This is a genomic window from Pseudomonas sp. AC172 (assembly GCF_979258595.1).
Genome location: NZ_OZ409868.1, coordinates 5,455,001 through 5,512,671 on the forward strand (window position 1 = coordinate 5,455,001; position 57,671 = coordinate 5,512,671).

The 57,671-nt window shown below is 60.3% G+C and carries 28 protein-coding genes and 3 rRNA genes (2 of these 31 running past the window's edge); 19 read left to right on the forward strand and 12 right to left on the reverse strand.

Features of this window, described 5'->3' with window-relative positions; genetic code table 11:
- The 3 genes from ACZ0A4_RS24765 to rrf (ACZ0A4_RS24775) form a co-directional block, all read left to right on the forward strand.
- Positions 1-2,066: ribosomal RNA gene (locus tag ACZ0A4_RS24765) — 23S ribosomal RNA — on the forward strand; it begins 828 nt to the left of the window's first position.
- Between the two features lie 167 nt (positions 2,067-2,233).
- Positions 2,234-2,349 (forward strand): 5S ribosomal RNA (rrf, locus tag ACZ0A4_RS24770).
- A gap of 105 nt (positions 2,350-2,454) precedes the next feature.
- Positions 2,455-2,570 (forward strand): 5S ribosomal RNA (gene rrf, locus ACZ0A4_RS24775).
- Between the two features lie 71 nt (positions 2,571-2,641).
- Here the strand turns inward: rrf (ACZ0A4_RS24775) and ACZ0A4_RS24780 are convergent.
- The 4 genes from ACZ0A4_RS24780 to ACZ0A4_RS24795 all read right to left on the reverse strand — a co-directional run bounded on the left by ACZ0A4_RS24780 (position 2,642) and on the right by ACZ0A4_RS24795 (position 7,993).
- The gene (locus tag ACZ0A4_RS24780; RefSeq protein WP_463576673.1) at positions 2,642-3,820 is read right to left on the reverse strand and encodes a PepSY-associated TM helix domain-containing protein; all 1,179 of its coding nucleotides are present in this window, start codon (positions 3,818-3,820) and stop codon (positions 2,642-2,644) included.
- Positions 3,821-3,898: 78 nt separating this feature from the next.
- Positions 3,899-6,403: a TonB-dependent siderophore receptor gene (locus ACZ0A4_RS24785; protein ID WP_463576674.1), complete on the reverse strand. Its 2,505-nt coding sequence runs from the start codon at positions 6,401-6,403 to the stop codon at positions 3,899-3,901.
- Between the two features lie 88 nt (positions 6,404-6,491).
- Positions 6,492-7,493: a FecR domain-containing protein gene (locus tag ACZ0A4_RS24790; RefSeq protein WP_463576675.1), complete on the reverse strand. Its 1,002-nt coding sequence runs from the start codon at positions 7,491-7,493 to the stop codon at positions 6,492-6,494.
- Positions 7,493-7,993, reverse strand: a complete 501-nt coding sequence (locus tag ACZ0A4_RS24795; RefSeq protein WP_463576676.1) for a sigma-70 family RNA polymerase sigma factor — start codon at positions 7,991-7,993, stop codon at positions 7,493-7,495. The genes ACZ0A4_RS24790 and ACZ0A4_RS24795 overlap by 1 nt, the downstream gene beginning before the upstream one ends.
- A 304-nt stretch (positions 7,994-8,297) precedes the next feature.
- On the opposite strand from ACZ0A4_RS24795, the gene ACZ0A4_RS24800 reads away from it, so the two are divergent.
- Positions 8,298-10,178: a methyl-accepting chemotaxis protein gene (locus ACZ0A4_RS24800; RefSeq protein WP_463576677.1), complete on the forward strand. Its 1,881-nt coding sequence runs from the start codon at positions 8,298-8,300 to the stop codon at positions 10,176-10,178.
- Between the two features lie 151 nt (positions 10,179-10,329).
- Here ACZ0A4_RS24800 and ACZ0A4_RS24805 read toward each other — a convergent pair whose 3' ends face one another.
- From ACZ0A4_RS24805 to ACZ0A4_RS24825, 5 genes are all read right to left on the reverse strand, one after another.
- Positions 10,330-10,797, reverse strand: a complete 468-nt coding sequence (locus tag ACZ0A4_RS24805) for an SRPBCC family protein (RefSeq protein WP_463576678.1) — start codon at positions 10,795-10,797, stop codon at positions 10,330-10,332.
- 23 nt (positions 10,798-10,820) lie between these two features.
- Complete coding sequence (locus ACZ0A4_RS24810) at positions 10,821-14,213, reverse strand: non-ribosomal peptide synthetase (protein ID WP_463576679.1); 3,393 nt, start codon at positions 14,211-14,213, stop codon at positions 10,821-10,823.
- Positions 14,214-14,226: 13 nt separating this feature from the next.
- Positions 14,227-15,156, reverse strand: a complete 930-nt coding sequence (locus ACZ0A4_RS24815; RefSeq protein WP_463576680.1) for a diiron oxygenase — start codon at positions 15,154-15,156, stop codon at positions 14,227-14,229.
- Positions 15,153-15,929, reverse strand: a complete 777-nt coding sequence (locus ACZ0A4_RS24820; protein ID WP_463576681.1) for a DUF3050 domain-containing protein — start codon at positions 15,927-15,929, stop codon at positions 15,153-15,155. Before ACZ0A4_RS24820 ends, ACZ0A4_RS24815 begins: the two co-directional genes overlap by 4 nt.
- A gap of 745 nt (positions 15,930-16,674) precedes the next feature.
- A complete protein-coding gene (locus ACZ0A4_RS24825) occupies positions 16,675-17,385 on the reverse strand; it encodes a GntR family transcriptional regulator (RefSeq protein ID WP_463576682.1) in 711 nt (236 codons plus the stop codon).
- A gap of 196 nt (positions 17,386-17,581) precedes the next feature.
- Here ACZ0A4_RS24825 and lapG point away from each other — a divergent pair, with 196 nt between their 5' ends.
- Both lapG and lapD read left to right on the forward strand, forming a co-directional pair.
- Positions 17,582-18,274, forward strand: coding sequence for a cysteine protease LapG (lapG, locus tag ACZ0A4_RS24830; RefSeq protein WP_095113878.1), 693 nt, complete (start codon positions 17,582-17,584; stop codon positions 18,272-18,274).
- A gap of 14 nt (positions 18,275-18,288) precedes the next feature.
- Complete coding sequence (gene lapD / locus ACZ0A4_RS24835; protein ID WP_463576683.1) at positions 18,289-20,235, forward strand: cyclic di-GMP receptor LapD; 1,947 nt, start codon at positions 18,289-18,291, stop codon at positions 20,233-20,235.
- Positions 20,236-20,457: 222 nt separating this feature from the next.
- On the opposite strand, the gene ACZ0A4_RS24840 is transcribed toward lapD, so the two are convergent.
- Entirely contained in the window at positions 20,458-20,796 is a 339-nt protein-coding gene (locus ACZ0A4_RS24840) for a hypothetical protein (RefSeq protein WP_007918987.1), read from the reverse strand.
- Positions 20,797-20,944: 148 nt separating this feature from the next.
- Positions 20,945-38,983 (reverse strand): LapA family giant adhesin, encoded by an 18,039-nt coding sequence (locus ACZ0A4_RS24845; protein ID WP_463576684.1) that lies wholly within the window; start codon positions 38,981-38,983, stop codon positions 20,945-20,947.
- Between the two features lie 357 nt (positions 38,984-39,340).
- Between ACZ0A4_RS24845 and ACZ0A4_RS24850 the strand changes: the two genes are divergently transcribed.
- The 10 genes from ACZ0A4_RS24850 to ACZ0A4_RS24895 all read left to right on the forward strand — a co-directional run bounded on the left by ACZ0A4_RS24850 (position 39,341) and on the right by ACZ0A4_RS24895 (position 52,775).
- Positions 39,341-40,693 (forward strand): TolC family outer membrane protein, encoded by a 1,353-nt coding sequence (locus tag ACZ0A4_RS24850; RefSeq protein ID WP_463576685.1) that lies wholly within the window; start codon positions 39,341-39,343, stop codon positions 40,691-40,693.
- 34 nt (positions 40,694-40,727) lie between these two features.
- The gene (locus tag ACZ0A4_RS24855; RefSeq protein WP_463576686.1) at positions 40,728-42,884 is read left to right on the forward strand and encodes a type I secretion system permease/ATPase; all 2,157 of its coding nucleotides are present in this window, start codon (positions 40,728-40,730) and stop codon (positions 42,882-42,884) included.
- On the forward strand, positions 42,874-44,241 hold the full coding sequence (locus tag ACZ0A4_RS24860) for an HlyD family type I secretion periplasmic adaptor subunit (RefSeq protein ID WP_034151794.1): 1,368 nt from the start codon (positions 42,874-42,876) through the stop codon (positions 44,239-44,241). The genes ACZ0A4_RS24855 and ACZ0A4_RS24860 overlap by 11 nt, the downstream gene beginning before the upstream one ends.
- 371 nt (positions 44,242-44,612) lie before the next feature.
- Entirely contained in the window at positions 44,613-45,509 is an 897-nt protein-coding gene (locus tag ACZ0A4_RS24865) for a TauD/TfdA dioxygenase family protein (RefSeq protein ID WP_463576687.1), read from the forward strand.
- A gap of 22 nt (positions 45,510-45,531) precedes the next feature.
- Entirely contained in the window at positions 45,532-46,392 is an 861-nt protein-coding gene (locus ACZ0A4_RS24870; RefSeq protein ID WP_463576688.1) for an ABC transporter ATP-binding protein, read from the forward strand.
- Positions 46,393-46,412: 20 nt separating this feature from the next.
- Positions 46,413-47,279, forward strand: coding sequence for an ABC transporter permease (locus tag ACZ0A4_RS24875; protein ID WP_463576689.1), 867 nt, complete (start codon positions 46,413-46,415; stop codon positions 47,277-47,279).
- Positions 47,280-47,453: 174 nt separating this feature from the next.
- The gene (locus tag ACZ0A4_RS24880) at positions 47,454-48,371 is read left to right on the forward strand and encodes a LysR family transcriptional regulator (RefSeq protein ID WP_463576690.1); all 918 of its coding nucleotides are present in this window, start codon (positions 47,454-47,456) and stop codon (positions 48,369-48,371) included.
- Positions 48,372-48,561: 190 nt separating this feature from the next.
- Complete coding sequence (locus ACZ0A4_RS24885; protein WP_463576691.1) at positions 48,562-50,100, forward strand: MFS transporter; 1,539 nt, start codon at positions 48,562-48,564, stop codon at positions 50,098-50,100.
- A gap of 27 nt (positions 50,101-50,127) precedes the next feature.
- Positions 50,128-51,198 (forward strand): HlyD family secretion protein, encoded by a 1,071-nt coding sequence (locus ACZ0A4_RS24890; RefSeq protein ID WP_463576692.1) that lies wholly within the window; start codon positions 50,128-50,130, stop codon positions 51,196-51,198.
- Complete coding sequence (locus ACZ0A4_RS24895) at positions 51,195-52,775, forward strand: efflux transporter outer membrane subunit (protein ID WP_463576693.1); 1,581 nt, start codon at positions 51,195-51,197, stop codon at positions 52,773-52,775. Before ACZ0A4_RS24890 ends, ACZ0A4_RS24895 begins: the two co-directional genes overlap by 4 nt.
- Here the strand turns inward: ACZ0A4_RS24895 and ACZ0A4_RS24900 are convergent.
- Entirely contained in the window at positions 52,756-53,445 is a 690-nt protein-coding gene (locus tag ACZ0A4_RS24900; protein ID WP_456024087.1) for an NYN domain-containing protein, read from the reverse strand. The two genes, ACZ0A4_RS24895 and ACZ0A4_RS24900, sit on opposite strands and share 20 nt — an antisense overlap.
- A 486-nt stretch (positions 53,446-53,931) precedes the next feature.
- Between ACZ0A4_RS24900 and ACZ0A4_RS24905 the strand changes: the two genes are divergently transcribed.
- The 3 genes in view from ACZ0A4_RS24905 to ACZ0A4_RS24915 are tightly spaced (each overlapping or abutting the next) and all read left to right on the forward strand, a layout consistent with a single transcriptional unit that may run on beyond the window.
- A complete protein-coding gene (locus ACZ0A4_RS24905) occupies positions 53,932-54,711 on the forward strand; it encodes an efflux RND transporter periplasmic adaptor subunit (RefSeq protein WP_463576694.1) in 780 nt (259 codons plus the stop codon).
- Positions 54,708-56,027, forward strand: coding sequence for an efflux RND transporter periplasmic adaptor subunit (locus ACZ0A4_RS24910; RefSeq protein ID WP_463576695.1), 1,320 nt, complete (start codon positions 54,708-54,710; stop codon positions 56,025-56,027). The genes ACZ0A4_RS24905 and ACZ0A4_RS24910 overlap by 4 nt, the downstream gene beginning before the upstream one ends.
- On the forward strand, positions 56,028-57,671 hold the 5' portion of the coding sequence (locus ACZ0A4_RS24915; protein WP_463576696.1) for an efflux RND transporter periplasmic adaptor subunit. Its footprint extends 453 nt past the window's final position; only the first 1,644 of its 2,097 coding nucleotides appear in the window; it begins with the start codon at positions 56,028-56,030; its stop codon lies beyond the right edge, outside the window.

Below are 57,671 nucleotides of genomic sequence, written 5' to 3' on the forward strand. Positions count from 1 at the left end.
CTCATGTATCACTGTAGGGGGTAGAGCACTGTTTCGGCTAGGGGGTCATCCCGACTTACCAAACCGATGCAAACTCCGAATACCTACAAGTGCCGAGCATGGGAGACACACGGCGGGTGCTAACGTCCGTCGTGAAAAGGGAAACAACCCAGACCGTCAGCTAAGGTCCCAAAGTTATGGTTAAGTGGGAAACGATGTGGGAAGGCTTAGACAGCTAGGAGGTTGGCTTAGAAGCAGCCACCCTTTAAAGAAAGCGTAATAGCTCACTAGTCGAGTCGGCCTGCGCGGAAGATGTAACGGGGCTCAAACCATACACCGAAGCTACGGGTATCATCTTCGGATGATGCGGTAGAGGAGCGTTCTGTAAGCCTGTGAAGGTGAGTTGAGAAGCTTGCTGGAGGTATCAGAAGTGCGAATGCTGACATGAGTAACGACAATGGGTGTGAAAAACACCCACGCCGAAAGACCAAGGTTTCCTGCGCAACGTTAATCGACGCAGGGTTAGTCGGTCCCTAAGGCGAGGCTGAAAAGCGTAGTCGATGGAAAACAGGTTAATATTCCTGTACTTCTGGTTATTGCGATGGAGGGACGGAGAAGGCTAGGCCAGCTTGGCGTTGGTTGTCCAAGTTTAAGGTGGTAGGCTGAGATCTTAGGTAAATCCGGGATCTTAAGGCCGAGAGCTGATGACGAGTGTTCTTTTAGAACACGAAGTGGTTGATGCCATGCTTCCAAGAAAAGCTTCTAAGCTTCAGGTAACCAGGAACCGTACCCCAAACCGACACAGGTGGTTGGGTAGAGAATACCAAGGCGCTTGAGAGAACTCGGGTGAAGGAACTAGGCAAAATGGCACCGTAACTTCGGGAGAAGGTGCGCCGGTGAGGGTGAAGGACTTGCTCCGTAAGCTCATGCCGGTCGAAGATACCAGGCCGCTGCGACTGTTTATTAAAAACACAGCACTCTGCAAACACGAAAGTGGACGTATAGGGTGTGACGCCTGCCCGGTGCCGGAAGGTTAATTGATGGGGTTAGCTAACGCGAAGCTCTTGATCGAAGCCCCGGTAAACGGCGGCCGTAACTATAACGGTCCTAAGGTAGCGAAATTCCTTGTCGGGTAAGTTCCGACCTGCACGAATGGCGTAACGATGGCGGCGCTGTCTCCACCCGAGACTCAGTGAAATTGAAATCGCTGTGAAGATGCAGTGTATCCGCGGCTAGACGGAAAGACCCCGTGAACCTTTACTATAGCTTTGCACTGGACTTTGAATTTGCTTGTGTAGGATAGGTGGGAGGCTTTGAAGCGTGGACGCCAGTTCGCGTGGAGCCATCCTTGAAATACCACCCTGGCAACTTTGAGGTTCTAACTCAGGTCCGTTATCCGGATCGAGGACAGTGTATGGTGGGTAGTTTGACTGGGGCGGTCTCCTCCTAAAGAGTAACGGAGGAGTACGAAGGTGCGCTCAGACCGGTCGGAAATCGGTCGTAGAGTATAAAGGCAAAAGCGCGCTTGACTGCGAGACAGACACGTCGAGCAGGTACGAAAGTAGGTCTTAGTGATCCGGTGGTTCTGTATGGAAGGGCCATCGCTCAACGGATAAAAGGTACTCCGGGGATAACAGGCTGATACCGCCCAAGAGTTCATATCGACGGCGGTGTTTGGCACCTCGATGTCGGCTCATCACATCCTGGGGCTGAAGCCGGTCCCAAGGGTATGGCTGTTCGCCATTTAAAGTGGTACGCGAGCTGGGTTTAGAACGTCGTGAGACAGTTCGGTCCCTATCTGCCGTGGACGTTTGAGATTTGAGAGGGGCTGCTCCTAGTACGAGAGGACCGGAGTGGACGAACCTCTGGTGTTCCGGTTGTCACGCCAGTGGCATTGCCGGGTAGCTATGTTCGGGAAAGATAACCGCTGAAAGCATCTAAGCGGGAAACTTGCCTCAAGATGAGATCTCACTGGAACCTTGAGTTCCCTGAAGGGCCGTCGAAGACTACGACGTTGATAGGTTGGGTGTGTAAGCGCTGTGAGGCGTTGAGCTAACCAATACTAATTGCCCGTGAGGCTTGACCATATAACACCCAAGCAATTTGCGTCGGCTCTCTAAACCAGAGCAACCAGATTGCGGTGTGTGAAGACGAAACGAACCGAAAGTTCGAAAGACTCACAAAACACCGAAAACTATCACATACCCAATTTGCTGAAGCGAGGCCATCTGGTCACGACTCAGTACCCGAATTTCTTGACGACCATAGAGCGTTGGAACCACCTGATCCCATCCCGAACTCAGCAGTGAAACGATGCATCGCCGATGGTAGTGTGGGGTTTCCCCATGTGAGAGTAGGTCATCGTCAAGATTAAATTCCGAAACCCCAATTGCGAAAGCAGTTGGGGTTTTGTTTTAGTAGAAGTAACCGTTTTTGCTGGCTCGTTACCGTGTTGACGAGTCAGATACAGAATTTCTTGACGACCATAGAGCGTTGGAACCACCTGATCCCATCCCGAACTCAGCAGTGAAACGATGCATCGCCGATGGTAGTGTGGGGTTTCCCCATGTGAGAGTAGGTCATCGTCAAGATTAAATTCCGAAACCCCTGTCTGCTAACGCAAACAGGGGTTTTGTTATTTCAGGGCTCACATAATCATTGATCAAACAGCTTTACGCGCCTTGCTGATGCGCCGAGCCTGCCATTTGTGCCACCAGATGTAGACGCCAGTCCCCGACAAACCCGCAATCAAAATACCTAACACCGCGATCATTAGCTGACCTGTAACTCCAATGATCCGTCCTCCATGTATCGGTAACTGCAACCGATAAAACCGCTCCCCCAACGTTCCCTGCCCAGCAATCTCCTGCCCTAATAACCGCCCATCCGTACCATGAAAGAACAACCAAGATTTGCCATGCGCTTCGGTGTCATGCTGTCCAAATCCTGCGCCGTAGAAGTTGTACTCAAAGCTGTAATACAACTCCCCGATCGCCGCTGTCAGTCCTAACCTTTTCCCCTCCTGTAACGCCCTCTCGTATGCCTGTTGATAACTCAGTTGCGTCACCCCCAACGACGAGGGCGACATACGCCCCCGAGCCTCATAGACGCTCGGCTCAATCGGTGAAAACAACGAAACCGCAGGCTTGAACACCTGACTCGGTAAGTTCATCGCCACGCTGCTGACGGCGATCGGCAGCAACAACAGCCACAGCCACAATCCCCCTGCGCGATGCAGGTCGAAGTTGAGCCGATAGACGTGCCCTCCCTTGACCTTCCAGGCGGTCGACCACTTCTTCCAGAACGGCTTGCCACGCGGCAACGTCAGCCAAAGCGCAACGAAACAATCGATCACCCAGGCAACGGCAACCAAGCCCATCAATAACAATCCCCAGTTTCCCGGCAACGTCAGGTTGTAGTGAAATTCAAGAATGAACGGGACAAAATTCTCCCGCTGAAAACAGCACCCACCCCAATACCGCTGGCCCTTTTGCTCAGCACTCACCGGGTCCAGATAAAACACCTGATTACGTTCGTCGAATGGCTTACCCGTCGCCGGATCATTACGTGGAACGGCCGCCAGCAAAGCGGTATGCCCCGCCTCATGCGGATACTCCATGTACCAGACCTGCAGCTTCGGATGCGCAGATTGCAACGCATCAACCAATTCACCCGGCGGCAGTCGAGAGCCCTGCGCGGAGGCAGCATAAAACTCCGGGTTCAACCATTCATCCAATTCATGATTGAACGCAAGAATGCTTCCGGTAAGTCCCGCGAGCAGCAAAAACACTGCCGTGGCCAGGCCGATATAACGGTGCAACAACACCAAAAACGCACGCATGAGAATTTCCCCACAGAAACGACAAAGCCAGCCCCTGAACATTCAGGGGCTGGCTTTTTTATGCACAGGACAAAAGGCTTAGAACTGGTAGCTGACCGTCGCCGCCACGTTGCGCTCTTCGCCCATGTAGCAGAAGTTCAGGCTCGCGCAGGAAGCAACGTAGGATTCATTGGTCAGGTTGTTCGCATTCAGACGCACATCAACGCCCTTCAAGCCGACCTTGCCCAAGTCATAGCCAATCGAGGCATCGAACAGCGTATAGGAAGGCACCTTCAGGGTGTTTTCCGCATCCGCCCAACTGTAGCCGACATAACGCACGCCGCCGCCGAGTCGCAGGCCATCGAGTGCCGCGTTGTCGAACTTGTAGTCCGCCCACAACGACGCCATATGACGCGGGGCCTGCGTCGGCGAGTTGCCCTTGTTCTCGATTACGTTTGTCGGCGTACTCAAGGTGCTGACCATCGACTTCGAGTATTCGATATCAGTGAAGGTGTAGCTGCCGAGGACTTTGAGGTTATCGGTCAACTGCATGTGCGCTTCCAGTTCCAGGCCTTGGGAGCGCACAGCCCCCACCGCGCGATAGAAGTTTTCCTGCGGTAGCTTGGTCGCCAGGTTTTCCTGATCGATGCGGAACAGCGAGGCGGTGAACAGGTTGTCAGTGCCCGGCGGCTGGTACTTCAAACCGACTTCCCATTGTGTTCCGTCGGTAGGTGCCAGCGGGTTACCTGCACTGTCGGCATAGGAGTTTGGGTTAAACGACTCGGAGTAGCTGATGTAAGGCGCCAAGCCGCTATCAAACAGATACAACGCGCCGGCACGGCCAGTGAGCTTGGTGCGTCGATCATTGATTTCCGTGCCGACCGGACGTCCGGCTTCAGCGATACGGTTTTCGTCCGAAGTCTCGACCCAGTCCTGACGCAAGCCCAGCGAGAAGCGCCACTTGTCCATCTCGATCAGGTCTTGCAGATAAATCCCGGTCTGCTCCAGACGGCGCAGGTAACGGGTCTCGCCATACATATCGATCGCTGAGTTGCCGTACACCGGGTTGAACGCATTGATCGGTGCAAGGCCGCCGCTGGTCCAGTCGACCACGGTTTTGCGCCGCTGATAGTCAGCGCCGATGAGCACCGTGTGTTTGGTCGCGCCGGTGAAAAATTCAGCCTGGAGCATGTTGTCGACGATAAACGCATGCAGACGCTCATCCCCTCCGGTGTAATAGCGGTTCAGCTCGTCGCTGGTCGGTGAGGTCCAGCCGTAGGCGTAGACCTGATCCATGTTCACCTTGGAGTCGAGGTAGCGGAAGTTCTGCCGCGCGGTGAAGACGTCGTTGAAGCGGTGCTCAAATTGATAACCGAACGACTGCTGATCACGCGAATAGCCATCGACACCCGGCTCGCCTTCGAAGAAGTGTGGAGAGATGCGCTTGCCATTACGTTGATGAATGGTGCCGTCGGCCGGTACACCGCCGTGGTAGCCGCCATCCGGATCGTGTTGCAGATAAGCCTGCAAGGTCAGCGAAGTGTCTTCACTGAAATCGATACTCAGCGTGGGTGCGAAGGCGAAGCGCTTTTCCTTGTTGTGGTCGAATTGCGTGTCGGATTGATCCGTTAACCCGGTCAGACGATAGGCGATACGCTTGTCGTCATCGACCGGACCGCTGAAGTCAAAACCGACCCCACGCTGGCCCTGAGTGCCCACCGTCGCTTGCACCTGATGGTAAGCCTCATATAACGGTTTCTTGCTAGTCAGTGCCACCAGGCCGCCCGGCGAACTGCGGCCGTACAGCACCGACGAGGGGCCCTTGAGGATGTCCACGCGCTCAAGGAAATACGGATCGACCTGCATGGTGCTGTAAGTGCCGCTGTCGCCCATCGACTTGAGGCCGTCGAGGTAAATATTGTCCACCGAGCCGTCGTTGAAACCGCGCATGGCCACATAGTCGTATCGGTGAGTGGCGCCGTAGGGATTGGTCAGCACGCCGGGTGTATAGCGCATGGTTTGGGAAACGGTTTGCGAGCCTTGGTCGTCCATTTGCTCGCGAGTGACCACGGACACGCTCTGTGAGGTTTCCAGCAACGCGGTACTGGTCTTGGTGGCGATCTGGCTGTGAGTGGCGTTGTAGCCGTCCATGCTGCCCAAGGCGTTGCCGAGGGCGAAGCCTTTGATGTCGGTGGTCGGCAAGGCCAGCGCTTCGTTCTCAGCGAGCGGGCGCAGGACGTAGCTGCTGCCGTCCTGACTGACCGCTTCCAGACCCGAGCCGCCGAGCAAATGGCTCAGTGCTTGATCGGCTGAATATTCGCCCTGAACGCCCGGCGATTGTAGGCCCTGAGTCTGCTGCGGGGTCATCGACAACGTGATGCCGGCCTGACGGGCAAACTGATTCAGCGCCTCACCGAGAGGGCCCGCAGCCACGTTGTAGCGATGGCTGACTTCACTGCCAGCGGGCGTCGCCGCGATGCTTAAAGCAGGCATCACACCAACGCCCAGCGCAGTCGAAAACAGCGCCGCGCGAATAGCGTGGCGCAGCAGTCCCGATTCGGCAGTGAAATTCAGAGGGTTCTTACAGGTGGCGCGGACAGTCATTGTAGGTTTCCGTAGGAAGTCGCAAACGCTTGAGTTGAAGTGCTTACTGACTAAGCCGGACCAGCTGCGAAAACCCGCCAAAATAATTTCAGGCGACGCGCTCCAGCGTCACCCACCAGCGTGTGCGATAGCGCAATTGCACCGGCAATGTCTGCGGCAGAATTGCCAGCAGTTTGTCGGTGTCTTCCAGGCGAAATACGCCCGACAGGCGCAACTCGGAAACGTCAGACGCACAACTCAGAAAGCCCTGACGATAACGGCTGACTTCGCTGAGAAAATCACCCAGACGCATATTGCGCGTGACGATCAAACCATCGACCCAGGCACCAGCGTCCATATCCAGCTTCGGGGCCGGGCGTACCTGGTGGTGGTCGATCAGATAACTCTGCCCGGCGAGTGCTTCTACCGAAGTGCCGCCGGAGTGGATGGCAACCTGGCCTTGGGTGACGCTGAGCCGCGTGCAATCATGTTCCTGACGCAGGATGAACCGGGCATCGGCGGGCTCATAAGTCCCGTGACGATTTTGTACACGCAGCGGCCGATCAGACGGCGCGCCCTCGTCGGAGCCACCACACGTGACAATGATCTCGCCGCGAGTCAGTTTGATCAGGCGCTGTTGCGCCGTGTAATCCAGATCCACGGCGCTGGCAGTGTTCAACTCGATCCGGGTACCGTCCGGCAACTGGAAGCCGCGCCGCTCGCCCGTCGCCGTAGCGTAATCGGCGCTCCATTGTTGCCACGCGGCAGTATCCTTGGCCAGCCATGTGGCGGACCCCATCAGCAATGCGCCAGACAGTAGCTTCAACGCCTGTCGCCGGCCCAAACCCTGCGCGCTGTTTTCCAGCGTATTGAACGCCACTTGCGCACCAGGTACCGCGCGCAGATTGTTACTCAGTTCTGCTTGCAGCGACTGCACCCGTTGCCAGGCCAGTTCGTGCTCATGGTGTTCGGCACGCCACTGTTCGCACTGGCGGTTCAGGCGCGGATTGCCGTGATTGTTGCGCAGTCGCAACAGCCAGTGAATGGCCTGCTTGACCACCTTTTGCTGCGGCTCGGTGCGACGGCCAAGAGAAAGATTATCCACCGGCATCAGCTTTCGTACCGCAGTACGTAGCAGTGATAGAGCGCATCGGCGACGTAACGCTCAACCGAACGCAACGACAGCCCCATCTGTTCGGCAATCTGCTTGTGGGTCAAACCTTCGCACTGCGCCAGCAGAAAGGCCTGACGCACTTTTGGCTTCAGTCCTTCAAGCATCCGCGCGATGCTTTCCAGCAGTTCGATCACCAGCGCCCGGGCTTCGGCGCTCGGTGTTTCTGCTTCAGGCCAATGGGCGATCGTTTCGAGGTAGGCACGTTCGATTTCCTCACGGCGCCAATGATCGATCACCAGCCCACGCGCAATCGTGCGCAGGAAGGCGCGGGGTGCTTTGAGTTCGAGGCGTTCGGTGCGTTGCAGCAGACGCAGGAAAGTGTCCTGGGCCAGATCCGCCGCATCCGCCGCATTACCCAGCCGCGCGCGCAGCCAAGCGTTGAGCCAGCCGTGATGACTACTGTAAAGCGCCTGTACTGCAAACTCAGGTGAGGACATGAACGCGAACGTCACAAATGATAATTAGTCGCATTGTCATCAAGGGATACGAAATTTGCAACTGCCACCCGAACATCAGCACTGAAAAACATCGGGGCGAACGCTCTGGCACGCCGTTCGGCGGGAATCCGGCAGAAATGCCATCCATTTCCCGCTCAGCCCTAAGATTTCTCCGACACGTGCCGACAGACTGGTGAGACATGCGTGCACCAAAGTAGAGCGGCCAGAAGAACGCTGCCTGCGCTGTACATGGAATGTTGCATCCGGAACGCATCCCCACTTTTGGCATAAGAAGTCCCATGAAATGAATCTCAAGTTCAGCCATAAAATCCTGTTGGCCGCCTCGGGCGTCGTGGTCCTGGCGTTCGCGCTGTTCACCCTCTACAACGACTATCTGCAGCGAAACACCATTCGCCAGAACCTTCAGTCTTCCGTGCAGCAGGCCGGTGACCTGACCGCCAGCAGCGTGCAGAACTGGATGAGCGGGCGGATTCTGGTGCTGGAAAATCTCGCGCAAAACGTCGCCCATCAGGGCAAGGACGCGGATTTCCCGGGTCTGGTCGATCAACCAGCATTCACCTCGAACTTCCAGTTCACCTACGTTGGCCAAGCCAATGGTGTGTTCACCCAGCGTCCTGACGCGAAGATGCCGGACGGTTACGACCCACGTCAGCGCCCTTGGTACAAGCAAGCAGTCACTGCCGACAAAACCATGCTGACGCCGCCGTACATGGCTGCTGTCGGCGGGCTGGTGGTGACCATCGCCATGCCGGTGAAAAAGAACGGCGAGCTGCTGGGCGTGGTCGGTGGTGACCTGAGCCTGGAAACCCTGGTGAAGATCATCAACTCGGTGGACTTCGGTGGCCTCGGACACGCGTTCCTGGTCAGCGCCGACGGTCAGGTGATCGTCAGCCCGGACAAAGACCAGGTCATGAAAAACCTGAAAGACATCTATCCGAACACCAGCGTGCGCATCGAGAAGGGCAACCAGAACGTCGTGCTCAACGGTCAGGAACGCATTCTGTCGTTCACCCCGGTCAGCGATCTGCCGAATGCGCAGTGGTACATCGGTCTGTCGATCGACCGCGACAAAGCCTACGCCGCACTCAGCCAATTCCGCACGTCGGCACTGATCGCGATGTTTGTCGCTGTCGGCGCGATTGCCCTGCTGCTGAGCCTGTTGATCAACGTGCTAATGCGTCCGCTGACCACCATGGGCCGCGCGATGAAAGATATCGCTCAGGGCGAAGGTGATCTGACCCGTCGTCTGGTGGTCGAGAGCAAAGACGAGTTCGGTGAATTGGGCAGCGCGTTCAACCAGTTCGTTGAACGGATTCACGCGTCGATTTCCGAGGTGTCCTCGGCGACCCGTCACGTGCATGACCTGTCGCAACGGGTGATGGCGTCGTCCAACGCCTCGATCGTCGGTTCCGACGAACAAAGTGCGCGGACCAACAGCGTGGCTGCGGCGATCAACGAGTTGGGCGCCGCCACGCAGGAAATTGCCCGCAACGCCGCCGATGCTTCGCAGCACGCCAGCGGCGCGAGCGAGCAGGCCGATGACGGTCGTCAGGTGGTTGAGCAGACGATCCAGGCGATGACCGAGCTGTCGCAGAAGATCAGCCTGTCGTGCACGCAGATCGAAACCCTTAACGCCAGCACCGACAACATCGGCCACATCCTCGATGTGATCAAAGGGATTTCGCAACAGACCAACCTGTTGGCGCTCAACGCCGCGATCGAAGCCGCCCGTGCCGGTGAAGCCGGACGTGGTTTTGCCGTGGTGGCGGATGAGGTGCGTAACCTCGCCCATCGCACCCAGGAATCGGCGGAAGAGATCCACAAGATGATCACCTCGCTGCAGATCGGTTCGCGCGAAGCGGTGACCACCATGAACGCTAGCCAAGCCTCCAGCGAGCAAAGCGTGGAAGTGGCCAACCAGGCCGGTTTGCGCTTGGTCAGCGTGACTCAGCGCATTGGTGAAATCGACGGGATGAACCAGTCGGTGGCAGCGGCCACTGAAGAGCAGACCGCCGTGGTGGAAACCCTCAACGTCGACGTTAACCAGATCAACCTGCTGAACCAGCAGAGCGTGGCCAACCTCAACGAGACGTTGAAGGATTGTGATGCGTTGTCGCAGCAGGCTAACCGCCTGAAGCAGTTGGTCGACAGCTTCAAGATCTGATTTTTCAGATTGGAGACCGCGTTATCGTTCTTCGCGAGCAGGCTCGCTCCCACAGGATTTTGGTTGAACACAACATGTGTGAACACCCAATACCCTGTGGGAGCGAGCTTGCTCGCGAAAGCGGTGGTGCATTCACCGCAAAGCCGAAGCCTTAGACAAACAGCTTCAAAACATTCCCCATCGCATCATCCGCAAACCCCTGCACGAAATCCTTGAACCCTGGCAACGCCTCTTCCCCCCCCGAAGCCGGCTCGGCAATGATCGTCCAGGTCGCCCGGGATTTGCCTTCGCCCAGCGCTTCCACGTTCATCGCCGCCCACAGATTCGCCACCCCCAACGTGTTGTAAATCGTCGTCCAGGTCATGCTTCGTGCCTGCTCATCGCGGGAGTTGAGTTGCTCGACGACAACATTGCCATCCTTGAAGCATTTCTTGCGCAGCGAGGACACGCCTTCGCCGATTGTTTCGATGTGCGACAGCGCCGGAATGAAACGGTCGAAACCGCCGAAGTGGCCGACCACCGCCCAGACTTGCGTCGCGTCCGCTGGCACTTCCACCGACGACACTACGTGGCAGCCATGCGGGTTTTTGATCAGGGTATCGGGTTGCAGAGTGCTCATGGTGTTGCTCCTTTTTTGTGGCTTCAGATGAAGTTGATTTGTTTCAGGTAATCGCAGCCGCGACGCAGCAGCGCCGGGGATTTCTGCGGGTAATGCGCGCCCATCTGCTGCACGCCGGCTTCAGCGTTGGCGTGGCCGATCAGGGAGATGTCACCGATGTCTTCTTCGAAGCCGTTGAGGTAGAAACCGAGCACGCCGAACAGCGCGTTGTCGGCGTCGACACGGCCCAGTTGCTGTTGCCAGTCGGCGACGCTGACCAGCGCGAACTCGCTGCCGGTTTCGCGGAACGACGCGACGTAGGCGTCCCAGCTCAAAGGCTCGGGGTTATGCAGGTTGAACACCGCACGCTCGGGCGCGTAACGGCTGGCGTGGAAGGCGATGAAACGGGCGAGAAAGTCCACTGGCATCAGGTCGAAATTCAGTGCGAAGGCCGGCACCTGGCCGAGCTGAATCGAGCCTTTGAGCATCAACATCAAACGGTTTTTGTGCGGCTGACAAACGCCGCTCAAGCTGTTGAAACTGATATTGCCGGGGCGATACAGATTGACCCGAACGCCGCGCTCCCGCGCCCGTTCGAGGATGCGCTCGCCGACCCATTTCGACAGGTTGTAGCCGTTGCGGATGTAGATCGGTGGCGTCAGCGCGGCGGGCAGTTCCAGCACCCGTCCCGCATCATCGACCGTGCTTGAAGCCGACAGTGTCGAGACAAAATTGAAGACCTTTTTGCTTTGCCCTTCGCACAAGCGCAGCAGCGCGAAAATCGGCTCGACGTTGTCCGCCGCCAGCGACTCGTAATCGAGTACGTGATTGACGTTGGCAGCGTTGTGCACCAGCGCGCCGAACTCGCGATCGAGGCGCTGATAGTCTTCGTCGTTCAGGCCCAACTGCGGCTGCGTAATATCTGCCGCGTAAACCCGCACACGACTCAGATCCAGATGCTCCAGGCGGTTTTCCCGCAGGGACTCGGTAAAGCGCTGCGCCGCCGTTTGCCCACCGCTATCGCGAACCAGACACGCCACTTCGCTGGCGCCCCAGCCGAGCAGTGCCTCGACGATGTGCACGCCGACAAAGCTGTTGGCGCCGGTGACGATGACCTTGTGCACATCGCCCATGCGGCTGATCGGCAGCGGTTCGATTTCCAGCACACGTTCGGCGTCGGCCATGGCCTGAGCGCTGAGCACCGCGCTGTCATCGGTGCCACGCACCAGCGTTGCGAGTTTGATGATGGTCGGCAGTTCGATGAAGCGATTGATCGAAATGCTGCGACCGAACTCCTCACGCAGCCGCAGCAACATTCGCGACAGCAGGATCGAGTGACCGCCGAGATTGAAGAAGCTTTCGTCGGTGGAAATATCGCTGTTCGGCAGCTCCAGCAACTCGGCCCATATCTCCAGCAATAGCGCTTCGTCCGCATTCGCTGGCAGGCATTTCGGCCCGTTGTCCTGCACGCTCACTGGCAGTGCCAGCAGCGCTTTACGGTCGACCTTGCCGTTGCTGGCGAAGGGCATGCTCGGCAGCTCAGTCCACGCCACGGGTTGCATGTAGTCGGGCAGAAACTGCCGGGCGTGGACCTTCAGTGCTTCGCGTGCGGTGTCCGATTGCGGCTGGGCGAGGAACGCCAGAATCCGTCGCTGAGTGTCGATCATTACTGCGATTTGCCGGTACAACTGGCTCTCGCGCAGGCAACGTTCGATCTCTTCCGGCTCGACCCGGAAGCCACGGATCTTCACTTGGTTATCGCGCCGTCCGCACAGCTCGATACCGTGCTCGCCCCACTTGGCCATGTCGCCGCTGCGGTAGGCGCGCAGCGTTTGGCCGTCGGGCAGGTTCAGGGTCAGATAACGCTCGGCGGTCTGCTGTGGGTTGTTCAGATAACCGAGGCAGACGCCGGGGCCAACGATGAACAATTCACCGACGGTGTGCTCCGGCACCGGTTGCAAATCATCATCGAGAATCAGCACCTGACTGTTGGCGATTGGCGCGCCGAGTGTGCGATTACTGTCGCCGGGTTCGAGTTGCCGCGCAGTGATGAGCACGGTGGCTTCGGTCGGACCGTAAAGGTTGTGCAGCGTGCCCTGACGGGTCAGTTGCTCGATGACGAACGGCTCGCAGACGTCGCCACCGGTCATCACTTGCACGCCCTCTAACTGCTCCAGCGGCAGAATGCTCAACAGCGCGGGCGGCAGGAATGCGTGGGTCAGTTGCCGTCGGCGGATCAGCGCGACCAGTTGCAGCGGATCACGCCGCTGCGTGTCATCGGGCACCACCAGTTCGGCACCTTCGAGCAGGGTTGGGAAGATGTCGATCAGCGACGAATCGAAGCTCAGCGAAGAGAACTGCAGCACCCGGCTCTCAGCCTGTAACTGCACGTAATCGGCGTACCACGCAGTGAAGTGCGCAAGGTTGGCCTGACTGAGCAACACACCCTTCGGATGCCCGGTGGTGCCCGAGGTGTAGAGCGCCATGCAGGGCGCTTCAAGTTCGGGTTGCTGACGCATCAACGGTTGGCTGAGATCCGCTTCAGCACTGTCGATACAACTGACATCCAGTCCCGCCATGGTTGTGCTGAGTGGATGCTCGCCGTCATGCAGCAACAACAGTGCGCCAGCGTTCTGCAGAATGTATTGCTGGCGCTGCAACGGATGGCTCGGCTCCAGCGGCAGGTACACCGCACCGCTGCCGAGGATCGCCAGAATCGAGGCGAACAGCGCCGGGCTTTTCGGCAGACAGATACCGACCACCCACGGCTGTGGATGCTGCTCAAGGAAGGGCTGCAAGCGCTGTTGGATCGCGCGGCTGTGGGCGTGCAGTTGGCGGTAGCTGATCGACTGTTCAGCGAGGTGCAACGCCGGTCGTTCGGCATGACGGATCAGGCTTTGTTGCAGGCGCTCGATCACCGGGATCTGCGCCTGTTGCAGCAGCACTGAATTGGCCGTGTCATTGAAGCGATGGACGTAAGCCAGTCTGTCGAGGAACAACAGGTTTTCCATCCGCTCGAAATCCGGCGTTCTGACCAGTGTGGCTTGCTGAAGATAGTCGGCGTCGCGGGAGAAGCGGCTGACCAGCAGCGCCACTTCGTCCACCACCTGCGTCAGCACTCGCTGGCGCAGGGCCTGACCGTTGCCGGACGGCTCATCGGCAACCGGCACGCGGCTGATCAGGGATGAGCCGAGGAAGCACAGCAGATCGAGTGTCGGTAAACCCGCCGCGCTTTGCGCACCGACTCCCAAACGCAGATGCAGGTGCGGGATGGCGCAGAAGTCACCCGCACCAATGAAGCCATCGTCGATGATCAAATCCACCGTCGATGCCGCCACGCCGCTGCGCTGCAATGAATGACCGTGTTGTTCCAGTTCCTGCGCCAGCTCGGTCATGGCCTGGCTGGCACCAATCAGCAAAATGTCGAGACGTTTCATGTCGGCCTCCTCATCAAACCAGGTAGTCACGCAAGGCGTGCTGCACGCACGGCGTGTCGAGCAGCGAGCTGTTGTGGAAGAACTTGACGATGTTGCCCACCAGTGGATGGTGGCGATTGATCGGGAACGCCAGCCCGGCCATTTCATCCCTGAGCGAACGGCGCGTGGCCTCGCTGACCGGCAGTGCATCGATCAGGCGAAGATCGAAGGATTTCTGGATGTCGTTGGTCAGGTAATGGCCGATGAACACCGGCAGGATTTGCGCGATGGTTTCTCGATCCGCCGCGCTGGCGGTGTGCCAATAGATACGCACCATTCGCGCCCAGAAACTCGAATGGCGCCCTTCATCGAGCAAGTGATCGGCCATCAGGCCTTTGATCGACGGCTTGACCGTATCGTCGCGGGCGAACGCGGCTACATCGCCGGTCACGGTGTTTTCGGCGATGGCCACACAGATCAATTCCACCGCACTGCGCAGGTGCTCCGGCGCCAGCGCTACCGCCACAGGAATCGCCCGGCTCAACTCGATTTCATCGGGCAACCGAATCGGCTCGATGCCGGTCATTGCCACCGTTTGTTGCATGAAATCCATCGCCACCAGCGCGTGGTAATCCTCGTCGACCACCACGGTCATCGCGTCGTAACGACAGGCAAACGGGAAGCCTACGGCGAAGCGATTCTTGGCGATGCTGCGGGCGGTCTTGTCGACGATTTCCGTCTCGAAAATCACTACGTCATTGATGAATTTGTACAGCGTTTGCACCAAGGCAAAATCACGCTGCTGTGGGCACTCGCGCAGGAAGGTTTCGCTGAGCACCAGCGGTTGGCGGCTGAGCGGGTAGATCAGCCGCTCATCGTCTTCGAGTACGCGACGCGGGCGTGTGCGGATGGTCGCGCGGGTCTCCCAGGCGTCTGCAAAGGATTGATAGTCGGCGGCATTCATCGGGCCACCTCCGCCAACGGTTCCCGCATGCTCAAGCGCAGGCCGTCCCATAAGGCGATGCGGCTTTCCACGGCAGCGACGGCGCTGGCGTAGACCTCGGCTTCCCGTTGCGGATCGCCGTCGACCAGGCGCTCGAGCAGGTGCTCCGCCGCCGGGCCGTGGTCTTCGGAGTCGACCTCGATGTGGCGTTCCAGGTAGTAACGGAAGGTCGGCGCCTGCTCGATACCGATGCCCCAGTCGTCAAGAATGCGCTGGAACATGGTCGGGATCACGCTCTCGCGACCATGCAGAAACGCCGCCGCCACGCTGTGTCCCGGTGCATGCAGGGCGGTACGCAAGGTGTTGCGGACAAACTGCGCGGCGGCCGGATCAACCTCGACGCTTTGCAGCGCGACGTCATAGCTCACGCCTTCCTGTTGCAGGGCGACAAAGCGCTCCACGGCCGTGGTACTCGCGCCGATTTCGCGCATCGCATCCAGGTACAACTCGAAATGGCTGTAATGACCTTTGGTCAGGCGATCATCCGATTCTTCACCCAGAACGATCTCGTTGATCAACCTGGCGGCGTGAGGGTCACGCGGCGGTAGCCACGGCAAACGCGTGCAGGTCAGTTCCTGCTGCAGGCGTTTGGTCAGCGACATGAAATCCCACACGGCAAACACGTGGGTTTCCATGAAACGACGCAAGACCGATAACGAAGTGATCTCGGAAAAGATCGGGTGAATACTAAGTTCGGCTTTCTTCAGGGCGAGTTGGTTCTTAGTGGGCATCATGATGTCCTTTATCGTTGATGTTAAATGGAACTGCTCTGACAACACGCAATCAGTGGAACGACGGCTTACTTGTTTTCTGTCGACGGACGACAGCCTTCCTTGCTGATAGGTAAATGTGGATCGATATACCTGTTACATGGCGTTATGTCTGCCCATAAGGCGCTGCTGATGTGCCGCAGGCATTGGGCTGATGCCGAGGTGAAGGGCGAAATTCACACTTGGCGAGGAAAAACTAATACACCGACAAAGTGTTTAACAAGTACATTTTTAATTATTTTAAGTTTGCTGTTTTTTGAAGTTGAGTTGTTCCGATAAAACTTTTGAGTAAAGTTTTATTTGGGCGTAGTTGCTCCTTTCGGCGAATAACGGCCAAAATTGATCGACAAGAGTGAATGCCTCACTCGAAGCAACTTTCCAGTAATAAGAATTGAATGATTAAAAGGGGCGGAAGTTGGCCGTGACCCCGCGCCATGACTTCCTTTTTCCCGTGGCAAGGCTCCTTCCGTAGGTTCCTGGTGCGGGGACTGCGCCGTCAGTGCGACGCGTCGCCCGTTCTTTATGGGGTTGGCCGTTCAAGAGTGCGGGTAAATGACCGCCACGGCTATGACCGATTCTTCATTGGCGAGGTGCAAATATCGGGCTGGGTGGCGCGCAGGAGGTTAGAGCGGGCACGCGGATCCGCCCACCCGAGGTCGGGCAGATCGCTTGGGGATTTGTAAGCGGGTGATTCGCGGGAGGCGCGCGTTCAGCGCGCGGCTTTGCGGCTTTGTGCGGCGGGGGTGGCGAGATAGCGGGTAATCACGTCGACACCGCGATTGAGATGCTGCTCAAGGAGTTTGATTGACAGTTGAATATCACGGTCACGGACGGCTTGCAGCATCGCCCGGTGATCGTCCTGGGACAATTTGCCCAGACCCATGGCCTCAAGGTTGAAACGCAGAAAGCGCTCCTCTTCGTTGAGGCCGTCTTCGACCAGGCGCAGTAAGCGTTTATTGGGCGCCTTGCTGTACAGGGCCATGTGGAACAAACGGTTGAGCCGGCCGATTTCCGTGTAATCGTGTTGCGCCTCCAGCTCTTCGATATAACCGGCCGCGAGGGCGTGATCGGCAGCCGTCAGCAGCGGAATCGACTGCCGCATGGCTTCGGATTCGAGCAAGATGCGCAGTTCGTAGGTTTGCGTGGCATCGCCTTGAATCAATGGGGCAACCACTGCGCCTTTGTGCGCAGTAACGCTGAGCAGTTCCTGGGCTTCGAGCTGGCGCAGGGCTTCGCGCACCGGCATGCGGCTGACACCGAACAAATCGGCCAGATCCTGCTGACGTAGCGCCGTGCCACAGGGCAGACGCCCATCGAGGATTGCCGAACGCAGGGTTTCTTCGATCACCGACCGGGCCAGATGCGCAGGAATCGGTCCATCGACTTTAATGCTGTGCAGCGGTTTGGGCTTCTGTGTCACGACTACGCACCCTGTATGTCGGCCTGATTTGGATCCAAATGACACTAGTGATTGCTCTACAGGTTGTCAAACCTTGTAAAACAATGCGCTGGCAACTGAAGTCTAGCGCGCCGGCGATGATCTCATGGTGCCATTGTTTTTTCGCCGGCTAAGCTTCACCATCAAACGCTTTCCTTCCTGCCCCCGGAAACCTGCTGTGGCGGTACGTTTCGCGATCCCCCGGACACTGCGCTGGCTAGGCTGCGCACTGCTGCTGGCCGGCGTCATGCTGGGCGGTCTGCATGCCGATTGGGATTTTTCCACGATCAGCCGCAAAGCCACGGCGCTCTACGGGCCGCTGGGTGCCGGGCAACAGCGCATCGATGCCTGGCAAAATCTGTTGGCCACCCAGAAGCAAGTCAGCGAGATGGAAAAGCTCAAAGTGGTGAACCTGTTCTTCAACAAACAGGTGCGCTACGTCGAGGACATCGATCTGTGGCACGAGGTCGACTATTGGGAAACGCCGATCGAAGCCTTATGGAAAGGCGCCGGCGACTGCGAAGACTACGCGATCGCCAAGTATTTCAGCCTGCGCCACCTCGGGGTTTCCAGCGACAAGCTGCGCATCACCTACGTCAAGGCCCTGCGCCAGAACCGCGCGCACATGGTGCTGACGTACTATGCCACCCCCGATGCCATGCCGCTGGTGCTCGACAGCCTGATCGACCCGATCCAGCCGGCGTCGCAGCGAACCGATTTGCTCCCGGTCTACTCTTTCAATGCCGAAGGGTTGTACCTGCCGGGCGCCAAGGGCAATAAAAAGGTCGGTGATACCAAACGCCTGTCACGCTGGCAGGATGTGTTGAAGAAAATGCAGGCCGAAGGTTTCCCGGTCGAGACGACTAACTAGGAGCACGCGCTCAGATGTCTTTGTTCAAACAGCTGTTGATCGCTATCTGTCTGTTCCTGGTGGTCGCCTTCACCGGCAGCTTCATGGTCAGTCTGGAGAGCTCGCGCACCCAGTACGTCAACCAGTTGCGTTCCCACGCGCAGGACGCCGCGACGGCGCTGGCCTTGTCGCTGACGCCGAATATCGACGACCCGGCCATGGTCGAGTTGCTGGTCAGTTCGATTTTCGACAGCGGTTATTACGCGAGCATCCGCGTGGTGGATCTGAAAACCGATCAAACGATCGTCGAGCGCAGCGGTATTCCAGCCGTCACTAACGTGCCCGACTGGTTCGTCAAACTGATTGGTCTGGAACCTGCCGGTGGCGACGCGCTGGTCAGCCGTGGCTGGGAGCAGGCGGCGCGGGTCGAGGTGGTCAGCCATCCGATGTTTGCTGTGGCCAAGCTGTGGCAGAGCGCGTTGGGCAGCCTCGGTTGGTTGCTGATCTGCGGCGCAGTGAGTGCGGTGCTCGGGGCACTGCTGCTGCGCCGGCAGTTGAAGCCGCTGGATTACATGGTCAAGCAGTCTCACGCCATCGCCCGTCGCGAGTTCCTCAGCCTGCCGCAATTGCCGCGCACACCAGAGTTGCGCCGGGTGGTGCAGGCGATGAACCAGATGGTCGAGAAGCTCAAGGCGCTGTTCCAGGAGCAGGCCGAGCGCAGTGAAAAACTGCGGGCCGAGTCTTATCAGGACAACCTGACGGGGTTGGCCAACCGCCGCTATTTCGAGATGCAGTTGAATAATCGCGTGAGCAACCCGGAGCAGGCCAGCTCCGGTTATCTGCTGCTGTTGCGGGTCAAGGATCTGGCCGGGCTCAACCAGCGTCTCGGTGGTCAGCGCACCGATGAACTGTTGAAAGCAGTTGGTGAACAATTGTCCCGCGAATGCGCCAAGTACCCGGAAACCCAGAACCTTGTCACGCGAATTCGTGGCGGCGAATTCGCCGTGCTGGCGCCGGGGCTGGTGCGTGAAGAAGCGCTGCAACTGGCGCAGAACCTCGACAATGCCTTGAGCAGTCTGCACGCCACCGGTGCGACCGACGTGGCTGCCGTGGCGTCGATCGGCCTGGCGCCATTCACCCACGGCGATTCGCCGCAACAAGTGCTGACACTCGGCGATCAGGCGCTGGCGCAAGCCGAAGGGCAGGGTGAGCAGAACTGGGCCTGCATTGATCAGAGCCTGACGGCGGATGTCGGCGACGATCATCACGCCTGGCACCGCTTGCTCGATCAGGCCTTGAGTCAGCAGCGTTTCGAGCTGTATTTCCAACCGGTGGTCGCCGCCGCAGACACGCAACTGGTGCTGCATTACAAAGTGCTCTCGCGCTTGCTCGATGATCAGGGCCAGACCATTCCGGCCGGGCGCTTCCTGCCGTGGCTGGAGCGCTTTGGCTGGACCGCGCGGCTTGATCGCCTGATGCTCGAACGCGTGCTGGAGCAGATGAAAGAACATGAAGATTCGCTGGCGCTGAACCTGTCCTCGGCGACCCTCGCTGATCCGCAGGCGCTGAACAAAGTCTTCGAGATTCTGCGTGCGCATTCCAACCTCGGCGCGCGCCTGACCCTGGAGATTGGTGAGGAGCAATTGCCCGAACAAGCGGTGCTGGAGCAGTTGACCCGGCGCCTGCGTGAACTCGGTTTCTCACTGAGCCTGCAACGCTTTGGTGGACGCTTCAGCATGATCGGCAACCTGGCGCGGCTGGGGCTGGCGTATTTGAAGATCGATGGCAGTTACATTCGAGCGATTGATCAGGAGAGTGACAAGCGTCTGTTCATTGAGGCGATTCAGCGCGCGGCGCACAGCATTGATCTGCCGCTGATTGCCGAGCGGGTGGAGACTGAAGGCGAGTTGTCGGTGATTCGCGAGATGGGCTTGTATGGGGTTCAGGGGCAGTTGTTGGGTGAGCCGAAGCCTTGGCGGTGAGTCATCGCAGCAACCCTCACCCTAGCCCTCCCGAAACGTCGGACCGCCCAGAGGGAGAGGGGACTGATTGGGGGATATTCGGGAAGTACGCCGACGTGAGCGATTTGTCTTGAATCCATAATCGACCCGGTTTTCAGGTCGATGTATAGCGCCAGACAACTTGATCGGCTCCCTCTCCCTCTGGGAGAGGGCTGGGGTGAGGGGCTTTTGATTCTGAGCGGATCAGATCAACCCGCCCTCATCCTCATCGATCAACTGGCTCAACCCACCCAACGCCTCACGCGCCTGGGTCCGGTCCATCAGTTTGGCCTGGGCCGCCGGCGGCAGATCGGTGACGCGGATCACGCCTTTCTGGGTCAGCACCTGAATCAGGTCGTCGAGTACCCGAATCATTTCGAAGTCGCTCTGTTTGAGCTGTTTCAGGCTGGTTTCCACCACTTCGTTGGCGAACCAGGCCTGGATTTCATGGCTGTCGGCCGGCAGCGTTTCCGTGGCCTCGGCGTAGGCCGCGGCTTCCACGCGAATCAACAGACCTTGCGCATCGCGTTGCACGTAAAACATTGAGCATCCCTCAGAAATGAACCAGCGTCATGCTGTCAGCAGCATAGCCAACTGTGCGCGAGTATGCGGTGCGGCGACGCGATCGTCACCGGTCCGGTCAGCACAAACGTGACGGCCGCCCCATTGGGGCAGCCGTTCTGTTCACGTATCAGCTGTTGTTGTGGTCGACTTTGATGGTCGGGTCGCTGCCGGCAATCAGGTTGTGAATGTTGGCGCTCGACCAGTTGTTGCCTTCCAGTTTGATCGTCACGTCCGGGGTTGCCGCAGCGGCGTCGCCCGAATTGAATTTGCCCGCCGAGCTGACTTGCAGCGACGACGTGCCGTCGACCGTGGTGATCTTCAGGAAGTTGTCGATGGTGCTGCCGGTCTCGCCCTGCAACAGATCGCGCAGATCGATACGGTCACCGTCGGCGGCCTTGAAGTCCTTGATCACGTCGTTGCCGGTGTCGCCCGCCTTCCAGACGAAGGTGTCGGCACCCGAACCGCCGATGAGGATGTCGTTGCCCTGACCGCCGATCAGCGTGTCGTTGCCGGTGCCGCCGAGCAGGATGTCATTGCCTTTGCCGCCATCGAGCAGGTCATTGCCGCCCGAGCCGAACAGGATGTCATTGCCCGCGCCGCCCAGAAGCGTGTCATTACCGTCATGCGCGCCGGAGACATCGAACGCCTGATAGTGCTCGGTGATGTATTGGTGCACGTTGCTGGTGGTGACTTTGCTGACGTCAACGCCGGTTTGCTGCGCGACGAACGCCTGCATCGCCTGATAACCCTCACCGGCAATGCCGTTGAAGCTCACCAGATCGCCGAACAGGATGTCATTGCCGTCGCCACCGCTGACGGTGTCGTTGCCCGGCAGCGTCGCTTCGGTGTGGCCGATGATCGAGTTGGCCAGATCCTTCGGATCAATGTTGGTCTGCGGGGTTTTGTCCGAGTCGTACGGTTTCAGGTCATTGAGGCTGACGCCGCTGTTCAGGCCGATGGCTTCAACGTTCGACAGGCCACTGAGCAACGCGAAGCTGCTGGTCGAGTTGTCGGTGGTGGTCGAGGTGGTGCTGCTGCCGCTACCGGCCAGACTCGACAACTCGTAAGTGCCGTCGCCCTGCGCGTGAACGTTGCCCAGATTGGTGGTGCTCCAGCCATAACGTGCCGTGTAGGTCTGCAACTGAGCAAAACCGCTGGCGTTGATGCTCAGGTAATGCGTGTTGTCGATATAGGTGCTGAAGGTGTCGCCCAGCTTGTAGTTGCTGGTGGTCACCACGCTGTCGAACTTCACGCTGCCGTACAGCGTCGGGTTGGTCTGCTCGCCGCTCTGGTAGTAGGTCGGCTGGCCGTCGGTGATGAAGTACGTGAGGTTTTTCGCCCCGGTGTTGGCCACAGCGTCGGCGCTCTGGAACCAGTTGGCCGTGGTCTTGAACACGTCCTCATAGTTGGTACCGCCGCCGGAAGCCATCGAGTCCAGTACCGCTTTGAGCTGCGTCAGCGCGTTCGGGTCGTTGAGGTTCACCGACACCGACTTGTTGACCTGAGTATCGAAGTCGACGAGGAAGATGTTCACCGTGCCCGAGTTGCTGCCGCCCAGGCTCTGCTTGAGGGTGTTGAACACCGACGTCAGCGAGTCCTTGGCCGCGTTGATCGACGAGCTGCTCATACTGCCGGAGCTGTCGACCATGAACGCGATGTTGTAGTTGGTGCCCGGGACAACGGTCAGACCACCGATGTCGGCGACCATAATGTCGTTGCCATCGGTGCCGCTGAAGGTGTCGTCGCCCGAGGTCGCCACCACGGCGTTATAGACCGCCGGAACCACAGTGACCGGAATGGTCGCAGTGCTGCTGGCCGAGCCGCCGACCATCTCGGTGGAGGTCGAGGTCACGGTCAGATTGAACTGGCCGTTGTAGTACGGCGGTGGCGTTACGGTCAGGCTGCCGAGGTTCCAGCCGGTGACGTTGGCGTCGCCGCTGCTGGCGGTGACGGTGAAGGTATGACCCGCACCATCGCTGAGCACCGAGCCGACTGGCGCGCCGCTGATCTTCACGCTCAGGGTTTCCGAACCATCGGTGTCCGTCAGCGCGGTGGTGATTGCCGACAGTTTCACCGTGGTGCCTTCGGCGCCGGTGTTGAGTTTGTAGCCGTCGTAATAGCCTTCGCCGTTAGTGCCGTGCAGATCGGAGACAGTCACGCCCGAATTCACCAGATCCTGTACGCCGGTGTAGATCGGTACGCCGGTGGTGCTCAGGTCGATCGGCGTGCTGCCGTTGACCGACAGGTTTACGTCATAGCTGCCCGGGCCACTCTGGTTGTGGTGGTAGATGTCCAGGGTGTAATAGCCGCTGGTGGTCGGGGTGAACGAACCGTTGAGGTTGCCGCCCGCGCCCCACGTGGTCGAGGCCACGTTCTTGCCACCGATGGTCACCAACAGGCTGTCATCGCCGATACCGCTGAAGGTGTAAGTCTTGCCGGCTTCCAGATAGATCAGGCCGGAAGTCTTCGACGCCGTGCCTGCGGTCACGCTGCCGTCAGACTGCACGTTGTTCACGTTAGTGCTGGTGTTCGGTGTGCCAGCGCCGTCGATCACATTTTTCAACGTGGTCGAATCCGCGCCATTGCCGTTGGTGCCCAGACCCGACAGACCGGTCCAGACTTCCTTGATCAGGCCGGTCGACTTCACGCTGTTGTCGGCGACGCTCACAGTCGGTGCGTCGGCCACTGGCGTGATGTCGATCTTCACGGTGCCGGTGTTACCCAGCAGCTGGCCGTCGGTTGGCTGGAACTTGATTTGTGCGTAGTCCGCCTGGTTGTTGCCCAGGCCAGTGCCGCCGTAACCGTTCACACCCGATTCATTGGTGTCTGGCAGGAAGCGCAGCTTGCCCGCGTCGATATCGGCTTTGCTGAAGGTCTGGTTGTTGGCGACGTCTTTCCAGGTCGAGCCGTCCAGGTACTGCAGTTTGCCTTCGCCCGGCAGCTGGGTGATTTTCACCCCGAGGCTGCTGGCCGGACTGTCGACGTCAGTTACACCGAAGGTCGACCAACCGAGGATCAGTGGTGTGTCTTCAGTGCCGGTGACGTTGACCGGTGCAGCAACCGGGGCATCGTTGATCGCGACCACGTTGACCGTGGTAGTCGCGGTGTTCGAATAATTGCCGCCATCGGTCACGGTCACGGTGATGATCCGCGGCACGGTGCTCGGGTCGTCACTGCTGTTGGTGAAGCTGATGTTCTTGATCGCCTGCATGTAGTCGGCCAGCGTCGCGTTGCCCGACAAGGTCAGGGTCACGGTGCCGTTGGTGCTGTTGGCATTGATCGTGATGCCGTTGACGCTGTTGCCCAGGTTCAGCGCATCGCCGTCCTGACGGTTGGTCAGCACTACAGTGGCGCCGGTCAGCATGGTGCTGTCCGGGTCGGTGATCTTGATATCGGTGTCGGCAATCGACACGCCCGCGCCCGGAGTGTTTTCGGTGAAGGTCACCTTGTAGTCGGCACCGGTGGCGCCGCTGGAGTTGTTGGCATCGAGGTCGATGACCGGCGGCGCATCGTTGTCGATGATCGAGGTGCTGACGCTGCCATTGGTGCTGCTGACCGCGAGGTTTTCGAAGTTGCCGCCGGTGGCCGAATCGATCTTGACCACGAAGTTCTCGGTGCCTTCGGTGATCTTGTCATCGATGGTGGCGACGTTGAACTGCGCGCTGCTCGCGCCTGCCGGAATCTTCACGGTGTACACGCCGGTGAAGTCCGAACCGTCGGCGGCGGTGCCGCTGTAGACGATTTTCAGGGTCACTTCGGTTTGCGCCGGGTGGTTCAGGCTGACCGTGTAGCTGGCGGTCTGGCCTTCGGTCACCGAGCTGCTGCCGGTGATGCTGACAGTGGTGGTGTCGATCGTATCGGTGACGCTCGTAACGGCTGGTGTATTGCTGGTCACCAGATTTTCGAAGCCGCCACCGCTGGTTCCGGTGATGCTTGCCTGCACGTTGCCGGCGTCTTTGTAGACGTCATCGACCGGAGCCGGGACGGTCACGGTACCGGTGGTTTTACCCGCATCGATGGTGATCACCGAGCCATTGCTCAGGGTGACCATGACTGGCGAGCCAGCGGCGTTGGTCAGGGTCGCGGTGTAGGTGATCTGACCACCTTCGGCCACGGTGCCGGTCGCGGACAGCGTCAGGTTGGTGGTGTCGACGGTGTCGGTCACGGTGGTGCTGACCGGGGTTTTGTCGGCGACGAGATTTTCGTAGTTGCCGCCAGTCACGTTGGTGATCGAGTTGGTCAGCGGGGCGTGGCCGGTCAATGCGTCGTTCGGCGCAGTGGTGGTCGCGGTGCCAGTGGTCTGGCCGACGCCGATGGTGATGGTTTGACCGTTGGCCAGGCTCACTACGACTGGCGAACCGGTTACTGGTGCGCCAACCGTGGCGGTGTAGACGACGTTGCCGCCTTCAGCCGCTGTACCGGTGGCGGTCAGTTTCACGGTGGTGGTGTCGATGGTGTCGGTGACGCTGGTCACAGCCGGCGTCGTGCTTGGCACCAGGTTTTCGAAGTTGCCACCGGTGGCGGTGCTGATCGTGGCCTGCACGGTGCCGGCGTCTTTGTAGACGTCGTCAGCCGGGGCGGGAACAGTCACGGTGCCCGTGGTTTTACCCGCATCGATGGTGATTACCGAGCCATTGCTCAGGGTGACCGTGACTGGCGAGCCAGCGGCGTTGGTCAGGGTCGCGGTGTAGGTGATCTGACCACCTTCGGCCACGGTGCCGGTCGCGGACAGCGTCAGGTTGGTGGTGTCGACGGTGTCGGTCACGGTGGTGCTGACCGGGGTTTTGTCGGCGACGAGATTTTCGTAGTTGCCGCCAGTCACATTGGTGATCGAGTTGGTCAGCGGCGCGTGACCGGTCAACGCGTCATTCGGCGCGGTGGTGGTCGCGGTGCCAGTGGTCTGGCCAACACCGATGGTGATGGTCTGACCGTTGGCCAGCGTCACGGTGACTGGGGAACCGGTGACCGGAGCACCAACAGTGGCGGTGTAGACGACGTTGCCGCCTTCGGCCGCTGTAGCCGTTGCCGTCAACTTCACGCTGGTGGTGTCGATGGTGTCGGTGACGCTGGTGATGGCCGGCGTCGTGCTCGGCACCAGGTTTTCGAAGTTGCCACCGGTGGCGGTGCTGATCGTTGCCTGCACGGTGCCGGCGTCTTTGTAGACGTCGTCAGCCGGAGCCGGGACGGTCACGGTACCGGTGGTTTTACCCGCATCGATGGTGATTACGGCGCCGTTCGACAGGGTCACGGTCACTGGTGAGCCGGCAGCGTTGGTCAAGGTCGCGGTGTAGACGATCGAGCCGCCTTCGGCCACGGTGCCGGTCGCCGTCAGCGACAGGTTGGTGGTGTCGACAGTGTCGGTCACGTTCGTGCTGACCGGCGTTTTGTCGGCCACGAGGTTTTCGTAGTTGCCGCCAGTCACGTTGGTGATCGAGTTGGTCAGCGGTGCGTGGCCAGTCAGTGCGTCGTTGGGCGCAGTGGCGGTTGCGGTGCCCGTGGTCTGGCCAACACCAATGGTGATGGTCTGCCCGTTCGACAGGGTTACCACGACTGGCGAGCCCGTCACTGGCGCGCCGACAGTCGCGGTGTAGACGACATTACCGCCTTCAGCGGCAGTGGCGGTGGCCGTCAGCTTCACGGTGGTGGTGTCGATGGTATCGGTGACGCTGGTGATGGCCGGAGTCGTACTCGGCACCAGGTTTTCGAAGTTGCCACCGGTGGCGGTGCTGATAGTCGCTTGCACGGTGCCGGCGTCTTTGTAGACGTCATCGGCCGGTGCTGGAACGGTCACGGTGCCGGTGGTTTTACCCGCATCGATGGTGATTACGGCGCCGTTCGACAGGGTCACGGTCACTGGTGAGCCAGCGGCGTTGGTCAGGGTTGCGGTGTAAGTGATCTGGCCACCTTCGGCCACGGTGCCAGTCGCAGACAGCGACAGGTTGGTGGTGTCGATGGTGTCGGTCACAGTGGTGCTGACCGGCGTTTTGTCAGCCACGAGGTTTTCGTAGTTGCCGCCAGTCACGTTGGTGATCGAGTTGGTCAGCGGGGCGTGGCCAGTCAGTGCGTCGTTGGGCGCAGTGGCGGTTGCGGTGCCCGTGGTCTGGCCGATACCAATGGTGATGGTCTGACCGTTGGCCAGAGTTACGACGACAGGCGAGCCGGTCACTGGAGCACCGACAGTCGCGGTGTAGACGACATTGCCGCCTTCAGCAGCAGTGGCCGTTGCCGTCAGTTTCACCGTGGTGGTGTCGATGGTGTCGGTGACGCTGGTCACAGCCGGCGTCGTGCTTGGCACCAGGTTTTCGAAGCCGCCACCGCTGGTTCCGGTGATGCTTGCCTGCACGTTGCCGGCGTCTTTGTAGACGTCATCGACCGGAGCCGGGACGGTCACGGTACCGGTGGTTTTACCCGCATCGATGGTGATCACCGAGCCATTGCTCAGGGTGACCGTGACTGGCGAGCCAGCGGCGTTGGTCAGGGTCGCGGTGTAGGTGATCTGACCACCTTCGGCCACGGTGCCGGTCGCGGACAGCGTCAGGTTGGTGGTGTCGACGGTGTCGGTCACGGTGGTGCTGACCGGGGTTTTGTCGGCGACGAGATTTTCGTAGTTGCCGCCAGTCACGTTGGTGATCGAGTTGGTCAGCGGCGCGTGACCGGTCAACGCGTCATTCGGCGCGGTGGTGGTCGCGGTGCCAGTGGTCTGGCCAACACCGATGGTGATGGTCTGACCGTTGGCCAGCGTCACGGTGACTGGGGAACCGGTGACCGGAGCACCAACAGTGGCGGTGTAGACGACGTTGCCGCCTTCGGCCGCCGTCGCGGTGGCCGTCAGTTTCACGGTGGTGGTGTCGATGGTGTCGGTGACGTTGGTCACAGCAGGTACGGTGCTTGGTACCAGATTTTCGAAGTTGCCACCGGTGGCGGTCGAAATGGTCGCTTCGACTTTGCCGGCGTCTTTGTAAACGTCATCGGCAGGTGCTGCGACGGTTACGGTGCCCGTGGTTTTTCCGGCTTCGATGGTGATGACGGCGCCGTTGCTCAACGTTACGGTCACTGGCGAACCAGCGGCGTTGGTCAGCGTCGCGGTGTAGACGATCGAGCCGCCTTCAGCGACCGAGCCGGTCGCGCTCAGCGACAAGTTAGTGGTGTCGACCGTGTCGGTCACAGTGGTGCTGACCGGCGTCTTGTCGGCCACGAGGTTTTCGTAGTTGCCGCCGCTGACGTTGGTGATGGCGTTGGTCAGTGGTGCGTGGCCAGTCAATGCGTCGTTTGGCGCAGTGGTGGTCGCGGTCCCAGTGGTCTGGCCAACACCAATGGTGATGGTCTGACCGTTGGCCAGCGTCACGGTGACTGGGGAACCGGTGACCGGAGCACCAATAGTGGCGGTGTAGGTGACGGTGCCACCTTCAGCAGCCGATTCGGTGGCGGTCAGTTTGACGGTCGTGGTATCGATGGTGTCGGTCACATTAGTGACGGCCGGAATGGTGCTCGGCACCAGGCTCTCGAAGTTGCCACCGGTGGCGGTCGAAATGGTCGCTTCGACTTTGCCAGCGTCTTTGTAAACGTCGTCGGCCGGAGCTGCGACGGTTACGGTGCCGGTGGTTTTACCGGCCTCGATGGTGATCACGGCGCCGTTGCTCAACGTTACGGTGACTGGCGAGCCAGCGGCGTTAGTCAGCGTCGCGGTGTAAACAATCGAACCGCCCTCGGCCACAGAACCGGTCGCGGACAGCGACAGGTTGGTGGTGTCGACGGTGTCGGTCACAGTGGTGCTGACCGGCGTTTTGTCAGCCACGAGGTTTTCGTAGTTGCCGCCGGTAACACCGGTAATCGCGTTGGTAATCGGCGCATGACCAGTCAACGCGTCGTTCGGTGCGGTGGTAGTAACGGTACCGGTGGTTTTGCCGACTTCGATGGTGATGTTTTGACCGTTGGCCAAAGTCACGGTGACCGGCGAACCGGTTACTGGCGCGCCAACGGTGGCGGTGTAAGTGACCGTACCGCCTTCAGCAACCGACGTATCGGCGGTGAGTTTGACCGTCGAGGTGTCGATCGTATCGGTAACGTCGGTGACCGCAGGCGTGGTGCTCGGAACGAGGTTCTCGAAGTTGCCGCCCGTGGCGTCCTTGATCGTCACTTCGACTTTGCCGGCGTCCTTGTAGACGTCGTCGGCAGGGGCTGCAACGGTCACGGTGCCGGTGGTTTTGCCGGCCTCGATAGTGATTACCGCGCCATTGCTCAGGGTCACGGTGACGGGAGAGCCGGCAGCGTTGGTCAGGGTCGCGGTGTAGGTGATCTGGCCACCTTCGGCAACGGTGCCAGTTGCGGACAGCGACAGGTTGGTGGTGTCGACGGTGTCAGTGACGTTGGTCGAAACCGGGGTCTTGTCGGCCACGAGGTTTTCGTAGTTGCCGCCAGTGACGCCGGTGATCGAGTTGGTCACAGGCGCGTGACCGGTCAACGCATCGTTTGGTGCAGTGAAGGTTACGGTGCCGGTGGTTTTGCCGACTTCGATGGTGATGTGTTGACCGTTGGCCAGGGTCACGACAACCGGTGAACCGGTGACTGGTGCGCCCACGGTAGCGGTATAGGTGACGGTACCGCCTTCAGCCACCGAGGTATCGGCCGTCAGTTTCACGGTCGACGTGTCGATGGTATCGGTGATCTGAGTCACCGCAGGAACAGTGCTCGGCACCAGGCTTTCGAAGTTGCCGCCAGTAGCAGTCGAAATGGTTGCTTCGACTTTGCCCGCGTCCTTGTAGACGTCATCGACTGGCGCTGGAACAGACACGGTGCCCGTGGTTTTGCCGGCTTCGATGGTGATCACCGCGCCATTGCTTAACGTCACGGTCACTGGCGAGCCAGCGGCATTGGTCAGGGTCGCGGTGTAGATGATCGAACCACCCTCGGCCACGGAGCCGGTCGCGGTCAGCGACAGGTTGGTGGTGTCGACGGTGTCGGTCACGTTGGTGCTGACCGGCGTTTTGTCGGCAACGAGGTTTTCGTAATTGCCGCCGCTGATGCCAGTGATGGCGTTGGTCAGTGGCGCATGACCGGTCAACGCATCGTTCGGTGCAATGGTGGTCACGGTGCCGGTGGTTTTGCCGACTTCGATGGTGATGTTCTGGCCGTTGGCCAAGGTCACCACGACTGGCGAACCGGTCACCGGCGCGCCGACGGTGGCGGTGTAAGTGACGGTGCCGCCCTCAGCGGCAGACTCGGTGGCGGTCAGTTTGACCGTCGAGGTATCGATGGTGTCAGAGACGTCAGTTACCGCAGGCGTGGTGCTCGGAACGAGGTTCTCGAAGTTGCCGCCCGTGGCGTCCTTGATGGTCACTTCAACTTTACCGGCGTCCTTGTAGACGTCATCGGCTGGCGCCGCGACGGTCACGGTGCCGGTGGTTTTACCCGCTTCGATAGTGATGACCGAACCGTTGGAAAGGGTCACGGTCACCGGGGTGCCGGCCGGGTTGGTCAGGGTCGCGGTGTAAACAATAGAGCCACCTTCGGCCACGGAACCGGTCGCGGTCAGCGACAGATTGGTGGTGTCGACGGTGTCGGTCACGTTGGTCGAAACCGGGGTCTTGTCGGCCACGAGGTTTTCGTAGTTGCCGCCAGTGACGCCGGTGATCGAGTTGGTCACAGGCGCGTGACCGGTCAACGCATCGTTCGGTGCGGTGGTGGTCACGGTGCCGGTGGTTTTGCCCACTTCGATGGTGATGTTCTGGCCGTTGGCCAAGGTCACGGTCACCGGAGCACCGGTCACTGGCGCGCCCACCGTCGCGGTGTAAGTAACAGTGCCGCCCTCCGCCGCCGACTCGGTCGCGGTGAGTTTGACGGTGGTGGTGTCGATGGTGTCGGTGACGTTGGTCACGGCCGGCACGGTGCTCGGCACCAGATTCTCGAAGTTGCCGCCCGTTGCATCCTTGATCGTCACTTCGACTTTGCCGGCGTCTTTGTAGACGTCGTCGGCTGGAGCCGCGACGGTTACGGTGCCGGTGGTTTTACCGGCTTCGATGGTGATCACCGAACCGTTCGACAGCGTCACGGTTACCGGCGTGCCAGCCGGGTTGGTCAGCGTCGCGGTATAAACGATCGAACCGCCTTCAGCCACCGAATCGGTCGCGGTCAGGTTCAGGTTGGTGGTGTCGGTGGTGTCCGAAACCGCGGTGTCGGCGGACTTGCCGTCGACCGCCAGTTTTTCGTAGTTGCCGCCGGTGGCGCCGTCGATGGTCACGCTCAGCGAGCTACCGCCGGCCAGAGGGCTGTTTGGCGCAACGAAGTTCACCGTGCCGGTGGTTTCACCGACGGCGATGGTGATGGTCTGACCGTTGGACAGGGTCACGACAACCGGTGAACCCGTCACGGGTGCGGTCACGGTCGCGGTGTAGACCACGGTTTCGCCTTCGGCGACGTTGGCGGTGGCGGTCAGCGACACGGTGGAGGTGTCGATGGTGTCGTTGACGGTGGTGACGGCCGGGGCAGTGCTGGTGACGAGGTTTTCAAAATCGCCACCGGTTGCGCCTTTGATGGTCGCTTCAACAGTGCCGGCGTCTTTGTAGACGTCATCTTTCGGCGCGTCGACGGTCACGGTGCCGGTGGTTTCGCCAGCCTTGATGGTGATTACCGATCCGTTGCTCAGGGTCACGGTGACTGGCGAGCCCGCGGCGTTGGTCAAGGTCGCGGTGTAGGTGATCTGGCCGCCTTCGTCCACAGTGCCAGTCGCGGTCAGCGACAGATTGGTGGTGTCGGTGGTGTCGGTCACGGTGGTGCTGACCGGGGTTTTATCGGCGACGAGGTTTTCGTAGTTGCCGCCGGAAACGTCGGTGATCGAGTTGGTCAGCGGCGCATGGCCGGTGAGCGCATCGTTCGGCGCGGTGGTGGTCACGGTGCCGGTGGTTTTGCCGACTTCGATGGTGATGTTCTGACCGTTGGCCAATGTCACGACGACAGGCGAACCCGTCACTGGCGCGCCAACGGTGGCGGTGTAGGTGACGGTGCCACCTTCAGCGGCGGATTCGGTCGCAGTCAGTTTGACGGTCGAAGTGTCGATGGTGTCAGTCACATCGGTAACGGCTGGCGTGGTGCTCGGCACCAAGTTCTCGAAGTTGCCGCCAGTCGCATCCTTGATGGTGACTTCGACTTTGCCGGCGTCTTTATAGACGTCATCGGCCGGTGCAGCGACGGTCACGGTGCCAGTGGTCTTACCCGCTTCGATGGTAATCACCGAACCATTGCTCAGTGTCACGGTAACTGGCGTGCCCGCCGGGTTGGTCAGGGTCGCGGTGTAAACAATCGAACCGCCTTCAGCCACGGTGCCAGTCGCGGAAAGCGACAGGTTGGTGGTGTCGACGGTGTCGGTGACGGTGGTCGAAACCGGCGTCTTGTCGGCGACCAGGTTCTCGTAGTTACCGCCGCTTACATCAGTGATTGCGTTGGTCAGCGGCGTGTGGCCGTTCAACGCATCATTCGGTGCGGTGGTGGTAACGGTGCCGGTGGTTTTGCCGATTTCGATGGTGATGTTTTGGCCGTTCGCCAAGGTCACGACGACAGGCGAGCCGTTGACTGGTGCGCCGACAGTGGCGGTGTAAGTGACGGTGCCACCTTCAGCCGCAGATTCGGTGGCGGTCAGTTTGACCGTCGAGGTGTCGATGGTGTCTGTGACGTCGGTGACGGCTGGAACGGTGCTTGGCACCAGATTCTCGAAGTTGCCGCCGGTAGCGTCCTTGATCGTCACTTCGACCTTGCCAGCGTCTTTGTAAACGTCATCGGCAGGCGCGGCGACGGTGACGGTACCAGTGGTTTTGCCCGCTTCGATGGTGATCACCGCACCGTTCGACAAGGTCACGGTGACCGGCGTGCCGGCCGGGTTGGTCAGCGTCGCGGTGTAAATGATCGAACCGCCCTCGGCGACCGAATTGGTCGCGCTGAGGGATAGATCGGTGGTATCGACGGTGTCAGTGACCGTGGTCGAAACCGGAGTCTTGTCGGCCACGAGGTTTTCGTAGTTGCCGCCGGAAACGTTGGTGATCGAGTTGCCCAGCGAGGCTTGGCCGTTCAGCGCGTCGTTCGGCGCGGTGGTGGTCACGGTGCCGGTGGTCTTGCCGACTTCGATGGTGATGCTCTGGCCGTTGGCCAGAGTCACGACGACTGGCGAGCCGGTGACCGGCGCGCCGACTGTAGCGGTGTAAGTAACAGTGCCGCCTTCAGCCACAGTAGTGTCGGCCGTCAGTTTGACGGTCGAGGTATCGATGGTGTCAGTAACGTCGGTCACGGCTGGCGTGGTGCTCGGAACGAGGTTCTCGAAGTTGCCGCCCGTTGCATCCTTGATGGTGACTTCGACTTTGCCGGCGTCCTTGTAGACGTCATCGGCAGGCGCTGCGACGGTCACGGTACCGATAGTTTTACCAGCGTCGATGGTGATCACCGAACCGTTGCTCAATGTAACGGTGACTGGCGTGCCAGCCGGGTTGGTCAGCGTTGCGGTGTAAACAATCGAACCGCCTTCAGCCACAGAACCCGTCGCGCTGAGCGTCAGGTTGGTGGTGTCGACGGTATCGCTCACCGAGGTCACGGCCGGGGTTTTGTCGGCCACGAGGTTTTCGTAATTGCCGCCGCTGGCGCCGTCGATTTTCACGCTCAGCGTGTTGCCGCCGGCCAGGGCATCGTTCGGCGCGGTGAAGTTGACGCTGCCGCTGCTGGCGCCGACCGCAATGGTGATGGTCTGGCCGTTGGACAGGGTCACGACAACCGGCGCGCCGGTGACTGGAGCGGTTACGGACGCGGTGTAAACCACCACGCCGCCTTCAACGGTGCTAGCCGTCGCGGTCAGGGAAACGGTGCTGTTATCGATGGTGTCGGTCACGTCGGTGACCGCCGGGGTCTTGTCGACCACCAGGTTCTCGAAGTTGCCGCCAGTGGTCTTGGTGATGCTCGCATCGACTTTGCCAGCGTCCTTGTACACGTCATCGGCCGGTGCTGCGACGGTCGCGGTGCCGGTGGTCGCGCCTTTGGCGATGTTGATCACTGCGCCGTTGCTCAGGGTCACGGTCATGGCCGTGCCAGCAGCGTTGGTCAGGGTCGCGGTGTAGACGATCGAGCCGCCCTCGGCGACCGAAGGGGTGGCGCTGAGGCTGATGTTGGTGGTGTCGACGGTGTCGGTCACTTGGGTGACGACGGCGGAACGGTTGGCATCGACCTGTTCGAAGTTGCCGCCGCTGTGACTGGCGATCGCGGTCTGTACCTTGCTGCCATCGATGTACGGCGTGTTCGCAGGCGCGGCGAAATTCACCGAGCCGCTGGTGGCGCCTGCAGCGATGTTGATCACTGCGCCGTTGGCCAGGGTCACGGTCATGGCGGTGCCGGCCGGATTGCTCAGGGTCGCGGTGTAGGTGATCTGGCCACCTTCGCTGACGGTGTCGCTGGCGCTGAGGGTCAGCGTGGTTTTGTCGATGGTGTCATTGACGGTGGTGCTGACCGGCGTTTTGCTGACGTCGAGTTTCTCGAAGTTGCCGCCAGTGGCATCGGTCATGGTCACGGTGAGCTTGCTGACGTCTTTGTAGACGTCATCGCTCGGCGCGGCGATGGTCACCGAACCGCTGGTTTTGCCAGCCTCGATGGTGATGGTCTGGCCGTTGCTCAGGTTGACGGTCACCGGCGTTTGCGCAGCGTTGGTCAGGGTCGCGGTGTACGTGATCGAGGTGCCTTCGAGCACATAGCTTTCAGCGCTGAGGGTCAGGTGTGTGGTGTTGATGGTGTCGGCAACGTTGGTCACCGCTGGCGTTGGGTTGGCCACCAGGTTTTCAAAATTGCCGCCCGAGGTTTCCTTGATGGTCACTTCGAGTTTGCCGGCGTCTTTGTAGACGTCATCGGCCGGTGCTGGGACGGTCACGGTGCCGGTGGTCTTGCCTGCGTCGATGGTGATGGTCGAACCGTTGCTCAGGGTCACGGTCACCGGGGTGCCGGCCGGATTGGTCAGCGTCGCGGTGTAGACGATCGAACCGCCTTCGTTGACGTTGCCGGTGGCGGTCAGCGAAACAGTGGTGGTGTCGACGGTGTCGGTCACGGTGGTGCTGACCGGGGTTTTGTCGGCGACCAGATTTTCGTAGTTACCGCCGCTGACGTTGGTGATCGAGTTGGTCAGCGGGGCATGGCCGGTCAGTACGTCGTTCGGTGCGGTGGTGGTCACGGTGCCGCTGGTTTTGCCGACTTCGATGGTGATGTTCTGGCCATTGGCCAAAGTCACGACCACAGGCGAACCGGTGACTGGCGCGCCGACGGTGGCGGTGTAGGTGACGGTGCCACCTTCAGCGGCGGTCTCGGTGGCGGTCAGTTTGACCGTCGAAGTGTCGATGGTGTCAGTGACGTCGGTCACGGCTGGAACGGTGCTTGGCACCAGATTTTCGAAGTTGCCGCCAGCCGCGTCTTTGATAGTGACTTCGACTTTGCCGGCGTCTTTGTAGACGTCATCGGCTGGGGCCGCAACGGTCACCGTGCCAGTGGTCTTGCCCGCTTCGATGGTGATTACCGAGCCGTTTGACAGGGTCACGGTTACCGGGGTGCCCGCCGGATGGGTCAGGGTCGCGGTGTAAACGATCGAGCCGCCTTCAGCCACGGTGCCGGTGGCGCTGAGGGTCAGGTTGGTGGTGTCGGTGGTGTCAGTCACGGTGGTGCTGACTGGAGTCTTGTCGGCAACCAGGTTTTCGTAGTTGCCGCCCGTTACGCCGGTAATCGAGTTGGTCAGTGGTGCATGACCATTCAGCGCGTCGTTTGGCGCGGTGGTGGTCACGGTGCCGGTGGTTTTGCCGACTTCGATGGTGATGTTCTGACCATTGGCCAAAGTCACCACGACTGGCGAACCGGTGACCGGCGCACCCACCGTAGCGGTGTAGGTGACGGTGCCACCTTCAGCGGCCGTCTCGGTGGCGGTCAGTTTGACCGTCGAGGTGTCGATGGTGTCAGTGACGTCGGTGACGGCTGGAACGGTGCTTGGCACCAGGTTCTCGAAGTTGCCGCCAGTGGCGTCCCTGATGGTCACTTCGACTTTGCCGGCGTCTTTGTAGACGTCATCGGCAGGTGCCGCGACGGTCACAGTGCCGGTGGTTTTGCCGGCCTCGATGGTGATTACCGAACCGTTCGACAGGGTCACGGTAACAGGCGAGCCCGCGGCGTTGGTCAGGGTGGCGGTATAAGTGATCTGGCCGCCTTCAGCCACTGTGCCGGTCGCGCTCAGCGTCAGGTCGGTGGTGTCGGTGGTGTCCGTGACAGTGGTGCTGACCGGGGTTTTGTCAGCCACCAGATCTTCGTAATTACCGCCGCTCACGCCCGTGATCGCGTTGGTGATCGGTGCATGGCCGGTCAACGCGTCATTCGGTGCAGTAGTGGTCACGGTGCCAGTGGTTTTGCCGACTTCGATGGTGATGTTCTGACCGTTGGCCAAAGTCACGATCACTGGCGAACCGGTCACTGGTGCGCCAACAGTGGCTGTGTAGGTGACGGTGCCACCTTCAGCGGCCGTCTCGGTGGCGGTCAGTTTGACCGTCGAGGTGTCGATGGTGTCAGTGACGTCGGTGACGGCTGGAACGGTGCTTGGCACCAGGTTCTCGAAGTTGCCGCCAGTGGCGTCCTTGATGGTCACTTCGACTTTGCCGGCGTCTTTATAGACGTCATCGGCAGGTGCCGCGACGGTCACAGTGCCGGTGGTTTTGCCGGCTTCGATGGTGATCACCGAACCGTTCGACAGGGTCACAGTGACCGGCGAGCCTGCGGCGTTGGTCAGGGTCGCGGTGTAGGTGATCTGGCCACCCTCAGCCACAGAACCGGTCGCACTCAGCGACAGGTTGGTGGTGTCGGAAACATCGGTAACGCTGGTCGAAACCGGGGTCTTGTCGGCCACCAGATCTTCGTAATTGCCGCCGGAAACACCGGTGATCGAGTTGGTCAGCGGTGCATTGCCGGTCAACGCATCGTTCGGCGCGGTGGTGGTCACGGTGCCGGTGGTTTTGCCGACTTCGATGGTGATGCTCTGGCCGTTGGCCAGGGTTACCACGACTGGCGAGCCAGTGACCGGTGCGCCAACGGTGGCGGTGTAAGTGACGGTGCCACCTTCAGCAACCGAGGTGTCGGCCGTCAGCTTCACGGTCGAGGTGTCGATCGTGTCGGTCACTTCGGTCACGGCCGGGACAGTGCTCGGCACCAGATTCTCGAAGTTGCCGCCAGTCGCATCCTTGATGGTGACTTCGACTTTGCCGGCGTCTTTATAGACATCATCCGCAGGCGCCGGAACGGTCACGGTGCCAGTGGTTTTGCCCGCTTCGATGGTGATTACCGAACCGTTGGAAAGCGTCACGGTTACTGGAGTGCCCGCCGGATTGGTCAGGGTCGCGGTGTAAACGATCGAACCGCCTTCGGCTACGCTCCCGGTCGCTGACAGCGACAGATTGGTGTCGTCGATCGAATCGGTAATGGTGGTGGTCGCTGGCGTCGTATTCGGCACCAGGTTTTCGAAGTTGCCACCGGTGGTCCCGGTAATTGTGGTGCTGACGGTGCTGCCATTGTTGTAAACGTCGTTGGCCGCGGTCGGCACATTGACGCTGCCGGTGGTTTTGCCGGCTTCGATGGTGATGGTCGAGCCGTTCGACAGGGTGATCGTCACCGGGGTTTGCGCTGCGTTGGTCAGCGTCGCGGTGTAAGTGATCTGGCCACCTTCGACGACGGTGCCGGTGGCGGTAAGGCTCACGCTGGTGGTGTCGATCGAGTCGGTAACGGTGGTGGTTGCTGGCGTTGTGTTTGGCACCAGGCTTTCAAAGTTGCCGCCGCTAGCGCCGGTAATGGTGGTGCTGACGGTGCCGCCATTGTTGTAAACGTCATTGGCCGCCGTCGGCACATTGACTGTGCCCGTGGTCTGGCCAGCTTCAATGGTGATGGTCGAACCGTTCGACAGGGTCACGGTCACCGGGGTTTGCGCCGGGTTGGTCAGGGTCGCGGTATAGGTGATCTGGCCACCTTCGACCACTGTGCCAGTGGCAGTCAGGGTCAGATTGGTGGTGTCAATCGAGTCGGTGATGGTGGTCACCGCTGGCGTCAGGTTCGGCACCAGGTTTTCGAAGTTGCCGCCGGTAGCATCGGTGATGGTGGTGGTGACGGTGCTGCCGTTGTTGTAAACGTCATTGGCCGGGGTCGGCACGTTGACGGTGCCGGTGGTCTGCCCGGCGCCGATGGTGATGGTCGAACCGTTCGACAGGGTGACGGTCACCGGGGTTTGCGCCGGGTTGGTCAGGGTCGCGGTGTAAGTGATCTGGCCACCTTCGGTGACACTCGGCCCGGCCGTCAGGGTGACGGTGGTGGTGTCGATGGTGTCGGTGACCTGCGTCGTGGCCGGGGTGGTCGGCGGCGTGACGGTGATGCCGTTGCCGCCGGTGGTGCCGGTGACGGTCACGTCGATCTGGGTCGGGTCGTTATAAACAGTGTCGTTCGGCGCCAGCGGCACGTTGACCGTGCCAGTGGTGGATCCGGCCGGAATCACAATCACCGAGCCGTTGGACAGGGTGATGGTCAGGTCGGTCAGCGGCGCCTGAGTCAGGGTCGCGGTGTACACCAGCACGCCGCCGGCTTCGGTGATGGTCGGCGTGGCGCTGAGGCTCAGGGTCGAATCACGCAGGGCGTTGGTAGTGGTGTCAGTGGCCTGGCCGCCAGTAATGTTCTGCGCAGATTGACCGGCAGCGTTGATGCCTGCGGTCGGGAAGCCAATGGTCGGGTCAACGCGACCAGCGGTGGCGTCGAGCATCACGAAGCTGTGACCGCCACCGGCGGCACCGCCCGTGCCTGCGGCGCTCGGTCCTGCAGCAGTGGCGTCAAGCGCGGTAGTCGGGTCGACACCGGCGGCGATGGCTTGCTGCAGTTCTGCTACCGACGGCGCAGCCTGCGCGGTGGCTTCGGCCAGGTCAGTGCTGGAGTCGGGTGCGTTGGCGCTCCACTGGGTTTCGCGGCCCAGGTCCAGTGTGCGGCCATCGGCCAATTCAAGCGACACAGCGCCAGACAGACCGGTATCGATCTGGTCGCCGACAAACAGGCGATCGCCTTCAACGAGTACGCGACGCACGCCCTCTGGGGACACCACGAATACCTGACCGACAATGCTTTTGACGATGGCAACAACACTGCTCATTGAAGACTCTCCGGGTGTCACGTTCAGTTGACTTCCATGGACCTGATGGCATGGGCGCCGATTCAGTCTGGACGTACTTTAAAAATTTGCGAAACAAGTTTGACGCGTCTATTCGTCAATATTTTGGCTATATTCTTTCGCTATTAACTTTATGCCAAACTATTGACCTTATGGGTGCCATCCTAAACAATCGCCCCACTAATGTCACATTGATATTTCCGCGGCGACCTGTCCTTTAGCGTGTGATCCAGTTCCTGTTTTGAACTTTCCGACATACGGTCAATCTGGTTGCCATCATCCGACGCAGCGCCACGTTTTGCTGTGATTCAAGACAAGAAGTTCTGGGAAATTCCTACCATGCGTTCGCCCCTGCTTTTCGCCGTACCCTTCGCTCTCGCTGCCTCTTTTGTACAAGCACAATCCTTACCAGAAGCCATGCAGCAGGCACTGGATGTCCATCCGGAAATCCAGGCAGGGGTCAACAGTCGTTTGGCTGCGGATTATCAATTAAGAGCGGCTAAAGGTGGATACCTGCCGAAGGTCGATCTGCTCGGCGGTTATGGCCGTGAAGGCACCGACAGCGTCACCACCCGCGCCAACTCCGGCGGCAACCACTACGAAACCCTGAACCGCAGTGAGTCAAGTTTACGTCTCTCGCAAATGGTCTTTGACGGTTTTGCAACGTCCAGCGAAGTCGGGCGTCAACAAGCCACCGTTAACTCCCGCGCTTACTCCTTGCTCGGCACTTCCGAGCGCACCGCGCTGACCGTCGCCCAGGTTTACCTGGACGTGCTGACCCGCCGCGAATTCGTGCGTCTGGCCGAAGACAACCTCAAGAGCCACCAGCGCATCTATGACCAGATCCAGTTGCGCACCCAGCGCGGTGTCGGCAGCGGTGCCGACCTCGATCAGGCCGAAGCGCGGATGGCTCAGGCCCGCAACAACCTGATCACCGAGCAGACCAACCTCGCTGACTCGGAAACCAACTTCCTCAGCGCCGTCGGCCAGATGCCCGATCAACTGGAGCGTCCGACGCCGTTCATAGCGATGATGCCGGCCAACCTCAATGAAGCGCGCCAGCAGATGCTGGAAAACAGCCCGATCCTGCGCTCGGCCGAGTCCGACATCGCCGCTGCCGAGAAGCAGTACGAAACCGCCAAGTCGACCTTCTACCCACGTTTCGACGCCGAACTGGGTCGCACCGCTGACAACGATCTCGATGGCCAGAACGGCCACAACAACGAGTGGCAGGCGATGCTGCGCATGCGCTTCAACCTCTATTCCGGTGGCAGCAACAAGGCCGATCTGGAATCCAAGTCGTACCTGTCGAATCAGGCGCTGGACATCCGCAACAACGCCTTGCGTCAGTTGAACGAAGAGCTGGGTCTGGCCTGGAACGCCTTGAATAATGCCAACGCACAAGTGCCGATCGCTCAGCAATACGTCGACCACAGCACCTCGGTGCGCACCGCTTACCAGCGTCAGTTCAGCCTCGGCGAGCGAACCCTGCTCGATTTGCTCGACAGCGAAAACGAGTTGTTCACCGCTTCGCGGCGTCTGGCTGAAATCAAAAACATTCAGTTATTTACTCAGTACCGAATCAAGGCGACCATGGGCGAGTTGCTCAGAAGCCAGGGAGTGGTCGCACCGTTGGCATCCGTTGTGCAGAACGACGTGAAGCCCAAGGTCCAGCTGCCTGGGATGAATTGAGTTATCCCTTTTCAACTGTCAAAGAGTGTCGAGCGTGGAATCAGAAGTCAGTCGAGTTCATCTCAGTCATGATCCACGCGCGTTGCACGACGATCCGTTACTGGACGGTCTGCTCGCCCTTTGCATGCTGCACCAGAAGCCCGCCAGCGCCGCGATGCTGACCACCGGCCTGCCGCTGCCCAAACAACGCTTGAGTGTCGAGCTGCTGCCCCGTGCGGCGGCTCGCGCCGGCCTGCAAGGTCGGGTGCTGCAGCGCAAACTGGAAGAAATTCCGGCGATCGCCATGCCGGCCTTGCTGCTGCTCAAGGATGGCCGCAGCGCCGTCCTGCTCGGCTGGCAGGGCGACAATGAAGCACGAGTCCTGCTCAGCGAAACCGACGGCGGCGAGTCCATCGTCAGCCGCGAACTGCTCGCCGACGATTACACCGGCAAAGTCTTCTTCGCTCAGCCGCAACACAAATTCGACGTCAACCACGGCACGCTGATTCCGCGTGCACGCTCGTGGTTCCGCGACACCCTCAAGCGTTCGCGCTGGCTGTACGCTGATGCCATCGCCGCGAGTTTCCTGATCAACATCATCGCCATGGCCGCGCCGCTGTTCGTGATGAACGTCTACGACCGCGTCGTGCCGAACCAGGCCGAAGCAACCCTCTGGGTGCTGGCGCTGGGCATCACTGGCGCCTACATCTTCGACCTGGTCCTCAAGAGTCTGCGCGCCCTGTGCCTGGACCTGGCCGGGAAGAAAACCGACCTGATCATCTCCGCGACGCTGTTCGAACGCATCGTCGGCATGGCCATGAAGTACCGTCCGGCACGGGTCGGCAGCTTTGCGCAGAACATCCATGAGTTTCAGAGCCTGCGCGACTTCCTCGCTTCGCTGACGCTGACCAGCCTGATCGATCTGCCGTTCACCATCCTCATCTTTATTGTGATCGCCATTCTCGGCGGGCATCTGGTGTGGATCCCTGTGTTGGCGTTCCCGATTGCCCTGCTGATCGGCTATGCGTTGCAGAAGCCGCTGGTGGCCACCATGGAACGCACCATGGCCCTCGGCGCCGAGCGCCAATCCAGCCTGATCGAAACCCTCGCCGGCCTCGACGCGGTGAAGGTCAACAATGCCGAAAGCGAACGCCAGTACCAGTGGGAACAGACCATCGGCACCCTCAGCCGCCTCGAGCTGCGGGTGAAAATGCTCTCCGGTCTGGCGATGAACATCACCTTGCTGATCCAGCAACTGGCCGGGGTGATCATGATCGTCTTCGGCGTCTACCAGATCATCGCCGGCAACCTGAGCATGGGCGGTCTGATTGCCTGCTACATGCTCAGTGGCCGCGCCCTCAGCCCGCTGGCGTCGCTTTCCGGTCTGCTGACCCGTTATCAGCAGGCACGGGTAACCATGACTTCGGTCGACCAGATGATGGAGCTGCCGCAAGAGCGCAACTTCGAAGAGCGCCCGCTGAGCCGCAAGGTTTTGCAGGGTGCCATCGAGTGCCGCCAGCTCAACTTCACTTACCCGGAGCAACAGAACCCGGCGTTGAAGAACATCAATCTGGTGATCCGTCCCGGCGAGAAGATCGGCATCATCGGCCGCAGCGGCTCGGGCAAGAGTTCACTGGCGAAATTGCTCGTCGGCCTGTATCAGCCGGACGATGGCGCGCTGCTGGTCGACGGTGTGGATATCCGCCAGATCGACGTCAGCGAACTGCGCTACAACATTGGCTACGTGCCGCAAGACATCCAACTGCTGGCCGGCACCCTGCGTGACAACCTGGTTTCCGGTGCACGTTATGTAGAAGACGAACTCGTCCTGCAAGCCGCCGAATTGGCTGGCGTCCACGAATTCGCCCGTCTGCATCCGCAAGGTTATGAGCTGCAAGTCGGCGAGCGCGGGCAGAACCTCTCCGGTGGCCAACGACAAAACGTCGCGCTGGCCCGGGCGCTGTTGCTCAATCCGCCGATCCTGTTGATGGACGAGCCGACCAGCGCCATGGATAACACCGGTGAAGAGCGCCTCAAACAACGCCTTGCGGCCGTGATTGAAAACAAGACCGTGGTGCTGGTGACGCACCGGGCTTCACTGTTGTCGCTGGTCGATCGTCTGCTGGTGATCGACCGTGGACAAATTCTCGCCGATGGCCCGAAAGCCGCCGTGATGGAAGCGTTGAAGAAGGGGCAGATCAGTGTTGCTTAAGTCGGGTTTCAAGGATTCGATCCGTCGCTACTTCAAAGGCTCGGCATCGCTGCAGGGCCAGCCGCTGCCGGAGGTTAACAAGGCGCTGATCGAAGACGCCCCGCGCGTCGTGCGCCTGACCATCTGGGCGATCATCGGCTTCTTCATCTTCCTGCTGCTGTGGGCCAACTTCGCCGTGATCGACGAAGTGACCAAGGGCGACGGCAAGGCGATTCCGTCGTCGAAGATTCAGAAAATCCAGAACCTCGAAGGCGGGATCATCTCCGAACTGTTCGTCAAGGAAGGCCAGATCGTCGAAGCCGGCGCCCCGCTGATTCGCCTCGACGACACGCGATTTGCCTCCAACGTCGGCGAAACCGAGGCCGATCGCCTGTCGATGCTGCTGCGCGTGGAACGTCTGAGCGCCGAAGTCGATGATCGTCCGCTGAATTTCCCTGAGGACGTGCTCAAAGCCGTGCCGGGACAGGCAAAAAGCGAAGAATCGCTGTACATCAGCCGCCGCCAGCAACTGCACGACGAGATTGGCGGTTTGCAGGAGCAGTTGATCCAGCGTCAGCAAGAGCTGCGTGAGTTCGGCTCCAAGCAAGCGCAGTACCGTCAGCAACTCGGCTTGCAGCGTCAGGAAATCAACATGTCCGAGCCGCTGGTCGCCCAGGGCGCGGTGTCCCCGGTGGAAGTCTTGCGTTTGAAGCGTGCCGAGGTGGAAACCCGCGGCCAGCTGGATGCGACGACGCTGGCGATTCCGCGTGCCGAATCGGCGATCAAGGAAGTGCAGCGCAAGATCGACGAGACGCGCGGCAAATTCCGCAGCGAAGCGCTGACCCAGCTTAATGAGGCGCGCACCGACCTGAACAAGGCCAGCGCGACCGGCAAGGCACTGGAAGACCGCGTCAGCCGGACGCTGGTGACTTCGCCAGTGCGCGGCATCGTCAACAAGCTGCTGGTCAACACCATCGGCGGCGTGATTCAGCCGGGCAGCGACATGGTCGAAATCGTACCGCTGGACGACACCTTGCTGGTCGAAGCGAAGATCCGTCCGCAGGACATTGCCTTTCTGCATCCGGGACAGGAAGCGATCGTGAAATTCACTGCGTACGACTACACCATCTACGGCGGGCTCAAAGCCAAGCTTGAGCAGATCGGTGCCGACACCATCACTGACGAAGACAAGAAAACCACCTACTACATCATCAAGGTGCGCACTGAGCGCAGCCATTTGGGCACGGACGAGAAGCCTTTGCTGATCATTCCGGGGATGGTTGCGTCGGTAGACATCATTACAGGCAAGAAGTCGGTGTTGAGTTATCTGCTCAAGCCGATCATTCGCGCGCGGGCTGAGGCGTTGCACGAGCGCTAGATCTTCAGCGCTGCTGCCGGCCTCTTCGCGAGCAAGCTCGCTCCCACATTGGATCTTCTGTGGTCACAGATTTTGTGTTCGACAAATAACTAATGTGGGAGCGAGCTTGCTCGCGAAGGCGTCAGTCGGATCGCTGCATCTGTCAGTAAGTGACAAAAACCGTCACTCACCATCCCGTCCATTCCTCACCATTCGCCATATCGTTATTCAATAACGGTATTTAATCTCCAGTTCTTATAGCTATAAAGTCATCTCCCTGCGTACCTGCCGACCAATCGGCGCGCCGCACGACCTGAACCAACACGCAATCCAGCGTGAGTGTCTGATCGACGAGCGCGACCGTGAGCGCGCCGTGCGTGGGAGATGGAAAGATGTCCGCAGCTACTGTTACCCCGAGCGCCGCGACCGCCGCGGCGCAAACCTTCGAAATTCGCCCGTTCAGCGGTGCCGTCGGCGCCGAGATCATTGGCCTTGACCTCACCCGGCCGATCAATGATCAGGACTTTGCGCGCATTCATCGCGCGCACCTGGATCACCACGTCGTGGTGTTCCGCGACCAGCAAATCACCCCGCAACAGCAAATCGACTTCAGCCGCCGCTTCGGTGTGTTGCAGATCCATGTGCTCAAGCAGTTTCTGCTGGCCGACCACCCGGAAATCCTTATCGTTTCCAACATCATCGAAAACGGCCAGAACATCGGTCTCGGTGATGCCGGCAAGTTCTGGCACTCCGACCTCTCCTATAAAGCGCTGCCAAGCCTCGGCTCGATGCTCCACGCACAGGAGCTGCCAGAGGAGGGCGGCGACACGCTGTTCGCCGACATGCACAAAGCCTGGGACAACTTGCCCGAAGCGTTGCGCAAAGCGGTCGAAGGCCGCTTTGCCGCGCACTCCTACACGGCGCGTTACAGCGAGACCAAATTCGAAGGCAACTGGCGCCCGACCCTGACCCCGGTGCAACTGGCTCAGGTCGCGGAAGTGGTGCACCCGGTGGTGCGTACGCACCCGGAAAACGGCCGCAAGGCGTTGTTCGTCAGCGAAGGTTTCACCACGCGCATCGTCGGCCTGCCCGAGGACGAGAGCCAGCAATTGCTGACTGAGCTCTACGCCCACAGCGTGCTGCCGCAAAACATCTACCGCCATCAGTGGCAGCCCCACGACCTGGTGTTCTGGGACAACCGTTCACTGATCCATCTCGCCGCCGGCTGCCCCGCGCACCTGCGTCGCAAGCTGTATCGCACGACCATTCAGGGCGACGCGCCTTTCTGATTCGCCGGAGATTGATCAAACCATGAACGCTCCCTTGCCAGGCCACGCGGCCAGCAACCCGATCGCCGGCAGCGACGCGTTGCTGGCGGTCGATCACGTCAGCCTCGAATACCGCACGCCGCAACGTGTGGTGCGCGCCACCTACCAGGTCAGTTTTGAAATCGATCCGGCCGATCGTTACGTGCTGCTCGGCCCGTCCGGTTGCGGTAAATCCACCTTGCTCAAAGCGGTGGCCGGCTTCATCCAACCGTGCGAGGGCGAAATCCGCCTGCAAGGCCAGCGCGTCGACGCACCGGGGCCGGACCGGATCGTGGTGTTTCAGGAATTCGACCAACTGCCACCGTGGAAAACCGTCAAACAGAACGTGATGTTTCCGCTGCTTGCATCGCGGACCCTTAAGAAAAAAGAAGCCGAAGAACGCGCGTTGCACTATCTGGAAAAAGTGGGTCTGGAGGCGTTCGCCGATGCCTATCCGCACACTTTGTCCGGCGGCATGAAGGCGCGGGTGGCGATTGCCCGGGCGTTGGCGATGCAGCCGAAAATCCTCTTGATGGACGAACCGTTCGCCGCGCTCGATGCGCTGACCCGGCGCAAGATGCAGGAAGAATTGCTGCTGCTCTGGGAAGAGGTGCGTTTCACATTGTTGTTCGTTACCCACTCGATTGAAGAGGCGCTGGTGGTGGGCAACCGCATCCTGCTGTTGTCGCCCCATCCGGGCCGGGTGCGCGCCGAGGTGCACAGCCATCAATACGATCTGCACAGCCTCGGTGGCGTGGCGTTTCAGGAATCGGCGCGGCGCATTCATCGTCTGCTGTTCGATGAAGGCCAGTCGCCGGAAACCGAGCGAGATCACGACTTCAACGACATTCGCATCGCCTATTGAGCGGCCAGGAGGACTACCCGATGAGCCAATCATCATCTGCGCGTGAAGAGTTCGAAATTATGCTGGAGCCGCTGACCGAGGTGCCAGTCGAGCGTGAGCTGTCGCTCGGTACGCGGCTGTGGCAACAGGGCTGGCTGCGCAAAAGCCTGATCCTGATTGTGCTGGCGGTGCTGTGGGAAGTGGTTGCGCGGATTCAGAACAATGATTTGATGCTGCCGAGTTTCCTGCAGACCAGCCATGCGTTGTTCGAGGGGCTGCTCAGTGGTGAATTGCTGGCCAAGGTATGGATATCGTTGGTGGTGCTGATCAAGGGGTATCTGATCGGCATTGTGCTGGCATTTGCTCTGACGACACTGGCGGTGTCGACGCAGTTGGGCCGCGATCTGCTGAGCACGATGACCTCGATGTTCAACCCGCTGCCGGCGATTGCTCTGCTGCCGCTGGCGTTGCTGTGGTTTGGTCTGGGGCAGAACAGCCTGATTTTTGTGCTGGTGCATTCGGTGTTGTGGGCGTTGGCGTTGAACACTTATGCGGGGTTTCTCGGCGTTTCCGAGACGCTGCGCATGGCCGGGCGCAATTACGGTTTGAAGGGTTTGCGGCTGGTGCTGTTCATCCTGATCCCGGCGGCGCTGCCCTCGATTCTGGCCGGGTTGAAGATCGGCTGGGCGTTTGCCTGGCGCACATTGATCGCGGCGGAACTGGTGTTTGGTGCGACCAGTGGCAAGGGTGGGCTGGGTTGGTACATCTTTCAGAATCGCAATGAGCTTTACACCGATAAGGTGTTTGCCGGGTTGGCGGTGGTGATTTTGATCGGGTTGCTGGTGGAGAATCTGGTGTTCGATACGCTGGAGCGGGTGACGGTCAAACGTTGGGGTATGCAGCGGTAATTCTGTGGCGTTGCGACTGGCCCTTTCGCGAGCAAGCTCGCTCCCGCAGGAGAATGCATTCCAAATGTGGGAGCGAGCTTGCTCGCGAAGGCGTCAGTAAGATCAACGCCTACTCTGAAAGATGTTTGCTAGCATTGCACCCGGATCAATCCTGACCCGCCACGAGTGCTCAGCATGCAACTCCCGGACATGAACCTTCTGGTCGCCCTCGACGCCTTGCTCGACGAGGGCAGTGTGGTTGGCGCCGCGCGGCGGATGAACCTCAGCCCGGCCGCCATGAGCCGAACCCTGACGCGGATCCGCGAAGCGATCGGTGATCCGATACTCGTGCGTGCCGGACGTGGCTTGGTGCCGACACCCAAGGCGCTGGAGTTGCGCGAACAAGTGCGCGACGTGGTCGAGCAGGCGGCGCTGTTGTTCCGTTCCGCCGACACCGTGGAGTTGGGCACACTACGCCGGCGCTTCAGCATCCGCGCCAACGACTTCTTCATCGGCGTCTACGGCGGCAAGCTGTTCGACACCCTCGATCAACTCGCGCCGCACTGCGAATTGCGCTTCGTCCCCGAAGGCGATGTCGATGATGAAGCTCTGCGCGAAGGCCGCATCGATTTGAGCGTCAGTAACACCCGCCCTGTCACCCCTGAAGTCAAAGTACAGAACCTGTTCTCCACTCACTTCGTGGGCCTGGTGCGCGAAGACCATCCATTGCTCGACGGCGAAATCACCGCCGAGCGTTACGCCGGGTTTTCCCACATCAGCATGTCGCGCCGTGGCATCGCTCGCGGCCCCATCGATACGGCGCTGAATGCGCTGGGCCTGGAGCGGCGCGTGGCAGTGATTGCGCCGAGTTTTCACGCGGCGATGTTTGCGCTACCGGATTCCGACCTGATTCTGCCAGTGCCCAAGGAAGCGCTGCTGAGTGTGCGCCGGCTCGGTTTGAAACTGCGTTCGTTCGACCTGCCGATCCCCTTGCCGACGCTAATGCTGACCCAAGCCTGGCACCCGCGCTTCGACAAGGATCCGGCGCACCGTTGGCTGCGGGAAACGCTCAAGGCCTGCTGCGACGAAACCTGGCTGGCTGCACAACCCTAAGATCAAAAGATCGCAGCCTTCGGCAGCTCCTATATTGGAATGCATATCCGTTTAGGAGCTGCCGAAGGCTGCGATCTTTTGCGTTTAACAATTGCGTCTGACGCACTTATAAGCTGCCAATAAGTCAATTTTCGTCATTGCCAAGCCCGACTAAGATGCTCCGGTATTTTTCCCTCCGGAGTGTGTATTCATGACATCCCTGACGGCGGCGGCGCCCATCGCTGCGGCCAGCCCGGCGAAGGCGATCACGCCACCGGTGTTCGGGGCGCGGATCATCATCGGCCTGGTCGGCGTGCTGCTGGCGGTGCTGGTGTCGGGCCTCAATGAGATGGTGACCAAGGTCGCCCTCGCCGATATTCGCGGCGCGCTGCATATCGGTTACGACGAAGGCACCTGGCTGGTGGCCAGTTACACCGCCACTTCGGTCGCGGCCATGGCCTTCGCGCCGTGGTGTTCGGTGACCTTCTCGCTGCGCCGCTTCACCCTCTGTGCGATTGGTTTGTTCACCTTGCTGGGCGTGCTGTGCCCGTTCGCGCCGAATTACGAAAGCCTGCTCCTGATGCGTATCCTGCAAGGCCTGGCCGGCGGCGCACTGCCACCGATGCTGATGACCGTCGCCCTGCGCTTTTTGCCGGCGAACATCAAACTCTACGGTCTGGCCGGTTACGCCCTGACGGCGACATTCGGCCCCGGTCTTGGCACACCGCTGGCCGGGTTGTGGACCGAATACGTCGGCTGGCAATGGACGTTCTGGCAAATCATCGTGCCGTGCCTGATCGCGATAGTGATGGTGGCTTACGGTCTCCCGCAGGATCCGCTGCGCCTGGATCGCCTCAAGTCATTTAACTGGAAGGGCCTGCTGCTGGGCTTTCCGGCGATCTGCATGCTGGTGATCGGTGTATTGCAGGGCAATCGCCTGGACTGGTTCGAATCGAGCCTGATCTGTGGATTGCTCGGCGCCGGCTCGCTGTTGCTGGTGGCTTTTCTGATCAACGAGTGGTCGCAGCCGATTCCGTTTTTCAAATTGCAGATGCTCGGCATTCGCAACCTGTCGTTCGCCTTGATGACGTTGGCCGGTGTGCTGGTCGTTCTGCAGGCGGTGGTGTTGATTCCGTCGAGTTATCTGGCGCAGGTGCAGGGTTATCGCCCGGCGCAGACCGCGCCGATCATGCTGATCGCCGCAGTGCCGCAGCTGATTGCGCTGCCGTTGGTGGCAGCGCTGTGCAACCTGCGCTGGGTCGATTGCCGCTGGGTGCTTGGCATCGGTTTGAGCATGCTGGTGCTGTCCTGCCTCGGAGGCTCGCTGCTGACCTCGGAATGGATTCGCGACAACTTCTACGTTCTGCAATGGCTGCAGATCTTCGGTCAACCGATGTCGGTGTTGCCGCTGTTGATGCTCTCGACCGGCAGCATCCAGCCAACGGACGGTCCGTTTGCCTCCGCGTGGTTCAACACCGTGAAAGGTCTGGCAGCAGTGGTCGCCACCGGGGTGATCGAAGCGCTGACCACCGCGCGCCTGCATTTCCACTCGACCATGTTGGTCGACAGCCTGGGCAATTCGCCGTTGGCCGATCGCAGCGATCCGGGCCTTGCCCATCGCCTGCACGAACAGGCCGTGGTGCTGACCTCTTCCGATCTCTACGTGTGCATGGCCGGCGTCGCGGTGGCGCTGATCCTGCTGATTTTCTGGCTGCCGACGCGGATCTTTCCGCCCCGCGCGCCGACCTGATTGCTGCACTGAACAATGAAGGTTTTTATGACGACTCAAGCAAAGCAAAAACTCGCGGTGGCCGTAGCGGCCGCACTGGCGGTCGGCGTGCTGATGTATCTGGCGCTACCCGGCGTGTTTGGCAAACGTACCCAGCAAAACACCAACGACGCCTTTGTCTCTGCCGACTACACCCTGGTGGTGCCGCGCGTGGCCGGTTTCATCAAGGAAGTGCTGGTGGACGACAACCAGCAAGTGAAGGCCGGGCAGTTGCTGGCGCTGATCGATGATCGCGATCTGCGCGCGTCAGCCGAAGCGGCGGACGCGCAAACCCTGGTCGCGCGGGCGCAGTTGCAGAACGCCAAAGCGACGCTGGAGCGCCAGACGTCGGTGATCGCCCAGGCGCAAGCTTCGGTGGTGTCGGCCAAGGCTGAAATGGCCTTTGCCCAGCAGGAATTGAACCGCTACAACCACCTCGCCGGCGTCGGCGCCGGCACGGTGCAGAACGCGCAACAGGCGCGCACTCGCATCGATCAGGCCACGGCGCATCTCGACACCGCTACCGCGAAGCTGGCAGCAGAGCGCAAGCAAGTCGATATCCTCACCGCTCAACGTGACGCCGCCGAAGGTAGTCTGAAGCACGCACAAGCGGCACTGGAAATCGCCAGTTTCGAACTCTCCTACACGCGCATCACTGCGCCGCAGGACGGCATGATCGGCGAACGGGCCGTGCGCGTCGGTGCCTATGTGACGCCGGGTAGCAAGCTGTTGGCGGTGGTGCCGCTGAAGCAGGCGTATGTAGTGGCGAATTTTCAGGAGACGCAACTGACCGATGTGCAGCCGGGACAGGACGTGCAGGTGCGTGTCGACAGCCTCGGCGGCGAGGCCTTGAGCGGTCGGGTCGAGAGCATTGCCCCAGCGACCGGCGTGACCTTTGCGGCGGTGAAACCGGATAACGCAACGGGCAACTTCACCAAGGTGGTGCAGCGGATTCCGGTGAAGATCATGCTGGAACCGGGCCAGCCGTTGGCCGAACGCTTGCGCGTGGGAATGTCGGTGGAGGCGAGTATTGATACCAAAAGCTCGGCGACCTCCGTGCGTGAGGTGACTCAGCGATGATTTGTGGTAATTCGACTGGCCTCATCGCTGGCAAGCCAGCTCCCACAGGTTCCGTCGGTGGGGCTATGCAATTTGGACAATCTGCACAATCCCTGTGGGAGCTGGCTTGCCAGCGATGGGGCCAGTGGCAGCAAATCAGTTTGAGTGCCTTGCTCACAGTCACTCTCACCGCCTGCACCGTCGGCCCAGACTTCCAGAAGCCCGAAACCACACAAATCGCCGACTGGGCCAAACCGGCCAAGTCCGCGCCCAGCCAAGCCGTCAGCGAACCGTTGAACGAACGCTGGTGGGAAGTCTTTCACGACCCACAACTCTCCGCGCTCACCCAGCGCGCCGTCCGCAGCAACCTCGACCTGCAACTGGCCAGTAGCCGCCTGCAACAAAGCCGTGCCGCTCGCCAAGTCATCAGCGCTGACCGTTATCCGAACACCGCCGCCACCGGCAGCTACGCGCGCGAACGCAACAGCAGCAAAGGTCTGAGCGACCCGTCCGGACACAACGGCGATTCCGCCTTCAACCTGTGGGACGCCGGTTTCTCCGCCTCGTGGGAACTGGATTTCTGGGGCCGCGTGCGCCGTGAAACCGAAGCTGCCGATGCCAACCTCGAAGTCGCCGAAAACGACCGTCGCGGGGTGTTGCTGGCAGTGCTTGCCGACACGGCGCAAAACTATATTCAACTGCGCGGCGTGCAGAACACCCGCGCCGTCACCGAGCAGAACCTCGACGTCGCGCGGCACAGTCTGAAACTCTCGCAACTGCGTCTGGCTGACGGCGTGGCAACTGATCTCGACGTCGCCGAAGCCGCCGCGCAAGTCGCGGCCATCGAATCGCGCCTGCCTGCGCTGGAACAACGTCAATCGCAGTTGATCAACGCGATAAGCCTGCTGATGGGCGAACCGCCGCAAGCCTTGGCCAAAGAGTTATCCACCGACGCCGCCGTGCCGCGGTCGCCGCTGCAAGTCGCTATCGGCCTGCCGTCGCAACTGGCCGAACGCCGCCCGGACATCCGTCAGGCCGAAGCGCGCTTGCACGCCGCGACTGCCAATATCGGCGTGGCCAAGGGCGATTTCTATCCGCGTATTACCCTATCGGGCAACCTCAGCTCCCAAGCCATGCAACTCAGCGATTTCGGCTCGTGGAGCTCGCGCGCCTTCGGCATCGGTCCGCAATTCAGCCTGCCGTTGTTCGACGGCGGACGCCTGCGCGGCATGCTGCAACTGCGCGAAGCGCAACAACAGGAAGCCGCCGTCGCCTATCAGCAAACCGTGCTGCGCGCGTGGCATGAAATCGACGATCAACTGACCGCCTACAACGCCAGCCAGCGCCGGCGCGACAGCCTCGCCGAAGCCGTACGCCAGAACCAGATCGCCCTGCGCACTGCGCAACAGCAATACGTCGAAGGCGTGGTCGATTTCGTCAACGTGCTCACCGTGCAAGGCGCGCTGCTGGCGACGCAGGAGCAGTGGGTGGAGAGTTCGGCCGGCGTTTCGTTGGCGATGGTCGGGTTGTACAAGGCGTTGGGCGGGGGGTGGGAGTCGGTGTATCCGGCGCAAGTACCTACCAATAATCCGGTTTGATCGCTGGTTTTTTGTGAGTGGCTACTCGGTTTGGAAACTGATGAAGTCGCAGCTCTTCAGTCGAAATAACGCGTCTCAACCAGTGTGAATTGTCTTTCAATGAACCTGGGGGCGGGCGGATAGATCCAGTCCGATGAGGAAGGATCACTCCAATGATCAGTGCAGGAAAATCTGTTCGGAGCGCCTTCAGAGCAGGTGTCATGTCGGTATCACTGGAAACCAGAATGATTTGATCAATGCGCCCTGCACCTTCGGACATTGTTTGCCGGCTTGCAGTGCGATACATGCTGATTGCTATATGAACATCGGTTTCTTTTTCTTCCAGTTTCCAGATATCGACTTTGTCCTGACGTGATGCATGGGTGTTTCTATCTATAAACCTTGGTGCTTTGGCTGGCTCTAATTGATGCCGTCCGAAATGCACGGTGACTTTGCTCGCTCGCAATGCCCTCACGTACGCATCTTGTGCTTCCTTGGAAACGCGGCCGCGAGTTGCCAGCTGGGGTTTGATTGGAGAGGTGAAGTAGTCAATCGAGACTATTGAGCTCTGAGGGTTTTCGATGAGGGCAATATGCGTCAGCAGGCTGTTCAAGTTCAGCCATTTATAGGGTGTGCCAGCGAGCAAGCCGTAAAACAGGTTGTAGCCATCAACAAAAAATGCGGTGCGCACAAAAAATCCTCAGAAACGAAAAAACCGGCCTAGGCCGGTTTTTTCATCCCCAACTGCCAGCGAACTGAATCGCTACGTACGGGGTTGAGTAAGGCAATCCTAGATTGAGCGCGTCATGCAGGTCAACCACCAAATAATTGCACGCTCACTCCGCTGGTTTAGCCTCAGCACCGGCTTGTCAGTTTTGGTTGCTGGTATCCGCCATGGTCAAGCCATTTAAGGGCTTGTGTGTTAGAGGTTGTTGCAGAGAGAGGTAAATTCGCACCGCGCCTATTTGCATAGATAGCCTGTCTATCGCCGTTTTCGCAGTGAGTAATCAGTAGTATCCCCAACTCGTGTAGGACGCCGGAATTTGCCTACATCTTTTAAACGGTCATAGAGCGGCTTTCTCTTTTGAAACATTACATTTCCGAAGAGTGATGGCCTTTCGCTTGACGCTAACCCCCGCTGTCGTAGACTCCGCACATCCGTCAGGGAGTAACGGTTATGCAGCGTTTTCGTGGTTGGGTTGTGGGATTAACCTTGGTTGCGTGTGCAGTTCAGGCGCAAACGCCCGGGCCAGACGATCCGCTGCTGGATAACCCGGTGCCCGGGGCGGCCCCTGCGAGCAGTGAGGCGCGGGGGGTGTTGCGGGCGCGTGATCAGGCGACGCTGGCCAGTGAGCTTTCCGGGCGGATTGTCGAGTTGCCGTTCAGCGAGGGCGAGTCGTTCAAGAAGGGCGATACGCTGGCACGTTTCGACTGTTCGGCCTATCAGGCCCAGCTCAATGCTGCGCAGGCGGCCAGTCGTGGTGCCGGTGAAGAGCTGGCGCACAACAAGCAGTTGGCGGCACTCAATTCCGTCGGGCGGTTCGAAGTGGCGCGGGCCGAGGCCAAGGTCAGCGAAACCCAGGCGCAATCCCAGGTTTATCAAGTGCAGGTCAAGCGCTGCAGCGTGATCGCGCCGTTCGATGGGCAAGTGGTCGAGCGCAAAGTGCAGCGGTATGAGAGCGTACCGGCCGGCGCGCCGCTGCTCGATGTCGTCGATAACCGTACCCTCGAAATACATCTGCTGGTGCCATCACGCTGGATGGCCAGACTCAAACCCGGCCAGACCTTCAGCTTCGTTCCCGATGAAACCGGTCAGCCGATCGACGCCACGGTGAAACGTCTCGGCGCGCGCATCGATGAGGGCAGTCAGACCCTGTTGCTGGTCGCAACACTCCCTGAAGCCAAAGGCCTGCTCGCCGGCATGAGCGGCACCGCGCGTTTCCCGGAGCTTAAGTGAACGCCCCGGTGAGCGGCGCCGCCGAGCAGGTGTTCGCGCGGTTTCTCGATCTGGAACGCCAGACCCGCGCCGCCCGCGATGCCGCGCAGCTGGCCTACAGTCTGGTCAACGACGGCCAGTCGCTGTTTGGTTTTCGCCATGCCGCGTTGTTGATTGCCGGCAAGGTGCAAGCGGTAACCGGCGTCAGTGCGGTCGAGCCGAATGCGCCGTTCGTGGCGTTCGTCGAGCAGGCCGTGGCGCAGTTGTTCAAGCAGGATGTGCTGAAGCAGGCGCGAGTGATTGCGCCGCAGCTGCTCAGCGAATCAATCCAGACGGACTGGCGCAGTCTGTCCGCTGCGCAGGTGTTCTGGTTACCGCTGGTTGATCGTGATGGGCAGATGTTTGGCGGCTTGTGGCTGGCCCGTGATGTGCCGTGGAATCCTTCCGAACAAGTTTTGCTGTCGCAATTGGGCGACACCTACAGCCATGCCTGGCTGGCGCTGCAACCGCGTAAACCGTGGCGACTGCGCTGGACCCGTAAACGTCAGGTGGCACTGGTCGCGCTGCTGTTGCTCGGGCTGTTGATCCCGGTGCGTCAATCGGTGCTGGCCCCGGCCGAAGTGGTGCCGCTGGGCGGGCGCGTGGTGGCGGCGCCGCTGGACGGGGTGATCGCCGAGTTTCTGGTCAAACCCAATCAGGTGGTAAAAACCGGCGATGTGCTGGTGCGTTTCGAAAGCACCACGCTCAAGGCGCAGGCCGATGTCGCCGAACGTGCACTGGGTGTAGCCGAAGCTGAATTGAAATCCAATTCGCAGCGCTCGTTCGCCGATGCCGAATCAAGCGCAAAAGTCGATTTGCTCGCCGCCCGTGTTGAGCAGAAACGCGCCGAACGCGACTACGCCCGCGAGCTGCTCAAGCGCAGCGAAGTGCGCGCCGAACGTGACGGCATCGCGGTGTTCGCCGACGCCGAACGTTTGACCGGCAAACCGGTACAGACCGGCGAACGCCTGATGGAAATCGCCGATCCGAGCCAGGCTGAACTGCGCATCGAACTGGCGGTGGGCGATGCGCTCTCGTTGGAGCATGGTGCCGAAGTGGCGCTGTTTCTCGACAGCGATCCGCTGAAGCGCCATCTCGCCACACTGGAACGCTCGGCGTACGAGGCGCAGCCGACGGCGGGCGGGCAACTGGCCTATCGGCTCGACGCCAATTTTACCGAGGCGCCGCCGCGTATCGGCCTGCGCGGCACAGCGAAAATCTTCGGTGATCGCGCGCCACTGGCCCTGTACCTGCTGCGCCGGCCATTGGCCGGTTTGCGCCAGAGCGTGGGCCTCTAAATGAACCTGCCGAGCCTGCGTGCCGACCTGCAATTGTCGCCCGCGGCGCCGGCCCTGGACGGTTCGCCGCGCTGGACCCTGGCCGATCCGGTGCGCGGGCGTTATTTCAAACTCGGCAGCGCGGCGATGCGTCTGTTGCGCCACTGGTCGCTGGGTGATGCCGAACAAGTTTTGCACGCGGCCAATCGCGAGCCTGGCTTGCCGCTGGATGGCACGGAGCTTGAGCAGTTGCTGGAATTTCTTCGCGGCCACGATTTGATCTCTGCGCTCGACGATCAACAACGCGCCAGCTACCGCTTCAAGGCCTTGGCGCAGAAGCAAAGTCTGTGGCAAATCCTCCTGCATCAATACCTGTTCTTCCGCATACCGCTGTGGCGCCCGGACACATTTCTCAATCGGGCCTGGCCGTGGCTGGAGCGCTTCGGCCCGCGTCTGCTGCGCTACGGTTTGCCGACGACGTTGGCGCTGGGCGTGTTTCTGGTCTCGCGCGACTGGCAGCGTTTTATCGGCACCTTTCCGCACCTGTTCAGCCTCGGTGGCGCATTGGCATTTGGCGTGGCGTTGTTCTTTGCCAAGCTCTGTCACGAATTCGGCCATGCGTTCATGGCCAAGCGCGCGGGCTGTCGGGTACAGAGCATGGGCGTGGCGTTTATGGTTTTGCTGCCGATGTTCTACACCGATGTCAGCGATGCCTGGCGGGTCAATGATCGCCGTGCGCGATTGCTGATCGGTGCCGGCGGTGTGCTGGCGGAATTGCTGTTGGCATGTATCGCGTTGCTGGCGTGGTCGTTGCTGCCGGATGGGCCGGGACGCACGGCGGCGTTCATGCTCGCCAGCGCCACGTGGATCACCACGCTGGTGGTCAACCTCAATCCGTTCATGCGCTTTGATGGTTATTTTCTGATCAGTGATTTCTGGGAAGTCGACAATTTGCAGGGCCGCGCGTTTGCCCTCTGTCGCTGGCGCTTGCGTGAGTTTTTGTTTGGCTATGGCGCACCGGCGCCGGAGCCGTGGTCGCCGAAGATGCAACGGCGTTTGCTGATCTGGGGGTATGGCTCATGGTTGTGGCGTGCGGCGTTGTTTTTCGGGATCGCGCTGGCGGTCTATCACCTGTTCTTCAAGGTGTTGGGGATCTTCCTGATGCTGGTGGAACTGGTGTGGTTCATTTTTTTGCCAATCATGCGTGAGTGGCGCCAGTGGTGGAGACACCGCGAACAGGCGCACGGCCCGCGTGTGTTGCTCAGTGCGCTGGCGCTGCTCGGGTTGTTGCTGGTGCTGATTGTGCCGTGGCGCAGTTCGGTGGAGTTGCCGACCATGCTTGAGGCCGGGCGCGCCAGTGCCCTGCACGCACCAACGGCGGCGCGGGTCAAAGCGGTAAACGTGACGGACGGGCAGAAGGTTGCTCAGGGCGATGTGCTGATTGAACTGGAATCGCCCGATCTCGAGTCGCGGCTGGCGATCGTGCGCCGGGAAATCCAGATCCAGCAGTTGCTGATGCGCCGCCAGGCCAGTCGCAGCGAAACCGCTGCCGATGCGGGCATTGTCGAGCAGCGATTGGCCGAAGCGGTCGCCGAATATCGGGGGCTGACGGCGCAACGTGAGCGCCTGTTGCTGCGCGCACCGCAAGCCGGCAGCGTGCGTGAT

What these genes read in the sequence shown, in the direction of transcription:
- ACZ0A4_RS24870 (WP_463576688.1), top strand. Translation starts at nt 45,532, where the DNA reads ATGAACGCTCCCTTGCCAGGCCACGCGGCCAGCAACCCGATCGCCGGC.
- ACZ0A4_RS24840 (WP_007918987.1), bottom strand. Translation starts at nt 20,796, where the DNA reads ATGTTTTACGTGCAACGCGATGCGCAAGGTCTGTTGATTCGCGTGGAA.
- lapD (WP_463576683.1), top strand. Translation starts at nt 18,289, where the DNA reads ATGTCTTTGTTCAAACAGCTGTTGATCGCTATCTGTCTGTTCCTGGTG.
- ACZ0A4_RS24790 (WP_463576675.1), bottom strand. Translation starts at nt 7,493, where the DNA reads ATGCCGGTGGATAATCTTTCTCTTGGCCGTCGCACCGAGCCGCAGCAA.
- ACZ0A4_RS24810 (WP_463576679.1), bottom strand. Translation starts at nt 14,213, where the DNA reads ATGAAACGTCTCGACATTTTGCTGATTGGTGCCAGCCAGGCCATGACC.
- ACZ0A4_RS24845 (WP_463576684.1), bottom strand. Translation starts at nt 38,983, where the DNA reads ATGAGCAGTGTTGTTGCCATCGTCAAAAGCATTGTCGGTCAGGTATTC.
- ACZ0A4_RS24795 (WP_463576676.1), bottom strand. Translation starts at nt 7,993, where the DNA reads ATGTCCTCACCTGAGTTTGCAGTACAGGCGCTTTACAGTAGTCATCAC.
- ACZ0A4_RS24780 (WP_463576673.1), bottom strand. Translation starts at nt 3,820, where the DNA reads ATGCGTGCGTTTTTGGTGTTGTTGCACCGTTATATCGGCCTGGCCACG.
- ACZ0A4_RS24885 (WP_463576691.1), top strand. Translation starts at nt 48,562, where the DNA reads ATGACATCCCTGACGGCGGCGGCGCCCATCGCTGCGGCCAGCCCGGCG.
- ACZ0A4_RS24800 (WP_463576677.1), top strand. Translation starts at nt 8,298, where the DNA reads ATGAATCTCAAGTTCAGCCATAAAATCCTGTTGGCCGCCTCGGGCGTC.
- ACZ0A4_RS24805 (WP_463576678.1), bottom strand. Translation starts at nt 10,797, where the DNA reads ATGAGCACTCTGCAACCCGATACCCTGATCAAAAACCCGCATGGCTGC.
- ACZ0A4_RS24865 (WP_463576687.1), top strand. Translation starts at nt 44,613, where the DNA reads ATGTCCGCAGCTACTGTTACCCCGAGCGCCGCGACCGCCGCGGCGCAA.
- ACZ0A4_RS24895 (WP_463576693.1), top strand. Translation starts at nt 51,195, where the DNA reads ATGATTTGTGGTAATTCGACTGGCCTCATCGCTGGCAAGCCAGCTCCC.
- ACZ0A4_RS24820 (WP_463576681.1), bottom strand. Translation starts at nt 15,929, where the DNA reads ATGATGCCCACTAAGAACCAACTCGCCCTGAAGAAAGCCGAACTTAGT.
- ACZ0A4_RS24905 (WP_463576694.1), top strand. Translation starts at nt 53,932, where the DNA reads ATGCAGCGTTTTCGTGGTTGGGTTGTGGGATTAACCTTGGTTGCGTGT.
- ACZ0A4_RS24850 (WP_463576685.1), top strand. Translation starts at nt 39,341, where the DNA reads ATGCGTTCGCCCCTGCTTTTCGCCGTACCCTTCGCTCTCGCTGCCTCT.
- ACZ0A4_RS24815 (WP_463576680.1), bottom strand. Translation starts at nt 15,156, where the DNA reads ATGAATGCCGCCGACTATCAATCCTTTGCAGACGCCTGGGAGACCCGC.
- ACZ0A4_RS24875 (WP_463576689.1), top strand. Translation starts at nt 46,413, where the DNA reads ATGAGCCAATCATCATCTGCGCGTGAAGAGTTCGAAATTATGCTGGAG.
- ACZ0A4_RS24880 (WP_463576690.1), top strand. Translation starts at nt 47,454, where the DNA reads ATGCAACTCCCGGACATGAACCTTCTGGTCGCCCTCGACGCCTTGCTC.
- ACZ0A4_RS24890 (WP_463576692.1), top strand. Translation starts at nt 50,128, where the DNA reads ATGACGACTCAAGCAAAGCAAAAACTCGCGGTGGCCGTAGCGGCCGCA.
- ACZ0A4_RS24785 (WP_463576674.1), bottom strand. Translation starts at nt 6,403, where the DNA reads ATGACTGTCCGCGCCACCTGTAAGAACCCTCTGAATTTCACTGCCGAA.